Genomic DNA, 56,852 nt, shown 5'->3' with positions numbered 1-56,852 from the left:
GTGGCGCACTCCCTTTCCGATCCACGGTCGTTCGAGGCGCTCGTCGGCCGCTACGGCGCCCGGATCCACGCGTACCTCGCCCGTCGAGTGCCCGGCGCTGCCGACGATCTGCTCGGCGAGGTCTGGCTCGCTGCCTTCGAGGGCCGCCACCGTTACGACCCCGGGCAGGGCGGGGTGATCGGCTGGCTCTTCGGGATCGCGCGGTACGTCATGCTGGCGCACCTGCGACGCGAGCGACGCGGTCACGATCTTGTGCACCGCTTCTCCGAGGACACACTCGACGAGTGGCACGCGGTCGACGCCCGCCTCGACGCGATGCGCGTGGCGGCGGGCCTCCGCGACGCCATCGCACAGCTCACGCCGGAGGAGCGCGGCGTGCTGCTGCTCGTCGTGTGGGAGCAGCTCACGCCGTCGGAGGCGGCGCAGGCACTCGGGATCGCTCCCGGCACTGCGCGCTCCCGCCTGCACCGGGCCCGCACCCACATCCGTACGGCGTGCGCCGCGCAGGTACCGGCGCCCGTGCCCGCGACCTCGGAACCGCTCAGCGACGAAGGAGCAAAGTCATGACGACCATCGACGACGCCGACCCCTGGACCGCGCTCGAGCGCGCGGGCCACGTCCTCCCGGCGAGCGACGACGTCCTCGTCGCCGCACGGGCCGCCGTACGGCGTGCGGCGGCGACTGAGGCCCTGCGCGCCGACGTCGCCCGGGTACGACGGCGTCGGCGGTGGCGGATCGGGCTCGTCGCGGCCACCGTCGCGGCGGCGCTGACGCTTGGCGCGACCACAGTCGAGGTCGGGGACCAGCGGATCGGCGTGTCACCGGCTGCCGCAGCGGTCCTCGAGCGTGCGGCGAAGGCCACGCTGGCCGAATCGGACCCGGTCGTACGCCCCGGTCAGTACCTGCGGATCACGCTGGTGCAGCAGACGTGGACAGACGGGCGGCGGAACGAGCGATGGAAGCAGCGGTGGACCCGCACGATCTGGGTCCCGTACGACCGCGATGCCGACTGGACGTTCCGCGAGCGTACGCGCACGCCGGACGCCCCCGCCGCGATTGCGGCGGTCTACCGGCAGGCGGACGGCACGCGGCGAGGACCGAGCTGGAGCAACGCGGGGAGCGGCGCGGGGACGTACCTCAGGACGTACGATCCCGACTGGTACGCGACGCTCCCCCGCGACCCCGACGCTCTGCTCGGACGGCTCCGCAAGGAGCTCGGCGGCGACGGCTCAGGGCTCACGTACAACGTCCGAGAGATCTACAGCGAGGCACTCCGAAGCGGCCTGGCTCCCGCAGCGTTCCGTGCCCGGCTGTTCGAGGCGCTTGCCACGGTGCCCGGCGTTCACGTGCAGGAGAACGTGCGCACGCTCGACGGGAAGATCGGCGTAGGGATCGGCTACAGCAGCCGTGCGTCGTCCTGGCGGATGGTGTTCGACAAGCAGACCGGTCGCTACATCGGCGAGTGGGCCCGGGAGGGCGATCTCGGAGGGCTCACGCCCGGCGAGCCCTCCTTCGTCACCTCCGTACGGACCGACGTCGTCGACTCCGCCCCCGCGCCGGACTGACGGGCGCGAGGCAACGGCTCAGGACTCGGCTTGTGCGACGTCGAAGTAGTTGCCCTCGGGATCGGCGAGCGTCACCCAACGGAAGCCGGACTCCATGGTGTGGTCCTCCACCTGGTCGGCGCCGGCCGCCTCGAGCCGCGCGACCTCGGCGTCCAGGTCGGCCGCGACGAGGTCGAGGTGCATCTTATTCTTGCCGGGCGTCGGACGCCCGACCTTCTGGAAGGCCAGCTGGACCGGCACGTCGGGAAGCGACACGATCACGAACCAACCGTCGTTCTCCTCGACGACCTTGCCGCCGACCTGCTCGGCCCACCACCTCCCCAGGGTCAGGGGATCGGTGCTGTCGACCGTGATCATCGCGACGGTGAGACTCATGCCAGCACGCTAGCGGGCCGCAAGGGCAGTTGGCTCGCCCAACTGCCGAAGGTTGCCGTTGCTGGACCAGCTCGGAGAGGATCGAGCGCGTGACGACGGTGACCGGTGACTTCACTCTGACCTTCGACGAGCTGCGCGTGGTCACGCGCTTCGTCGCCGACAGCGCCAACGAGATCCTTCCCGTGTTCGAGCGCGAGCACCCCGATGACCCTCGCCCGCGGGCGGCGCTCGATGCCGCCTGGGAGTTCGTCGGCGGTGCGCGCCGGACCCGCCTCCAGCGCGCCACCTCCATGGACGCGCACCGGGCGGCGAGCGAGGCAAGGACCGAGGTCGCCCGGCTTGCCGCGCAGGCCGCCGGTGACGCTGCCTCCGCCCCGTACCTGCACCCGATCAGGAAGGCGCACCAGGTCGGCCACGTCCTGCGTGCCGCGGCGAACGCCGCACGCATCGCCGAGATCGAGGCGGGCGACGACCACGCGGCCGCGGAGACGGTGATCGAGCAGGCCCGCGCACGCGCGGCGCCGTTGCTCGTCGACGTCCTGCGCCGCTATCCCGCAGTCCCTGTGGGCAGGAGCCGCGCCACGCAGCTCATGAGCGCCCTGGACGCTGCACTGCGCGCGTCACGCTGAGCGCACGCAGCGCGCCACGTAGGTCCCGTCCACGACCTCGATGCCGTGCGTCTCGTGCTCGAAGCCCGGGAAGCGCCGGTCGAACTCCTCCAGAGCCCGCAGGTAGGCGAGGAACGGCCCGTGGTCGGGTCCCGCCGACTCACCGGGCATCACGAGCGGGATCCCCGGCGGGTACGGCACGAGACCGATCGCGAGCGTGCGCCCCGCGAGCGCGTCGAGCGGCACCGCGTCGACCGTCCCGCGGACCACGTGCGCGTACGCCTGCGCGGGCGTCATCACGGGCTCGGGGTGGGCGCCGAAGGCCTCGCTCTGCAGCGCCAGCATCCTCGTACGACCGATGGTCGCGTGCTGCTCGTCGGCCAGGTCGCGCAGCCCCATGCCCGCGTAGCGGCGCGGGTCGCGGGCGAACGTCGCCGGCAGCACCTGCTCGAGCGGACGGTTCGCGTCGAGGTCGCGCTTGAACGACATCAACGTCGTCACCAGCGATCCCCACTTGCCGCGCGTCACTCCGATCGAGAACAGCAGCAGGATCGAGTACGACTGGGTCTTCTCGACGACGATCGACGCCTGCTGCTCGAGGTACTCCGAGAGGATCGGCGCAGGCACGCCGAAGTCGGCCAGCGTCCCGTCCTCGTTCACCCCAGGCGTCACGACGGTGACCTTGATGGGGTCGAGCATCGCGTACGCGTCGGGGAGGTCGAAGCCGTGCCACCTCTCGTCCTGGCGCAGCAGCCACGGGTCCGGCGACGCGCAGAGCCACTCTTCGTCTGCGTCCTCGAAGCGCACCTTGGAGCCGTCGGCCTGGACCACCGTCTCCGGCTGCCACGGCCTCAGCGCCCAGTCGTCGTCCGGTGTCTCGGCGGCGACGCGGGCGAGCGTACGGCGGAAGGCGACCGCCTCCTGGATCGAGATCCCGGTCAGCAGCGGTCCGCCGCGGCCGGCCATCATCGCGGCCGACACGTCGTTCGACGCGATGATCGCGTAGAGCGGCGAGGTCGAGGAGTGCATCATGTACGCCTCGTTGAACAGGTCGTGCTCGACCGGGTTCCTGCCGTTGCGCACGTGCAGGTACGAAGCCTGGGACAGTGCGGCGAGCAGCTTGTGGGTCGACTGGGTCGCGAAGGTCGTCGGTGCGTCGTCCGGACGCTCGCCGCGGTGCATCGCGAAGCGCTCGGCGTAGATCGGGTGGAAGGCCGCGTACCCGTACCAGGCCTCGTCGAAGTGCAGCCGGTCGATGTGCGCGCCGAGGGTCCGCTCGACCGTCGGCACGTGGTAGAGCAGCCCGTCGTACGTGGAGTTGGTGATCATCGCGATCACCGGGTCGGCGGAGGCGTCCTCGACCAACGGCGACGCGGCCAGCTTGGCGGCGACCGCTTCACGGGTCAGCTCCGACGGCGGCACCGGGCCGATGATCCCGAGGTGGTTGCGGGTCGTCGTGAGGTAGACCGGGCGTCCGTGCGTGAGCGTCGCCGCCTGCTCGATCGACTTGTGTGCGTTGCGGTCGAGGACCATGACGTCGCCCGCGACGACCGACGCCTGGTGAAGGACCCGGTTGGACGTGGAGGTGCCGTTGGTGACGAAGTACGTCATGTCGGCGCCGAAGATCGTCGCCGCGCGGCGCTCCGCCTCTCCGATGGGGCCGGAGTGGTCCAGCAGCGAGCCGAGCTCGTGGACGGACACCGAGAGGTCGGAGCGGAACGTCTGCTCGCCGAAGAACTCCCAGAACGCCCGGCCCGCCGGCGAGCGGAGGAACGCCGCCCCACCCTCGTGGCCGGGGGTGTGCCAGGAGTACTCGTGCTTGCGGGAGTACTCGACGAGCGCGCCGAACATCGGCGGCAGCACGTCCTGGCGGTAGCGCTCGGCCGCGTTGCGGATGCGGCCGGCGATCCACGACGGCGTGTCGTCGAGCAGGTAGATCAGCTGGTCCACCTCGCGCAGAACGGCGGTGTCGAGGGAGTCGGCGCCGCGTGTCCCGGTCATCACGAACACCGGCAGGTCGGAGTTGCGCGCCCGTACGCCGGCGAGGAAGGTGGCGAGCCGGTTCGGGTCGACGTGGGCCTCGTGGTCGTCGGAGTCGCCGCCGGCGTCCGCGATGACCGCGCACAGGGAGGCGTCCGAGGCGACCCGCAGGACGGCGTCGTCGGGGCTCGGCGCGAACTCCGTCCGTACGTCGATGCGCTCGAGCTCTTGGACGACACGGCGCAGCATCTCCTCGTGCGCGGTCGTCGTCCGGGGTCGCTCATCGACGATGAGGACCTTGATGGCCCGCGAGGTCATTGATCCTTCGCTTGGCTCCGACATGTACCGCAGATCCTCCTGCCGCTTTGACACCTCACGCCAGATCATACGCACGTGGGGGTGACGGTCCGGCCGACCGACCGTGACGTCGGAGGCGGCCGGTACGGTCGTACCCATGCGGATCGCCACCTGGAACGTCAACTCCATCCGTTCGCGCATCGACCGCGTCGCCGCGTGGCTCGAGCGCAGCGACGTGGACGTCCTGGCGATCCAGGAGACCAAGTGCCGCGACGACCAGTTCCCCGAGCTGCCGCTGATCGGCGCGGGGTACGAGGTCGCCCACCACGGCCTCTCCCAGTGGAACGGCGTGGCGATCATCTCCCGCGTCGGGCTCGAGGACGTCCAGATCGGGTTCGCCGACATGCCGACCTGGGGCGACCCCGCGGCCGCCGAGGCGCGGGCGATCTCCGCGGTCTGCGGCGGCGTCCGCATCTGGTCGCTGTACATCCCGAACGGGCGGACCCTCGACGACCCGCACTACACCTACAAGCTGCAGTGGCTCGACCAGCTGCGCACCGACGCCGTGGGCTGGCTCGAGGCCGACCCGCAGGCGCAGATCGCGCTGATGGGCGACTGGAACATCGCGCCCCGCGACGAGGACGTGTGGGACACGGCCAAGTTCGAGGGCAAGACCCACGTCTCCAAGCTGGAGCGCGAGGCGTTCGCGTCGTTCGAGGACGCCGGGTACGCCGACGTGGTCCGGCCCCACACGCCCGGCCCGGGGACGTACACGTACTGGGACTACACGCAGCTGCGCTTCCCGCGCCGCGAGGGCATGCGGATCGACTTCGCCCTCTGCTCACCCGCGCTCGCGGGGCGCGTCACCGGTGCGTCGATCGACCGCGAGGAGCGCAAGGGCAAGGGCGCCTCCGACCACGCCCCCGTGGTCGTCGACCTCGCCTGACCGCCCGCGAGACACGCCGCGCGCGCCCGCGAGTCACTCGTCGACGAAGAGGTCGGGCCGCGCACCGTCGTACGGGGCACGCCACACGTCCCTGCCGTTCAGCGTGCCGACGTCCTCCCAGCCGGCCGACGCGATCAGGGAGTCCTCCGGCGCGTTGGGGAAGCGGCGCGGGTCGATCACGTACCGATAGCTCCGCCCGCCCTCGTGCCACCGAAGAGTCATCCGGACCGCGCTGAGGAAGCCGAGCCGGTCGGCGACCCAGCCTTGTCGTGCCATCTCCTCAAGCCAGGCCTCGAGGTTGTCCGTGCCCCGTACCCGCAGCGGGACGAACCAGTACGTGCGCCGATCGGCCATGCGCCCATGCTTGCGCACGCCTGCGTGACTCGCGAGCGCACGCGCGGTGACTCGCGAGCGGTCAGCCTTGGAGGTAGGTGAGCACCGCGAGGACGCGGCGGTTGTCGTCCTCGGAGACCGGCAGGTCGAGCTTGGCGAAGATCGAGTTGGTGTGCTTCGAGATGGCCTTCTCGGTGACGAACAGCCGCGCCGCGATCGCCGCGTTCGACCGCCCTTCGGCCATCAGCCCGAGCACCTCGCGCTCGCGGCCGGTGAGCCGGTCGACCGGACGGTTGGCGGCCGCTTTCGACAGCAGGGTCGAGACCACCTCCGGGTCGAGGACCGTGCCACCCGCCGCCACCTGGCGTACGGCGTCCACGAACCGCTCCACGTCCGCCACCCGGTCCTTCAGGAGGTAGCCGACGGCGCCCTCGCCGGACGACAGGAGCTCGCGGGCGTACAGCTGCTCGACGTACTGCGAGAGCACGAGCACCGGCAGCCCCGGACGAGCCGCCCGCGCCTCGATCGCCGTACGGAGCCCTTCGTCGGTGAAGGTCGGCGGCATCCGTACGTCCACCACGGCGACGTCGACGTCGACCTCGCGCAGCGCCTTCGCCAGCGACGGGGCGTTGTCGACGGCGGCGACCACCGTGAACCCGTTCGCCTCGAGCAGGCGCGTCAGTCCGTCCCGGAGGAGGGCGAGGTCTTCGGCAATGACAACACGCACGGCAGCTCCATGGTGACGACGGTCGGCCCCCCGGTGGGGCTCTCGACCACCATGGTGCCGTCGAAGGCGGCCAGCCGGCGACTCACCCCGGCGAGTCCCGTGCCCTCAGCCGGGTCGGCACCACCGACGCCGTTGTCGGCGACCACGGCGCGCAAGCGCTCCCCGTCGTAGGAGAGGTCGACCGACGCCGCGCTCGCGTCGGCGTGCTTGACCACGTTCGCGAGCGCCTCCGCGACCGCGAAGTACATCGCCGACTCGACCGGCTCCGGAGCGCGGCCCGGCAGCACCGCCGAGAACGACGTCGGCACCGCGAGGTCGAGCGCCAGCGCCTGGGCTGCCCCGACGAGACCGCGGTCGGCGAGGACCGGAGGGTGGATGCCGCGGACGACCGAACGCAGGTCGCCGAGCGCGGACGTCGTGGTCGCCCGCGCCTCCTCGATGAGGCGCGCGGCGGCCTCGGGGTCGGTGCGCATGAGCTGCTCGGCCAGCCCGAGGCTCATCCCGAGCGACACCAACCGCGCCTGCGCACCGTCGTGCAGGTCGCGCTCGATGCGCCTCAGCTCGGCAGCCGAGTGGTCGATGGTCTCCGTGCGCGACGCCGACACCTCTTCGAGCCGCCTCTCCAGCTCGCTGCGGGTCGGCGACAGCAGCGCCAGGTCCATCCGCGCGCGCAGCCGGCTCACCGGCGGAGTGAGCACCCACCAGGCGAGGGCGACGCCCCCGGACATCACCCACGCGGCGAACGACGAGGTCTGGTCGTCGATCCGGAAGAGCCCGAGCTCCATGTCGAACACGCCGCGCGGCGTGACCCAGTAGATGAACGGGAAGATGACGAACCAGACCACCCCGAGCAGCAGCACGACGGGGATCAGGGAGAGGATCCACCCGATCGTGGTCGAGGCGTACGCCCAGCCGAGGTCACGCCAGCGCGCCGGGTCCTTCGCCCAGTCGCGAACGACCACCTTCACTCCGCGCGACTCGCGCTCACGGTACGGGCTGAGGACCGTGGTGCGGAGGACCTGAGAGGCGAAGTAGCGGTGCACGTTCGCCAGCTGCCGCAAGAAGGGCACGAACGCGGCGAGGACGGCGAGGCCGATCCCGAGCGCACCCAGCGGGATCGCGATCGTGATGGCGAGGCCCGCCACCATCGTGGGCAGTCCGAGAACGAGGTACACGAGGGCGAGCCCGGTCAGCCCGAGGCGCGACGTCTGCCGCCGTGGGGCGTAGGGCTCGGGTCTGGCCGTGGGCGTGCTCATCGCGGCTCCTGCAGCATCCGTCATCGTGCTCATGCTCCCACTGTGCGTGTGCTCCACGCCCCGGACAGTGGGGCTAGCACCACCTCGGTTCGGGAGTTCGCACCCGTGATCGTGCGAGCGAGGAACGGAATCGTCGACGGGGACGGACACCGACCGAACCGAGAGGCAGTCATGACTACCACCGCACCACCTCCGCACAGGCCCGGCACCCGCTCTGCGCGCCGCTCGCCGGTCGTGCGGGTCGCCCGCTGGAGCGCCACCCACCCGTGGCGCGCGCTGGGACTCTGGCTCGCCCTGGTCGCCGGCGCGATGACGCTGATGGCTCTCGTGCCGACGCAGAGCATGTCTGACGACGACTACGGCGTCGGCGAGTCAGGACGCGCGGCGGAGATGATCCGCGACGCCGACCTCGAGCAGGCGCCCAACGAGGTCGTGCTCGTCACCGCCGAGAGCGGCACGCTGGACCGTGCAGCCGCCGAGGGGGCGTACGCGTCGATGCGCGCCGCCGCTTCCTCGATCGCGCACGTCGACGCGGTCGGGCCGCCGGTGTGGTCCGAGGACGGCTCCGCGATGCTGATCCCGCTGGTGCTGGAGAAGGGAGTCGACGACCTCGACGCCACCGTGGAGGCGCTCCAGGACACCACCGCCGACCTCGCGGACTCCCACCCCGAGCTGGAGATCGCCCAGACCGGCGGCGAGTCCATCGGGACGCAGGTCGACGAACGCGTCGGCGAGGACCTCGGCTCCGGGGAGTCACGCAGCCTCCCGATCACGTTCCTCATCATGATCGTGGCCTTCGGTGCGCTCATCGCTGCGGTGATCCCGGTCGCGCTGGCGTTCTCGTGCGTGCTCACCGCCATGGGCCTGTACGCGGTGGTGTCCGCGCTCGTCCCCGACTCGGGGTCGGTCGCGAGCGTCATCCTGATGATCGGCATGGCCGTCGGCGTCGACTACTCGCTCTTCTACCTCAAGCGCGAGCGCGAAGAGCGCCGCAAGGGCGCGAGCACGGTCGACGCGATCGAGATCGCGGCGGCCACCTCGGGCCGAGCCGTCGTCGTCGCCGGTCTCGCCGTGATCGTCGCGATGTCCGGTCTGCTCCTCACCCGCGACACGATCTTCGCCGGCCTGGCCATCGGCGCCATGCTGGTCGTGGCCGTCGCCATGGTCGGCTCGGTGACCGTTCTGCCCGCGCTGCTCGGCAAGCTCGGCCGGTGGGTGGACCGCCCTCGGGTGCCGGGCCTGTGGCGGCTCAACGCGCGTATCGGCCGGGGTGGCATCAGCAAGCGCCTCATCGGCCCGGTGCTCGCTCGCCCGAAGGCTGCACTCGCGCTCTCCCTGGGCACGCTCGTCGCGCTCTCGGCACCTGCGCTCGGCATGACCTTGCACGCGGGGACGATCGACACGCTCCCGCAGGACATCCCCGCGGTGGCGACCTTCCAGACCGTCCAAGAGCACTTCCCTGCAGAGCGCCCCTCCCTCGAGATCGTCGCGCGGGCCGACTCCGACGGCGGCGCCACATCGGCCGGGCTCGCGCTCGAGTCCCTCGCGGCACGTGCCCAGAGCGACGGGCTCGCGTCGGACGCCAGCGAGGTGGCGGTCTCCGAGGACGGGCGTACGGCGCTGCTGCGGCTGACGGCGACAGGCGCCGAGGGCGACGACGCGAACGAGGACGCGGTCGCCGAGCTGCGCGACACCGCGGTCCCCGACGCGCTCGGTGACATCGACGGCCTCACCTGGGCCGTCGGCGGTGACGTCGCCGAGGCGATGGACGCCCAGGACGCCCAGCGCGACGCGCTCCCCCTGGTGGTCGGGTTCGTGCTGGCCTTGACGATGCTGATGATGTGGGTGGTCTTCCGCAACGGCGCCGTCGCCCTGCTCACGACCGGTCTCAACCTGCTCTCGGTCGGCGCCGCGTTCGGTGTGATGACGCTGGTCTTCCAGCACACGTGGGCGGAGGGGATGCTCGACTTCACCTCGCCGGGGTTCCTGGTGGACTGGGTGCCGCTGTTCTGCTTCGTGGTCCTCGTCGGGTTGTCGATGGACTACCACGTGTTCGTGATGAGCCGGGTCCGCGAGGGGATGCGACGCGGTCTCTCGACCCGGCTCGCGGTCGAGTACGGGGTGCGCGAGACGGCGAGCGTCGTCACCAGCGCCGCCGCGGTGATGGTGTCGGTGTTCGCGGTGTTCGCGACGCTGTCGATGCTCGAGATGAAGCAGATGGGCGTCGGGCTGTCGATCGCGATCCTCGTCGACGCCACGATCGTGCGCCTGGTCCTGCTGCCCGCGGCGCTGGTGCTGCTCGACAAGCGCCTGGGCTCGCTGCGCCGCACGGCGCCGGCGGAGGAGCTCGTGCCCGCCGCCTGACAGGGTCGTACGGCGGCGCCGGACGTCAGGTGCGGACGGCGCCGCCGGTCAAGGCCTGGACGTCGCGGACGACGAGGTCGACCGGGGTGTCCAGCAGGTCCTGAGGGAGGTAGACGAGGCGGAACCACGACCCGGCGGGGCGACGACGCGTACGGATCCGCAAGACCATGACACCGCGCATCGGGCCACGCTGACCGACGTTCGTCAGGTCGCCCCACGTCAGCGAGACCGGCCGGGCCGGCCCCAGGTCGGACCAGGCGACGTCGAGGCCGGAGCGCCGGACCACCACGGCGACGTCGGGGCCGTCGCGCCGCGGAAGTCCGGCCCGGATGCGTCGCGCAGCGGCGTACGAGTAGAGAGGGACGGGCGCGGTGAGCAGCAGCATCAGCAGCGCGAACGGCACGGCGATCAGACCCACGGCTGGGACAAGCGCGAGTATCGCGAGGTTCATGACCGCGATCACGCCCAGTCCCACCGCGCTGATGCGGCACGACCGGTTGCACCTCCGTTCGTACACGGCGAGCCGCTCATGACGAAAGCGCACGACGCCGAGGACGTCGTGCGCTGTCGCGTGGTCGATACCGATGCTGTCCGGGGAGTCCGTCACGCCCGGAGCGTACCGTCAGGTCAGCTCCCCCAGGTCGGCCTCAGCGGGAAGTCGAGGGAGCCGTCAGGGGCGGTCTTCGTCGCGAGCACGTGGTGAAGCTGGATGCTGTTGCGCTCGAAGCCGAGCCGCGAGCCCGCCATGTAGAGGCCCCACACCCGGGCGGTGCCGATGCCGACCTCGGCGACGGCCTCGTCCCAGTTGTCGACCAGATTGCGGTTCCAGTCGCGCAGCGTCATCGCGTAGTGCAGCCGGAGGTTCTCCTCGTGCTGCACCTCCAGGCCCGCGTCCTGCACCTCGGTGATGATCCGGCCCGAGCCGGTGAGCTCGCCGTCGGGGAAGACGTACCGGTCGATGAACTGACCGGCACTCGCCCGTGACCGGTTGTCCGGGCGGGTGATGCAGTGGTTGAGCATCCGGCCGCCGACCTTGAGGTGGTCACGGATGAAGCCGAAGTACGACGCGTAGTTCTGGACGCCGATGTGCTCGGTGAGACCGATCGAGCTGATCGCGTCGAACCCGCCCTCGGTCACGTCGCGGTAGTCGCAGAACCGCACCTCGGCGACGTCGGACAGGCCGTCGCGCGCGATCGCCTCCTGCGCCCACAGCGCCTGCTGCTCCGACAGCGTCGCCCCGATCACCGTGACGCCGTAGTGCTTGGCGGCGTGCCGGACCATGCCACCCCACCCGCACCCGATGTCGAGCAGCCGCTGGCCGGGCTGGAGGTCGAGCTTGCGGCAGACCAGGTCGTACTTCTCGTACTGCGCCTCCTCCAGGCTCGCGTCGGCCTTGGGGAACACCGCGCACGTGTACGTCATCGACGGGCCGAGGACGAGCTCGTAGAAGCGGTTGGAGACGTCGTAGTGGTGGTGGATGGCCTCGGCGTCGCGGGCCTTGGAGTGACGCAGGTGCTCCAGCGCCCGACGCCAGCGCGGCAGGGACTCCTGCGGCGGGGGCGGCGGAGGCAGCAGGTGAGAGACGCCGAGTGCGCGGACCACCTTCACCGTCTCGGCGACGCTCGGCGCACGCAGCCGAGTCTTGTCCATGAGCAGGACCAGCGCGTCGTACGGGTCGCCGGGGTGCACACCCTCGATGACGAGGTCACCGGCGACGTACGCCCGAGCGAAGCCGAGGTCACCGGGCGCGCTCATGATGTAGGAGAGCCCACGCTCGCTCTCCAGCCGCAGACGGATGGGGGCGTCGGGCGGGCCGAAGGAGCTGCCGTCGTACGACGCGAAGTGGAAGTCGGGGTCCTCGCCTTGGAAGAGGACCTCGAGCGCCTCACCGATCGTCATGGTGGGCCGTGTGGTCACAGTCATCGACGCTTCACCGCTTTCTCGTAGAGTCCGGTCAGCCGGTCCTTGGGGTCGTAGGCGGCCTTCACCTCGGTGAGGTGAGGCAGGTTGTAGAGGTCGGCGAAGGTCTCGGCGTCGTAGAACGCCTCGGAGTAGAGCGACTTGTGGCCACCCAGCTCGTGGACCTTCTCCTCGACCTGTCGGTTGACCAGGCCGGCCGGCGCGTCCCCCGGGACCGCGACCGTGCCCCAGAACCCGACGTTGACGTACGTCGTGCCCGGCTCGAGCGGGTAGAGCGGCCAGCGGGTCGCGCTCCCCGGGCCGTCGGGCTCGCGCAGCCGCAGCGGGCACAGCCACACCGGACGCATCCCGACCGCCTCGTCGAACCACCGGAGGAACTCCGGCAGACGGTCGACCGCGACCTCGATGTCCTGGATGACACGCTCGCGCTTCTCGATGCCGTTGCGCTTGAGGACGTCCAGCTTGTGGGCGAGCCCGTACTTCGTGTCGAGGCCGACGATGCGCTGGAAGACGTCACTCCGCCGATGCTTCCGTGGCCACACCCGTCGGATCAACGGATTTTGCGCGCCGAAGGCGCCGCTGCACCAGAACCAGTCGGTGTCCCAGCGCCAGAGGTACGACTCCATGGTCAGCGCGTCTGTCGTCCGCTCGGCGATCGAGCGGTAGTAGATCTGCTGGCCGGTGTAGTCGCTGACGCGTTGCGGCTCGTCGGTGAACTCGGCCAACGTCAGGAAGATCTCGCCGGGAGAGAACGCCGTGCCGTCGATCGCGTCGACGCGGACGCCGTCGTGGGAACGTGCATCGACGATCCGCGCGATCGCGGCGGCCGCGGAGTCGGGGTCGTCGAAGCGCAGGTGGCGCAGACGCACGAACGGCGGCACCTTCTCGAGGAGGATGCGGATGCGCGTGGTGTAGCCGAGGGTCCCGTACGAGTTGGCGAACGCGAAGAAGAGGTCGCTGCGTTCCTCGCGGCTGCAGGTGACCACCTCGCCCGCGCCGGTGAAGACGTCCATCTCCACGACCGACTCGTGCGGGAGGCCGTTGCGGAACGACGTGGCCTCGATGCCGAGCCCGGTCACCGCCCCGCCGAGCGTGATCGTGCGCAGCTGCGGCACCACGTACGGGATGAAGCCGCGCGCCAGCGTGACCGCCACCAGGTCCTCGTACGTGCACATGCCCTGGACGTCGGCGGTCGCCTGGCCGGTGGCGGGGTCGACGTCGACATTGACGACGCCGGTGAGTCCGGAGACGTCCAGGCCGGGGGCGTCGGTGGCGGCGCGTGGCCGGAAGAGGTTGGTGGTGCGCTTGGCCAGCCGCACAGGCGCCCCGTCAGGGATGGCCTCGTACGAGGCTCTGAGTCTGCGTACGGCGTCGTCGTGCGCTGCGTGTCCGACGAGATCCGGTCCGAGGAGGTCGCTCACGAGCCTCAGGTTATGCACGCACGCAGACAGCCGCTAGACAAGTGGGGCTTTTGTCCCGCGGCGCGCCCCGCTCAGGCGAGGAAGCGCAGGGCCGCGACGTACCCCTCGAAGCCGAGGCCGACGATCACGCCGGTGGCGACCGCCGACAGGTACGAGTGGTGACGGAACTCCTCGCGCGCGTGCACGTTCGTGATGTGCACCTCGATCATCGGCGCGGTCAGACCCGCCGCCGCGTCGCGGATCGCGACCGACGTGTGGGTCCACGCACCTGCGTTGATCACGACCGGCTGCTGCGCGTCAGCGGCGTCGTGCAGCCAGCCGATCATCTCGGCCTCGCTGTTGGTCTGCCGCACGTCCACGGTGAGGTTCACCTCGGCGGCCGCGGCGTGGCACAGCGCGACGAGGTCGTCGTACGTCCGGTCGCCGTAGACGGTGGGTTCGCGCACGCCGAGGCGGTTGAGGTTGGGACCGTTGAGGACGAGGACGGTGGCCATCAGTCGTGCTCCTTTGGGGCGAAGTGCCACGCCAGTATCTCGGACGACGTGGTCGCCCTCACCGCAAGCGGGCCGCGACCGCTCGCACGGACGACGTCGCCGGTGTCCAGGGCGACCCCGGCGCCCTCGACCGCACCGCGCGTGACCTGGAGGTGGACCAGCCCGTCCTCCGGCAGCTCGACCACGTCCCCGGGGTCGAGGAGCGCCGCGTACAGCGTGACGCCCTCCCGCAGCTGCAGGACCTCGAGCGGGTAGCCGCGCGCACCCTGCAGGTCCCACTGCCGGTACGAGGGTGGCCCGGGATCCGGCGCAGCGAGCTCCGCCTCCGAGGGCGCGACCATCATCTGCAGGAACCGCAGCGGCTCGTGCTCCGACGCGTTGCGCTCGGTGTGCTCGACGCCGGCGCGGGCGCTGACGTGCTGCACCTCCCCCGGGCGAACGACCCCACGCGTCCCGGTGGAGTCCTCGTGCGCGAGCACCCCGTCGAGGACCCACGTGATGATCTCAACGTCGCTGTGCCGGTGGCTGTCGTACCCGGCACCCGGGTCGAGGCACTCCTCGTTGACCGCACGCAGCGGGCCGAACGCGACGTTGTCGGGGTCGTAGTGGTCTCCGTACGAGAACGAGTGCCGCGTCGTGATCCCGTCGCGACGCGTCTGTGCGCGCTCGTCCGCACGGATCACCCGGAGCGGGCGGCGAGGAGCCGGCTCGCCGCGCCTGCGGAAGATCCTCACGCGTATCCCAGCTCGTGGAGGCGGTCGTCGTCGATGCCGAAGTAGTGCGCGATCTCGTGCGCGACCGTGATCCCGACCTCCTCGACCACGTCGTCCTCCGTGTCGCAGATCGCCAGGGTCGGGTTGCGGTAGATCGTGATCCGGTCCGGCAGCACACCCCCGTACGCGGAGGTCCGCTCGGTGACCGGGATGCCGTCGTACAGACCGAGGAGGGTGGGGTCGTCGTCGGGGGCGTCGTCCTCGATGAGCAGCACGACGTTCTCGAGGAGCCCGGTGAGGTCTTCGGGCAGGGCGTCGAAGGCTTGCTCGACGAGCTCGGCGAAGCGGTCCGGCGGCATCTCCATCACGTGCCCAGTGTGCCGGAACACCCTCGGAGCCCCTCCCCGGCTTTGGCCCCGCACGCCCCGTGCCCGTACGATGCAACCGTCCGCACCGTGGTGCACGGTTGCGGGGCGCCCCCTTCGTCTAGCGGCCTAGGACGCCGCCCTTTCAAGGCGGTAGCGCGGGTTCGAATCCCGTAGGGGGTACCACCTCGACGGCTCGTGAGGGCGCTCCCCGAAAAGGGGGACCCCCGGTTTGGGAGTCGCTTGAGGGGTCCGCTAAAGTGGTGCTCGCACCGCTGAGCGGCGCAAAAACTGAAGATCTGGCCCTGTGGCGCAGTTGGTTAGCGCGCCGCCCTGTCACGGCGGAGGTCGCGAGTTCGAGTCTCGTCAGGGTCGCCAGCACGAGGCCCGGATCCCTAGCGGATCCGGGCCTCGTTCGTTTGTCGTCAGTCCGTTGTCGTCAGCGTGCGGATCGCCAGCGGCATGCGCCGGCTGCGGCGCAGGTTGCCCTTCGCCACCGACCGCAGCCCTCGGCCGAGGATCGTCGGCGTCGTCAGGTCGACGTGGTCGTCACGGTCGTCCACCAGCAGCCGTACGATCGGCGCCGCCGCCTGCTCGGGTGCACGCCCCCACAGGCCCACGACCCACGGCAGCGCGGCCACCCGCCGCTCCATGCCCGGCGTGACCGTCACCTCGCTCAGCATCTCGGTCTTCACCAGGCCCGGGTCGTACCCGTGGACCCGCACCCCGGTGTCCTTGAGCTCGGCGCGGACCGTCCGCGTGTACTGCCGGTTCCACGCCTTCGACGTGGCGTACGCGTTCTGCCACGGCACCGGCTTCGTCGCACCCTTGCCCCACACGTTGACCACGTGGCCACCACCCTGCGCGAGCATCGCGGTCACGGCCGTGCGGGTGCCGTGGTGGACCGCACGGATGTTGACGTCGACGACCCGGTCGAAGACGTCCGTCGGAGTCAGGTAGGTCGGTCCGTAGATGCCGGGGACTCCGGCGTTGTTGACCCAGACGTCGAGTCGGCCCCACTCGAGAGCACGGTCGCGGACGCTCTCGACCGCAGCGAGGTCGGTCACGTCGGCCTCGACGCCGACGGCCTCCACCCCCTCCCCCTCGAGACGACGGACGGCGTCGGCGACGCCGCTGTCGGGCAAGGACGCCACGACGACGCGGGCACCGGCCCGGCCGAGCGCGCCGGCGAAGGCGAACCCGAGACCGGTCGAACCGCCGGTCACGACCGCCACCTGACCCGCGAGCGGGCTCTCCGTCATCTCGTCTCCTCTGAACGCTCCCACCGGCGATGGTCAGCATAGGGTGGCACGCGCCACAACTAGTTTGAGGATGAAACGGAAATTGATTGCCGTTTCAACCGTCTATGACCGCAACACTTCCCGAGCTGACGCTGCCCGCTGCCGCGCAGGACCTCCTGTTCCGCGAGGCTCGGACGGCGAACGCCTTCACAAACGAGCCCGTGACCGCCGACGAGATCCGCGCGGTCTACGACCTGGTCAAGTACGGCCCCACGGCCATGAACAGCCAGCCGCTGCGCATCACCCTGGTGGCCAGCGACGAAGGCCGCCGGCGTCTGCTCCCCCACATGAGCGAGGGCAACCGCGCCAAGACCGGCGCCGCGCCGCTCGTCGCGATCCTCGCGAGCGACGTCGACTTCCACGAGAACCTTCCCGAGGTCTTCCCGCACGCCCCCGGCATCCGTGACCTGCTGCACGGGGACCCGGACGGCCGCGCGTCGATGGCGACGCTCAACGCCGGGCTCCAGATCGGCTACTTCATCGTCGGCGTCCGTGCGGCCGGCCTCTTCGCCGGGCCCATGACCGGCTTCGACGCCGCCGGTATCGACAAGGAGTTCTTCGACGGTACGGCTCTCAAGACCCTCGTCGTCGTCAACATCGGTCACCCTGCCGAAGGCGCGTACCGGCACCGCCTGCCCCGCCTCGACGAGTCCCGCGTCATCACGGTCGCCTGAACCCCACCGGGTTTCTCCCGCCCCGGGCGTGCCTTGTATAGTGAGGCACGCCCGGGAGATCCCGGGCTGCTTCTTGAGGCGCGAGCCTCAGCGAGGCACGGCCAGGTAGCTCAGTTGGTACGAGCGTCCGCCTGAAAAGCGGAAGGTCGCCGGTTCGACCCCGGCCCTGGCCACCCACCGAAGGCCCGCAGGCATCCGCCTGCGGGCCTTCGTCGTCTCCGCGGACCCCGGACCCGTGGTGCATGCCGGTTGCAGGGTCGGCACAACCGGCGGAACGTATGAGGTGCGCACCGACAGTCACGAGGGACGGAGCAGACGATGGTCAACCAGGATGCACCCGTCGTGGTCGGGGTTGCGGCCACCACGGTGGACGACCCAGTGTCGCTCGCGTTCGCTGCTGCGCTCGCCGCGCGCCGCGGAGCACCGGTCGTGCTGGTCCATGCCACCCACGGCACGCCTGAGCACCCGACCACCCTCCCCCTCCTCAACCGGGAGGACCGCCGTGCCGTCGGCCAGGACATCCTGGACAAGGCTCAGCAGAGGGTGCGCGACTTCTCCGGCGGCGCGGTCGAGGTCCACACCGAGCTCGCTGACTCAGGGATCGTTCCGGCCCTCATCGAGGCGTCGCACGGGGCCTCCGTCGTCATCCTCCGGCGACGCGACCTGTCGTCGCTGGAGCGCGTCTTCACTGGCTCGATCATCACGGGCGTCGCCGCGCGTGCCGGATGTCCGGTGGTCTGCGTGCCGTCGGGATGGGACCCGACTTCGGTGCACGACCGGGTGGTCGTCGGCCTGGACGACGCCGCGTTGTCGCCCGAGGCGCTCGACTACGCGTTCCCGGCGGCAGAGGAGCGCAAGGCGACGCTGCACGTGCTGTACGCGTGGCGCGCGCCGACGGTCTACGACGACATCATCTTCGCCCGGACGAACGAGGCCTCGTGGCGTGAGGGGACGCGCCAGCACCTCGAGGAGCAGCTGGCACCGTGGCGCGACCGCCATCCGCACGTCCGCGTCGAGATCGATGTCGCCTACGCGCGACCCGCTCAGGCGCTGGCCCAGGCCAGCCGGTCGAGCGACCTGCTCGTGCTCGGACGACGGACGAGACCACTGCCCGGCGGCCTCGCGCTCGGATCGGTGTCGCGCGCGCTGGTCAGCGCGACCGAGTGCCCGCTTGTGATCGCGCCGCACCCGGACGACATGACCGGTTAGGACGTCAGGCGGTGCCGCGGAGCAGCCGGTACCCCGCGTACGCGAGGCCGACGGCGGCGGCGTCCTCGACGAGGGCTGCCGGCAGGTCGGGCTTGCCGCTGCGCGCCCAGGCCCCACGCCAGGCCGCACCGGCGAGGGAGCCGGCCAGCGCACCGCCCGCCCCGAGGGCAGCCGGCACGAGGCGCCCCGCGCCTTGCCGTCCGCCCAGGAGGACGCCGGTGGCCGCGCCGGCGAAGACCCGACCCGACAGCGGAGCGGGCTTCAGACGGTTCGGCGCCACCGGCAGCTTGTCACCGACCAGCTCAGCCGCGACGCTGCCCAGCGCGGCGAGGCTCGCCGCCCGCGAGCGGCTGCCGCTCGCCATCCGCGCCACGACCGGACCCAGCGTCGACCGCCCGCCGCTGGCCGCCCCGAGGACCGCGCTCGCGAGCTGGACCTGCCGCCGTGCCGTTCCCTGCCTCATCGCACCCTCCGTACGCTCGAACCTGGTCGTAAGGTCCCCCGACCCTCACCGGCTCAAACGGGGCGCGCGGACTCAGCTCGCGCGGCTCTCGTCCTCGGGACCGAATCCCTCCTCGAGGAGGCGACGAACCTCCGCCTCGCGGAACCGGCGGTGGCCGCCAAGGGTCCGGATCGAGCTGATCTTGCCTGCTTGGGCCCACCGCGTGACGGTTTTGGGCACAACTCGGAACATCTTGGCGACCTCGGACGGCGTAAGAAGGCGTTCCGCATCGGGGGAGTGCGAATCCATGGGGTGAATGATGCCAAACCCGCCCTTTGGAGCCGAGGGGGCTCCGCGAATCCGTATCGAGATGTAACCGAACGTCGCAGAATTCGTACCAACCTTGTCCGCCACCCTCGCAGAGGCGCGCTCCTAGAGTGGGGAAGCAGCAGAGTGATCCATGACGACGTGGAGGTGGAGCGTGAGCGGTCTGCAGGTGTCTCCGTTCGGCAGCGGCCATGAGCAGGTGGTCTTCTGCCAGGACGAGGAGACCGGGTTGAAGGCGATCGTCGCCGTGTGGTCGACGGCGCTGGGGCCCGGACTGGGCGGGACGCGCTTCTTCCCGTACGCCGACGAGAGCGCCGCTCTGGCCGACGTGCTCGCCCTCTCCCGCGCCATGGCGTACAAGGCGTCGCTGGCCGGACTCGACCTCGGCGGCGGCAAGGCCGTCATCATCGGCGACCCGCACCGCGACAAGTCCGAGGCACGGCTGCGGACGTACGGACGGTTCGTCGAGTCGCTGCACGGGCGCTACTACACGGCCTGCGACGTCGGCACCTTCCCGGAGGACATGGACGTCATCGCGCGCGAGACCTCGTACGTGACGGGGCGCACCGCTGCTCACGGCGGCGCGGGCGACTCGTCGGTGCTCACCGCGTACGGCGTGTTCCAAGGGATGCGGGCCTGCGCGGAGTTCGTGTGGGACAACCCGTCGCTCGCGGGCCGTACGGTCGGTGTCGCCGGGGTCGGCAAGGTCGGCAGGCACTTGGTGGAGCACCTGGTCGCCGACGGGGCGGAGGTCGTGGTCACCGACGTCGACCCCGACGCCGTCGACAACGTCCGCCGCGCCCACCCCGGTGTGCGCGCGGTCGCCGACACCGCGGCCCTGGTGCGAGAGCCGCTCGACGTGTACGCCCCGTGCGCCCTGGGTGGTGCGCTCGACGACGAGACCGTGGCCGTGCTCCGTGCCCGCATCGTGTGCGGCGGCGCCAACAACCAGCTCGCCCACGCGGGGACGGAGGACCTGCTCGCCGACCGCGGGACCGTGTACGCGCCCGACTACTGCGTGAACGCGGGAGGTCTGATCCAGGTCGCCGACGAGCTGGAGGGGTTCTCCTTCGACCGGGCGAAGGCTCGGGCGGCCCGGATCCACACGACGACACTCGACGTGCTCCACCGCGCGAAGGAGGAAGGAGTCGCCCCTTCGACCGCGGCCGACCGCATCGCCGAGCAGCGCATGCGCGACGTCGGCCGACTCCGCGGCATCTGGCTCCCGTGACCCGCCACGTACGATCGTCTGCGTGCCCCTGACGATCGCCTCGACCTTCCGTGCCTGACCACCCGCCGCTGACCGGCGGCGGGATCATCCGTCGGATGGTGCGCCGCAACACCGGTCGGCTGAGCGGGTCGTTCGCCCTGCTGTGCGTCTGGCAGCTGTGCGAGGCGGTGGTACCGATCCTGATCGGCGTCATCATCGACCGCGCGATCGCCCCCAGCGACACGACGGCCTTCCTCGTGGGCGCCGCCGCCCTGTGTCTCCTGATGGGGACGCTGAGCTACTCCTACCGGTTCGGCGCCCGCATCGCGTACGCGGTCACCCAGCGCGAGGAGCACGCCCTTCGGATGGAGATCACCGCGCACGTCCTCCACCCGCGCGGCGCGCGCACCGGCATGCTCGCGGGCGAGACCCTCTCGGTCGCGACCGGTGACGCGCAGGCAGCGACGCAGGTCCTGCGGTGGATCGGCTTCACCGTGAGCTCGACGGTCGTCCTGATCGCGTCCGCGACCTACCTGCTCTCGATCGACGTGGTTCTCGGCCTCGTCGTCCTCGTCGGCGTGCCGACGGCCGTCGGTCTCTCCCAGCTGGTCAGCCCGTTCGTCGCCCGCCGCTTCAGCACGGAGCAGCAGGCCGTCGCCGAGGCGTCCGGCATGGCGACCGACCTCGTCCAAGGCATCCGCCCGCTCAAGGGCATCGGCGCGGAGGAGGCCGCCGGACAGCGCTACCGCCGGTCGAGCCGCGTCGCCGAGCGCGCTGCCGTGGGGACGACGCGCGGGTGGAGCGCGATGGGCGCGATCACCAAGGCGCTCAGCGGTGTCCTGCTCGCCGCCGTCGCGCTGGTCGCCGGACTGCGGGCGCTCGACGGCGAGCTCACGCTGGGCCAGTTCATCGCCGTCGTCGGCCTCACCCAGTTCCTCGCCGAGCCGGTCGAGCTCGTCGCCCACATCGGAGCCCAGCTCGCCACCTCCTACGCCTCGGCCAAGCGCGTCGCCGCCTTCCTCGCCACCCCCCGGCTGGTCCCGCCGGGCAGCCAGCAGCCTCGCCCCGCAGCCCCGTACGGGCTGAAGCTGGACGGGGTCGGAGGTGGCCGGCTGCAGCACGTCGACCTCCACGCCGAGCCCGGCGAGCTGGTCGGCGTCCTGGTGGACGACCCCGCCACCTCCGACGCTCTGGTGGACCTGCTCACGGCGGAGTCGGAGCCGGAGTCCGGGACCGTCCTCCTCGGCGGCACGCCGCTGACCGACCTCGCCGTCGACGCACGACGGGAGATCCTGCTGACCGCGCGGCATCACGTCGACCTCTTCGACGGCACGGTCGCGTCCAACGTCGACCCACGCGGCACCCTCGACGACGACACCGTCCGCGCCCTGCTGGACACGGCCGCCGCCGACGACCTCGTGGCCACCCACCCGTCCGGCCTCGCACGTCCAGTCCGCGTCGACGGCGCGCTCTCCGGTGGTCAGCGCCAGCGCCTCGCCCTCGCCCGGGCACTCGCCGCCGACGCACCGGTCCTCGTCCTCCAGGACCCGACCTCCGCGGTCGACGCGGTGACGGAGCAGGAGATCGCCGCCCGTCTCGTCGCGCGACGTCACGCAGCGGAATCGACGCGCGTGACCGTGGTGATCACCAGCAGCCCCGCCCTGCTCGCCGGCGCCGACCGCGTCGTGGTCGTCGCCGAAGGCCGTACGGTCGCCTCCGGGCAGCACACCGACCTCCTCGACCGCAGCGACTACCGCGCGCTGGTGCTGCGATGAGCCGGCGCCTCCTCCCGATCGCCTCCCGCCGGGACACGACACGCCTCGCCTGGGCGCTGCTGCGCGAGCGGCGCGGGCCGCTCGTCATCTGTGTGGTCGCGTTCGCGCTCGCCGGCGCGCTGAGCCTCGTCCCGCCGTGGGTGCTGGGCGACCTCGTGGACGCGATCGGCGACGGCGGCGACCGTACGACCGTCCTGCGCGGCGCCGCCGTGATCGCCGCCGCAGGAGTCGGCGCCGGACTCTTCGCCGGGGTCGCCATCGCTGCGCTCGGCCACGCCGTGATCCCCGCCCTCGCCCGGCTGCGCGAGGAGGTCGTCGACCGGGTCCTCGACCTCGAGCCGGACCGTCTCGAGGAGGCCGGCCGCGGCGACGTGCTGGCACGCGTCGGCGACGACGTGCGTACGGTCAACACGTCGCTCGACGAGGGTGTCCCGACGACGATCGACTCCCTCGTCGCGATCGGCTTCACCGTCGTCGGGCTCTCCGCGCTCGACTGGCGGCTCGGGCTGGCCGGCCTGTGCGCGATCCCCGTCTACGCGATGGGCCTGCGCTGGTACCTCCCCCACGCCGGACCCCGCTACCGCGCCGAGCGCGTCGCCGAGGGCGAGCGGGCGGAGGCCCTCCTCACCGGCCTGCAGAGCGCCCCGACGCTGCGTGCCCTGCGGTACGAGGAGATGTGGCAGCGCCGCGTCGAGGACAAGTCCTGGCAGGCGGCGACGGTCGCGATCGACGTGTACCGGCTGCTGACCCGCTTCTGGGCGCGCAGCAACCGCGCGGAGCTCGTCGGGCTGCTCCTGGTGCTCGGAGCCGGTTTCGTCCTCGTACGAGGCGACCTCGTGACGGTCGGCGCGGCGACCACGGCTGCGTTGTTCTTCCACCGGCTCTTCAACCCGATCGGCGGGCTGCTGGCGACGTTCGACCAGGTCCAGGCGGCCGGAGCCTCGCTGGCCCGGCTGGCCGGTCTTGCGCTCCTGCCGGCGAGCGAGGCCGTCTCCCGCCCCACTCGCGACGAGCGCCCCGGACTGGAGCTCGAGGGGATCCACCACACGTACGGCGACGGCGACGAGGTCCTCCACGACGTGTCGGTCCGGGTCTCGCCCGGCGAGAAGGTCGCGCTGGTGGGGGCGACCGGCGCTGGCAAGAGCACCCTGGCGCTCATCGCCGCAGGGCACCTCGTACCGTCCCGCGGCACCCGTACGCTCGCGGGAGCCTCGTACGAGGACCTCGGCGCCCCCGCGGTACGGGCCCGCGTCGCGCTGGTGACCCAGCAGGTCCACGTGTTCGCGGGGACGCTGCGCGACAACCTCACCTTGGCCGCCCCGAGCGCCGACGCCACCGCCGTCCAGGACGCGCTGGAGCGTACGCGCGCGGCCGGGTGGGTCGAGGCGCTCCCCGACGGCCTGGACACGGTCGTGGGAGCGCACGGACACACACTCACGCCTGCACAGGCCCAGCAGGTCGCGCTGGCGCGCGTCCTCCTCGCCGACCGGCCCGTGGTCGTGCTGGACGAGGCCACCGCGGAGGCGGGGTCGGCCGGCGCCCGTCAGCTGGACGACGCGGCGACCGAGGTCCTGCGTGGCCGGACGGCGATCGTCGTGGCGCACCGGCTGAGCCAGGCGTCCACCGCCGACCGGATCGTGGTCCTCGACCACGGCAAGGTCGCCGAGGAGGGCACGCACGAGGAGCTCGTGGCCCTCGGCGGCCAGTACGCCACGCTGTGGTCGTCCTGGTCGCGCGCGTGACCGCGGACCGCGCCGAGCCTCACAACGTGACGCAGCCCGCGGGGACTACCCAGCGGGCTGCGTCGACGAGTGTCAGTGCGGGGGTCGAGACTCGCTGTCGGCGAAGTCGGCGTACTTCTCGAGAAGCTCGGGGTCCGGCTCTTCGACAGCGCGCTCGGGCTCACCATGGAGCTCCCGCTGCAGCTGGTCGAAGTCGGTGTCGAGCGTCTGATACTTCAGGTTGCGTGCAACCTTCGTCTGCTTGGCTTTTGCACGGCCGCGCCCCATAGGGTCCGACCCCCTCGCGAAGTCTCGGAATGTGGTCTCTCGTAGGGGTAAGGCTACCTGTTCGCCCCAAGGATGCGCGAACCGACCCGGCGGCTCACTTCGGACGAGTCCGGAGGGCCGCACAGGGTGTGCTACAGATCACATTCCGCGGTAGTCGCCGACCAGCTGGACCTCTCCGCCGGGCGAATCCAGCACCTCGCCGCACCGCCAGGCGTCCACGCCCTGCTCCGTCAGGACCTCGACGGCACGGTCCGCGTCCTGCGCCCCGACGATCGCGACCATGCCCACTCCCATGTTGAGCGTCTGCTCCAGGTCTGCCCGCTCCACCGAGCCGAGCTCACCGACGAGACCGAAGACCGGGGCAGGCGTCCAGGTCCCGCGCTCAACCCGGACGGACAGGTGCTCGGGGAGAACACGGGCGAGGTTCGCCGCGAAACCACCGCCGGTGATGTGCGACATGGCGTGGACGTCCGTACGGGCTGCGAGCTCCAGGCACGGCTTCGCGTACAGCCGCGTGGGCGTCAGCAGCGCCTCTCCCAGCGTCGAGCCGAGTTCGGGGACGTCGCGCTCGAGGTCCCAGCCGGCGACGTCGAAGAACACCTTGCGGACGAGCGAGTAGCCGTTGGAGTGCAGCCCGGACGACGCCATCGCGATGACGACGTCACCAGCCTCGACCTTGTGGGCGCCGAGCAACGACTCAGCCTCGACCACGCCGGTCGTCGAGCCCGCGACGTCGTACTCGTCGGGGCCGAGCAGGCCCGGGTGCTCGGCCGTCTCACCGCCCAGGAGCGCGCAGCCGGCCTCCTCGCACGCCTGCGCGATGCCCTTGACGATCGCCGCCACCCGCTCCGGCACGACCTTGCCGGTGGCGATGTAGTCGGTGAGGAACAGCGGCTCCGCCCCGCAGACCACCAGGTCGTCGACGAGCATGCCGACCAGGTCGTACCCGATCGTGTCGTGGACGTCCATGCGCTGGGCGATGACGACCTTGGTGCCGACACCGTCGGCCGAGGTGGCCAGCAGCGGGCGCTCGAACCGCTTGAGCTGCGAGGCGTCGAAGAGCCCGGCGAACCCGCCGATGCCGCCCAGCACCTCCGGACGGCGGGCCTTCTCGACCCACTCCTTCATCAGCTCGACGGCGCGGTCTCCGGCCTCGATGGAGACTCCGGCGCTTGCGTACGACGTCACGTGCGACCCTCCGCCGCTCAGGGGTTGACCATGGTCACGGAGACGCGGTCGTCCGCGTGCTCCTCGGGCTCGAGCAGGTTCTTGCCGACGAGGCTCCCCTCGGGCAGCGCGACAGGGTACTCACCGTCGAAGCACGCGCGGCAGAGGTTCGCCTTGGGGACGTTGGTGGCGTCGACCATGGCCTCGAGCGAGATGTACGACAGCGAGTCGGCGCCGATCGAGCGGCAGATCTCGTCGACCGAGATGCCGTTGGCGATCAGCTCGGCGCGGGTCGCGAAGTCGATGCCGTAGAAGCACGGCCACTTCACCGGCGGGCTCGAGATGCGGACGTGCACCTCGGCGGCACCGGCCTCGCGCAGCATCCGGACGAGCTGGCGCTGCGTGTTGCCGCGCACGATCGAGTCGTCGACGACCACGAGGCGCTTCCCCGCGATCACGTCGCGCAGCGGGTTGAGCTTGAGCCGGATGCCGAGCTGGCGCAGCGTCTGGCTGGGCTGGATGAACGTGCGCCCGACGTACGAGTTCTTGACGAGCCCGTGGCCGAACGGGATGCCGGAGGCCTCGGCGTAGCCGATCGCAGCGGGCGTCCCCGACTCCGGCACCGGGATGACGAGGTCGGCCTCGACCGGTGCCTCGGCGGCGAGGCGCCGTCCGATCTCCGAGCGGACCGAGAACACCCGCTGGTCGGAGATCTGCGTGTCGGGTCGCGCGAGGTAGACGAACTCGAACACGCACCCCTTCGGTGCGGGCTCGGCGAACCGGTGGTGGCGCAGCCCGTCGGCGTCGACGGCGATGAACTCGCCCGGCTCGATCTCACGGATGAACGACGCGCCCACGATGTCGAGGGCGGCCGTCTCCGACGCCACGACCCAGCCGCGCTCCAGCCGGCCGAGGACCAGCGGGCGGATCCCCTGCGGGTCACGCGCGGCGTACAGCGTGTCGTTGTCCATGAAGACCAGCGAGAACGCGCCGCGCAGCTGCGGCAGCATCTCGAGCGCCGCCTCCTCGAGAGACAGACCCTCGTACGAGGCGAGCAGCGACGCCATCACGGCCGTGTCGCTCGTCGCGATCTCGCGGACGCGACCGGCCAGCTCCGAGCCCGACTCCGCCGTGCGCTTCTCGAGGAGGTCGGTGAGCTCGGCGGTGTTGGTGAGGTTGCCGTTGTGCGCGAGGGCGACCGAGCCGTGGGCGGTGGGGCGGAACGTCGGCTGCGCGTTCTGCCAGACGCTCGCGCCAGTCGTGGAGTAGCGGGTGTGGCCGACGGCCAGACCACCCTGCAGCGACTCGAGCGTCGCCTCGTCGAAGACCTGGGACACCAGGCCCATGTCCTTGTAGACGAGGATCTGCGAACCGTTGCTCACCGCGATGCCCGCCGACTCCTGGCCGCGGTGCTGGAGGGCGTAGAGCCCGAAGTACGAGAGCTTGGCTACTTCTTCACCTGGAGCCCAGACACCGAAGACACCGCAGGCATCCTGGGGGCCGACGTCGTGGGGGTCCAGGTCGTGGGTCAGACGACCGTCTCCGCGAGGCACGCCTCAAGTGTAGGTGTCCTGCCCGAATGCGCCGCATCGGCGACCCCTTCACCCTGGACCCATGGATGCTGAGCGCGTGAAAGCCGTTCGTACGATCGACGCCTCGGCGGCGCGGATCTTCGCCGTGCTGACCGACCCGTACGAGCACCCGGCGCTGTCGGGCGCGGACGACGTCGAGGAGGTCTCCGCGGCACAGGTGCCGCTGCGGCTGGGCTCGGAGTTCCGGATGAAGATGCGGCGCGGGCTGCCGTACGAGACCCGCAACGTCGTCGAGGAGTACGTCGAGAACCAGACGATCGCGTGGCGGACGACGATGCTCGGCGGGCTCGTCGGAGGGCGGGTGTGGCGCTATGACCTCGAGGTCGTCCCCGCAGGGACGATCGTCACCGAGACGTGGGACGTGTCGGACGACAAGCAGCGCTGGCTGCTCCTGCGGGGACGGGCGCGCGAGAAGACGCAGCGCCAGATGACGCGGTCGCTCGAGCGGCTCGAGCAGCGGGTCACTGCTTCGGGCGGTCCCAGAAGATGAAGAAGACCGCGATGATGAGGACCGGGATGCCCACAGCGATCGCTCCGATGACGGGCTGCGGGAGGTTCATGGCGAGGGTGATCTGGTCGTGCGGCACGCCTTCCAGCCTACGAGGGCATCCCCAGCGCCTTTCCCGCAGGTAGGTGGTCGAGTAGCGGCGAGGAACGAGCCGCGTATCGAGACCCTTGCCTCCCGATGTGAGCCGTGTCACAGTCATGCCACCGTCCGACGCCGCACCCTGCGCCGCACCGAGGAGTCCGCCATGACCGCCGCCCCTCCCACACCCACCTTCCTCGACGACCGCCTCGCGTACTGGGCGGAGACCACACCCGACGCCGAGTGCATGACGTACGGCGACCGGACGTGGACCTACGGGGAGTACGACGAGCGGGTACGCCGCGCCGCGGCTGGCCTGCGCGACCTGGGTCTCGGCCGCGGTGACGTGGTCGCGTTCCTCGACAAGAACCACCCCGCGTGCGTCGAGGTCACCCTTGCGGCCGCCTCGCGCGGCATGGCGACCGCGATCGTCAACTGGCGCCTCGCCGGCGACGAGCTCGACTACACGATCAACGACTCCGGAGCGCGGGTGCTGTTCGTCGGCACCGAGCTGATGCCGGCGATCGAGATGATCCGCGACAAGCTGCCCCATGTTGAGGAGATCATCCAGGTCACGCCCGACGGTGGAGAAGGTGACGAGTACGAGGCGTGGCTGGCCGCCGCGGAGCCGACCGGGCCGTCGCCGGACCACACCCCCGACGACGTGTGTCTCGTGATGTACAGCTCGGGGACGACCGGACGCCCCAAGGGCGTCATGCTGACGCACCGCGCGATGGTCGCGCACACGATCAACGCGCACGACGGGTGGGAGCTCGACCCGGGCGACAAGAGCCTCGTCGCGATGCCGCTCTTCCACGTCGGCGGGACCTCGTACGTGCAGTTCGCGCTGTACGACGGCTTCCCGAGCATCATGACGCGCGAGCCTGACCCCGTGTCGTTGGCGACGGCGATCATGAAGGGAGCGAACTCTGCGTTCCTGGTCCCGGCCGTCGCGCAGATGGCGCTGTCCGGCGGGCCTGAGGCGGTGGCGCTGTTCTCGAACCTCAAGTTCTTCAGCTACGGCGCCGCCCCGATGCCGCTGCCGCTGCTGAAGCGGGCGATGGAGGCGTGGCCGAACACGAAGTTCATGCAGGTCTACGGCCTGACTGAGGTGTGCGGCGTCATCACGCACCTGCTGCCCGAGGCGCACCTCGACGAGGAGCACCCGGAGCGCCTGCTGTCCGCGGGCGTGCCGCTGCCTCAGGTCGAGACGCGTGTCGTCGACCCGTTCACGCTCGAGGACGTGCCCGAGGGGGAGCCCGGCGAGCTGTGGTTCCGTACGCCGCAGCTGATGAAGGGGTTCCTCAACAAGCCGGAGGCGACCGCGGAGGTCGTGATGCCGGACGGCTGGTTCCGTACGGGCGACGTCGGGCGGTTCGTCGACGGGTACGTCTACGTCGAGGACCGGATCAAGGACATGATCGTGACCGGCGGCGAGAACGTGTACTCCCCCGAGGTCGAGCGCGTCCTCACGGCACACCCGTCGATCGCCGAGGTCGCCGTCATCGGTGTGCCCGACGAGCGGTGGGGCGAGTCGGTGAAGGCGGTCGTCGCGTTCCGCGAAGGCGAGTCGGTGACCGAGGAGGAGCTGATCGCGTTCACCCGCGAGCACCTCGCCGGCTACAAGTGCCCGCGCTCGATCGACATCGTCGAGGTCCTCCCCCGCAACCCGTCCGGCAAGATCCTCAAGCGCGACCTCCGCAAGGGCTACTGGGCCGAGACCGGCCGCCAGATCTGACGCCTCGGACGCACGACTACGCGGTCGGTGGCCGACCACCGTAGATTCGTTCGGACCGGCCACCGTCCGCAAGGACGTTCCGAACGAACAGGCCAAAATCCCAGTCCTCGGACTCAACGAAAGGAGTGGGGTCGCCAGCCACGCTCAGTGGGCCTGGACGATACTCGACCTCAGCGACCGTGGCGCCGTGCTCTATAACCGTCAGTGACGAGACACCGTGGTCGTGGCTCCATCGCACCCGCGCGCGGCGACTCTCGATGGCACCATCGTAGTCTCCAAGCCGAAGATGGAGGACTCCACCGTCCCGGTAAAGCACCGCTAGCGTCCCTGCGAGTCGGGCGTAGTGGCCGCTCGGCGGTCCATGACCCTCTCGAAATGCCGCGCGGCTGGACTCCACCAGTCGGCCCGTCGACGGATCGAAGGTGGCGACCGCATCGAAACGGTCAAACGACTCGATATACATCAGTACCCCAGGTCGTGGCCGCCAGTGCGCTTCGCACTATCGATGATGTCTTCCCACGACTTCCCGCGGTTGATGAGATATTCAATCGAAGGCCCTAGTTCGTCCCCGTACTTCTCCACGTTGCGAGCATAGATCCTCGCCCGCTCCGCGCCCGGCGTAAGGTCTTTGTACTTCACCCCAAGAGCGCGTCTGTCGGCGTGGAGCGCACGCGCAATAGCCTCGTCTGAAGCTCCCGCAGACCGCATTTTGGCCTCCCGAGTGGCGAGCCCTCCAACCTCGTCAACGTACGCCTGCCTGAGTGCCGGGACGCCCTTGGCGCCACCCATTCCGAGGCGTCCCATGAGGGCTTTGCCACCAGCCGCACATGCGCCAGCGCCGGTGCCCGCGGTTGAGGCGACGGCGGCGGCTGTGCAGGCGGTTGCCGCCAGTCCGATGACCGCACCCACACAGGAACCTGCGCCGTCGCCCTGGGCGCATCTCACCGCCGACGGGATACCTGTCACCTGGAGCACCGGTCGAATCGTCGGTGCCGGGATCCGCTTCTCGTAGCGCACCGGCGTAGTCGCGACGGGAAGATGCACGTTGGAGTCGGCGTAGGTTAGCTCACGATTCCAGCCGTGTGCTGCTGCGACCTCGGTGTTCAGATTCGGGTCACCGTTATTGCCGGAATTGGTAACTCCGGAGTAGCTCTGGTTGTTGCATTCGACCATGTTGCTTCCACGACAAGCTTCATTGATCGGATCCAGCCCAGAAGGATCGGCGATTGAGATGGGGCTGTTGCCGGCGTAGGCGTAGCCGTTGATCGACTGGGGGTCGGCGGTGTCGAGGAGGGGGTCGATGGAGATGAACTGGCCAAGGTCGGTGTCGTAGGCGCGGGCTCCGATGTGGGTGAGTCCGGCGACTTGGTCGTCGACCTTGTTGAGGAAGCCCTTGTCGTCGTCCCAGCCGTTGGCGGTGACGGCACGGGTAGCGCCGAAGGGTGCCATGTAGCGTTTCTGGACTGTGCCGCCAGCTGGGTCGATCGCGACACTCATCGTGGAGTGGGCGTCGCCTGCGACGAAACGAAGCTTGTTCGTGGTGCCGCTCTTGTGCCGGACGGCGACGACGACGTTGCCGAAGCGATAAGTGCGGGTGCCGCTGACGGTGTTGACGCCGGCGGTGGTCGTGGTCTTGGCCTCGGTGCCGCCGGCGTAGAGGACTGACTCGTTGGTGGTGGCGGTACTGTTGCGTCGGATGAGGAGTTCGCCGTCGGCGTCGTAGAGGTACTCGGTGCGGGTGTCGGCGTTCTCGGCGGTGGCGATGAGTTCGTTCTCGGAGTCCCAGAATAGGTTCTGGGTGCTTCCGTTGGGGCCGGGACGCGAGAGGGTGTTTCCAGCGTCGTCGTACGTGTAACTGCGGGTGGTGGTCGCATCGGCGACCTTGGTGACGGCGTGCGGGGGCTCGTTGGCGCCGCCGTGGGTGTAGGTGTCGGTCTGGTCGCCGGTGGGGGTGTGGTCGGTGACCGCCGTGCGGAGGCCGGCGTTGTTGTAGGTGTAGGAGTTCCAGTAGGGCGCGGCGCCGCCGAGCCCCGAGACGCTGCGGGTCACGGCGCACTGGGGGGAGGTCAGCTCGGTGCCGTGCTGGGGTGTCCAGGCCTCGGTGAGGCGTTGGTAGCCGTCGTAGGCGAAGCACTGGTAGTCGCGCTTGGCACCGCCAGCGACGTCGGTGGAGCGGTCAGAGATCGCGGTGACCAGACCGGCGTCGTTGTAGCGGTAGTTGAGCTGCAGCGGAGTCCAGGTGCGGCCCATCTGGGTGATGTCGCTCTGCAGGAGACGGCGGGTGCCGTCTTCGTAGATGTTGGTGAGGAACACCTTCGTGGTCGAGGAGGCCGAAGTGGCGAGCTCGGCCTGCTGGAGGTCGCCTTCGGGGGACCAGGCGGCGCCGACGACATAGCCGTTAGAGCCAGCCAGGCCGATCGGGTTGCCGATAGTGTTGTAAGTGGTGGTGAGCACCTCGGCCGCCAGCGATCCCATCGCGGGTTCGCTGGCAAACTGTTGGGTGCCGTCGAGGTTGTAACCGAACGCCTGACTCACCTTGCCGGTGCTCGGGACGGCGCCGGTGGTGACGAGGTGGTCGTCGGTCGGGATCGCGAGCTGGGCGCCTGTGGGGCGGTAGGCGGCGTCGTATCCGGTGATGGTCTTGGTGTAAGCCTTCCCCGCCTTGCCACCGACGTAGCGGGTCGACGCCGCAGGCTGGCCCTTGGCTCCGTTCGGGTCGTAGGTCCAGGCGGCGAGCAGGTTCGCGTCGGTCTTCTCACCTGCCCAGCGACCGATCTTGCGGCCGAGCGTGTCATAGGCGTAGGCAAGCGTCGTGTTGCGGGCGTCGGTGGTCGTCAGTGCCTGGTCGAGGTTGTCGTAGGTGGTGGTCGTGACGCCCTTGTCGGGGTCGTTGCTAGTGCGCATCCGTCCGCGCGGATCGAAGGCCCAGGTCCAGGCGGCGTTGTCAGGTCCGCGCATCGCCGTCATGCGGCCCGCCGGATCAAGGGTGTAGGTAGTGGTCAGACCGGTTCCGGTCGGTGTGCCGCCTTCGTACTCGACCCGCTTGACGGTGTTGCCGCGCATGTCGGTGTAGACCCGCTGAGCGCTTCCGCCGGCCGGGGGTGTGGTAGCCACTGAGTCGCCGGTGTAGCCGGTCACCGACTGCCAGCGGGAGACGCCGAAGCTCATGAACTGCGAGACGGTGGGCCGTTCGGCCCCGTCGTAGGTGGTGTTGGTCTGGGCCGGTGACTGCCCGCCGATGGTGCCGACCCTGGTCCCTGACGGGGCACCGGTGGCGTGGATGTCGGTGCGTTCCTGGTAGGCCAAGCCGCGGTCGTCGTAGAGGGTCTCGGCGATGATCCGCCCACCGGTCGGCGGCGGTCCGGGAACCTGGGTCTGCAGCGGCCGCAGCAGGGAATCGTAGATCTCGAAGCTGGTGTTGTAGTTGTAGGTGTTGCCTTGATACGTGCTGGTCGAAACCCACGACGGCGCGCTCGCCGACAGTGAGTAGGCGAACTTGTAGGTGGCCGCGCGCCCGAGCGCACGTGAGCTGATGGGTGTCCACACCTGGGTTGTGCGACCCAACGCGTCGTAGGTGAACTCCGTGAGCTTGTTGTTCGGGTCAGTGATCTTGACCGGTTTGCCCACCACGGGGTCGAAGGTGGTGACCGTCTTGTGCTGAAGCGCATTGGTGACCGCGACTGAGGTGACCGGACCGCCGCCGGTTGGCGTGTATGAAGTCGATGTCGTCGCACCCGCAGCGTCGGTGGTGTCGAGAACCCGTCCGAGAGTGTCGAAGGTGTTCGTGCTCACCCGCTGCCATACCGGAGTGCTCCCGTTGTACGAAGCAGCGCGCCCGGTCCACGTTGCACGCCCGTGGGTTGGGGTCTGCGATCCTGACCAGGACGCGGCGCCATCAAAGCCGGTAGCGGTGTCGGAGATCAGGTCCTTGGCCGCGTCAGCGTCCTGCGGAAGATTCGCAGTTTGCGAGCAGCCGACCGCGACCGTCTGGACCCGCGAGGTCAGGGCGACCAGCCCGATTGCGGGGTTGCGGGCGTACCAGGTGCGGGTGCACGACTCGTCGCCCGTAGCGGCGTCGTTGCCCGCGTCGTTCACGCTCGTGGCCATCCCATAGGAGTCGAACGTCGTCGTCTGGGTGCGTGTCTGCACACCGGCAGCGGTGTAGCGACGCTGCTGCGTCGCACCAGTGCGCACCATGTGCGCACGCGCGACCACATCGGACGGGAAGTCCTGGGTCGCGGTTAGCGCGCTCCACGGCGTATTCACCGTGCCCGACACCTTGTCGGCCCCATCGTAGGTGACTGACTCACGGTGGAAGCCGGCATAGTGCGCCTTGTCTGCCAGGTCCGGAGCGTCGACGCCGGCGACAGTCTCGCCAGCCAAGCCCCGCATGTAGACGTCGACGGTCTTCGACCGGACTGGATTTGTCGTGGCGCCCTTTTGCGTCGTGACCTTCCCATAGCCGCGCCACGACGACCAGGTGCGAGCCGCCTTCGGTGTCACCGGCGTCTCGTCCTTACCCCACCCCGCACCACCCGAGTAGGCGAAGCTGGTCTCCATCGTCTGGGCGCCACCCGTCGGCTCGGACACCGAAACACCCGTCACGACGTACTTGTGGAACCAGTCGACCACCGGGTCGACCGAACCCAACGTCCACCGCACCGGGAAACAACGGCGACTGTTGGTCTCCTGGCTGCCCGGCAGGTCGTCGACCGCACAGTCCCGGGCGGAATACTCGACCGTCGTCACCGCACCGGTCTCAGAAGTGATCGTGTGGATCCTCGGCCGGTAGCCCGCGATCACCCGATCCGTTCCCGGATTCACCCGGTTCATCAGCGTCAGATAGGTGAACTTCACCGGGCTCGTGACGAGCACCGTGCCAGCCTCACCGGAGCGCTGGATTTGAGTCGGGACCAGGATCTGGTCACCGGTGCCCATTACCTCGCCCATGTCACGGAAGTCGTGGCTGATCGTCCAGCTGCTCACCTTCTGGTACGCACCCGCGTTCCAGGTCTGCGTCACGATCCCCGTCAGCCGCTTGCGAGTGAAGAACGTCGGCGATCGATCGTCGGTGCACTCGGCCGTCCCCGTACAGATCGACGAGTACGGCACGTCCGGCCACGAGTTCTTCGTCGACGACGTCAGATCGCCCGGCTCACATCCACTGGCCTGCAGGCACCGCTCCTTCGTCGAGAACACCACCTGGTGCGGTGCCTGCGAGAACAACGCCCCCTCACGCAGCCCGTAGTCGATCCGCTGCAGGAAACCCCCGCGCACATACAGCATGTCCGATGACTCGTTGCCGTTCTTGGCGTACCGGTTCGTCTCCTTGGCGTACCAGTACGTCGACGCATTCCCGTCGACATCGAGCACATAATCGAGGTTCCAGCGCCACGCCTGCCGGCACGACGATTCCGCAAACGTGTCTCCATGGCACGGCTCGCCCGTGTCGTCGCCATACACCGGGACCGTCCACGTCGACTCCGTACGCACCGAAGCCGATGCACCCGGAAGCTTGTTCAACCCGAATGTGTACTGCGTCCCGTCGCTCGTCGTGACCCGCCAGTGCTCCCCATCATTGGCCTCGTTGTCCCCACCGGTCAGCCGCTGGACCTTCGAACCGTCGTCACCCTTGAGCCGCCAGCCGTTGCCCTCGGCCGATTCGTCGTGCACTAGCTGCGTCGAGCGTCCGTTCAGCACCAGCGTGACCGCGTTGCCGCGCCAGCACAGATCGCCTTTGCCTTCCTGACCTTCCTCGCTGCACGGAAGATACGAGCGCTCGATGTACGACGACGACAGATCGAAACCCTCACCCACAACCGACGTCTGGTTGTTCGCTGTCGGGATCCGCCCATCCACACTTCCCGAGCTGTACCCGATCTTCAGACTCGGAGCCGGACCGGCCGCCGGAGCAGGCACCTCGATCGGATAGCTCCACTCGAACGATCCCGACGAACCCCCCGCGCTCCAGTCCGCGCTCGCCGACAACGGGGTCGCCGCATAGTCGCCGCCACCGGACTTCTCACCGACCTCCACCGCAGCCGCCGCCAACGGCGAGATAAGCGACGACCCCGAAGAAGCCGACGGCGCGGGTGATGACGGCTCGGCTGCGTTGGCAACACGTTGTGCCGCCAACGCAGCCTTGCCCTGACGCCGCTGCTCAACGAACTCCTCACGAGCCCGCTTCGCCTCGGCCTGGCCGTGCTTGGCCTTGAAAGCACGCACCTTATCCACGCGCACCTTCGGTGGAGGCGGCTCCTTCTCCGACGCCGCACCAGCGGGCGAACCAACGACCACGGCAGCCTGAACCACCAACACCACCGAACCAACCACAACCAGACTACGGCGCCAGTTCATCGTCATGCTCCTACGAGATAAATATCCTGGAGCTGGTTCTGCCCCATGGCTCCGGACCAAAAACGCAACGAACTGACCGCCCCTGGGAAGTGTCCCCACCAACCGGTGGTCGGGGTCGGGTACGGCGCGGCGCCGACCACGAACTCAGCTGGGGGCTTCACCACCACCCCGTACGTCGCCGGGTAGTCGTCGTCCTCTGGCTCACTCAGGAGCCCGACATGGAGCCGAATCTTGTCTGCCACAGCGTCGAATACGCCGGTTACCTGAACATCACCCTCACCGACGAGCGTGTCGCTCGATATGACGGACGGGAAGATACTCTCGGTTGTGCGCATAAGAACCCAGACCGCTGTCGTGGATCCGACACCACCACTCTTCTGAATACCCAACATCCACGAGTATCCGAAGATGCTCGCAGGGGACTTCTGCGATGTGACTGCATAAAGCCCGTCTGGCAGGGCCGCGAGGGCGCCCATGTTCACTCGCACTGTCGCCGAAACTGTAAACGAGGCGTTGTCATCGACAACTGGGCCAGCGAGGGAGGCCCTGTCGTCGAGACCGTCCAGGCCAACTCCTGTTTCCGTAATCGTTGCCCCACCGAAAGGCGTGAACCCACCCCGCTGATACGAGGACTCGTCGACGAATGGAGTGAGGGAGCCGGCGTACCAGGACCCGACCAATGTGGTCGCCTGGAGGCCATCACCGATGTGTCCATTCGGGTCATCAGGATCCTCGCTGGCCTCCTGAACCTCGTTGGCAACCGCCTTCAACTCGGTCGGGCTCAGTGTGCGCCGCCAGACTCGGACCTCGTCGATGAGGCCCGTGAAGAAGCCTCCTGGGGTGGCGTTGTGGTCGCGGTTGCGACCGAGCGTCATGGGTCCTGTCGTCCCCTCGGGAAGAGGCTCGACCCCATCGCGGACATTCGGCGCATAGGGGACGCCGTTGACGATGATGCGAATCGTTTTCGTGACTGCGTCATAGGAACAAGCAACGTGCGTCCACACACGAACTGGCGACGCCGAGAGCCCAGAAGCTGAGTTGAAGTTCTGAGTGACCCCGGCCGCGTCCTTCTTGTGGAAGTTACAGGCCCAGCCTCCGGTCGAGAAGTAGATGTTGAGTCCGGGGTTCGTTGTGCTCGCGCCGGCAACATGCTGCGACAGCAGCACCTGGGTCCCGTTTCGGTTCTCGAGGTACGCCCACATTCCCACGGTGAACGACTTCGCTGTGTCAATCACCGGGCCTGTTGTAGTCGCGTCCGATCCTGCCACTCCACTGAAGCGAATGCTCCGATCGCCTGGATGCAGGTCGCTCGTGCGCCGCCCGCGGTCATCTGTGGCTGCACCCGCGCCTAGGGTCAGCGGGTGAGTCTCGGCCCCTGCTGTGGATGTGTCTGCAAGCTCGGTCGCATCGGCAGCGTCCTCCACCCGCCATGTCCCGACCTCGGCATCCGGTGCCGCCTTCACCCGGAACGTGACAGCGGTCGTCGCCCCGTACCGGCCCGTGACGTCTTTCGCCTGGACGGCCAGCTGAAGCGTGCCGGCGGTAGCGGGTGTCACAGACGCAGTCACTGGCGATCCGGCGAGATTCGTCCAGCCAGTCTTGCCGACGATCTGCCACTGGTAGCCGGTGATGTTCGTGTCCCCAGAGCCGGGCTGAAACCTGAACGTTCCAGTGACGCCGGGTTCACCGGCCTCGGCGCAGTCAACACCGCAGATCGAGTAAACCGTCAGCGCGGTCACGATCGGCGCCTTCGGGCCGGTCGAGTCGATCTTGAAGTAGCAGTTTGCCGAGTAGCCCGACCAAAGAGCGCTCGTGCTGTCGTCGTTGTGAGCCAACGTCCTCATCCGAACGCGATAGGCCGCGTTGTCCGGGAGATCGGACGGCGGCATGTATGTCGGCACCACTTGGTTATCCCCGTACCACGTAGTCGTGGGTACCGTCTGGGTCACCTGACTCACCCATGCCGTGCCAGAAAGTCGCTCAACCACGAACTGCACCCGCAGCCTGCCGTAGCCGGGGCGGTTGACAGCGGTCTGCGCCGTGGCAGTGAAACCGGGACGCTTCTCACCGACAGTCACTGCGTTGGTCGTCGACGTCGGGCACACACCAGCCGCCGCCGAGGTCGGACGCACACCAATCGCGGTCGGAACACCCGGCTTCTCGTAGAAGGTGACGACCAGCGTCGCGTCGTTCCTGAACCGCTTCCAGCTATTCCAGTCCGACTCGTCACCTGCACGCAGCACCAGGTTGAGCTTGGCGAAGTCGCCGTTGGCGAGCTTGCGCACCGTACCGGTCAGGTTGTCATTGCTGTCGCCGTTGTCGGCGATGGTCAAATAACCCTCTCCCGCGCAAGACCCGCCTGGCCAGCCAATCGCTGCATTCTTCTCACCGAGGTTGTCGTCCAGCGAGATCCCCGGCCATCGCGTTGCGGAGCTGAAGCTCTGGTTCGATCGGTACAGCCGCACCTCTGTCGGTGTGCAATTAACCGCGTGCGTCTCGGTGATCCGGAACTTGGCGTCGGTCACCTGCCGACCCGATAGGTTCGCGTTCGCTGGAATCGAAAACAGCATTCGCTTCGTGTAGGGGGTTCCGCTCGTGCAGTAGTTCGCACACCGGCCCATCCCCTCATCGCCGGTGAAGCTCCAGTCGTGCTCACCATTGGATCCGATCATCATCCAGGTGGCACGGTTGATGTGCACCGACGGATCGACGTATATGGGGAACACCCGCTCGGGACTGGTGAGGTCCTTCGCCCGCGGGGCGACGACGATTGCGTCTTCGCTAGCCTTCGTGGTGATCGCGGCGAGCACGTCGCCGGGACGCGCGCCCTTGAAGTGCGGCTCTTCCTCACCGTCATCGACAAAAGCCTCCGGCGGTGCACTCAGACTCTTAGACTCCGGACGCGCGGGCTCCTCGGTGCTGGACGAATCCCACATAAACGCCGGCGGCGTATAAAACACGACCTCGCCGTCAAGGTCAACGAACCTCGTGCCCCCATCAGCATCCGGACGCACTTCCAGCCCGGCGGTCTCCAGGCCGAGCCGCAATGGTGCCGCCGCAACCGCTTTGGCTCCCTCCACCGACCGGACCACAAGCACCTCACGGAAGCCGGTGTCGGTCGCCGTCACCTTCAGGTCGACATCAGTCATAACGTCCGCGTAGGTGGCGGTGTCACCGTCCAGCGTCGGCTTCGGGAGAGAGGTCGGCCAGACCAGCTCGACACGCTGGTCACCCTCACCCATCGACACCAGCGGATCCTTCGACCCGCCGCCGGATAGCTCCAGATCCAACACCGACGCCTTCGGCGCCACCGCGCCCGAACCGGTCACCTTCAGCGTCGCGTCAACACGGTCCCACGACCCATCGGCCCGCTCGACCCGCTGCGGCACCACCGATTGCTCGAGCGTGAAGGTGCCGTCCGGGTTCGCGAAGGTAAGGGAGTATTCGGAACGCTCATCAACCACCTCGACCCGTTCGCCGGTCCTAGCCGCCTTCATACTTGGGGACTCTGTCGTTCTCTTCGAGACCGAAGTAGGCAAATCAACCGCGGAAGCGGCCGGCGTAAGCAGCGCCCCAAGAAGGGCGACGAACAGAAGGCTTGAGAGAGTGGTTAACCGGCATGAACGCGACATACTGGCCGCTCCATTTCGTGATCTGGCGTGAGCGCCAGCCCCCACCACGATGGCAGTTGGAGTGATCTAACCGGCTGCGTTAAGAACAAGTCAATAGCGTTTCAATTACTTGAACTGGCGCCCAATCCGAGATACGAAACCCTGTTGGGCATTCGAGTGGGGATAAAGAGGACCCGACGTTCCACCCCTGATTCCGGGGTGAAACGTCGGGTCCTTTTGTCGGGTCTTGCGTCAGGCCCTTACTTCTTGACCTTGACGGCCTTCGAGGTCTGGGTGACGGACTTGTAGCCAGCCTTGGAGTACGTGACCTTCACCGAGATCTTCTTGCCCTTGTACGCCTTCTTGAGCTTGAGGGTCTTCGCCTTCGCGCCCTTGATGGCCTTTCCGTTGCGCAGCCACTGGTACGAGACCTTCGTGCCAGCCGCCTTGCCCGGCTTGGCCTTGAGCTTCTTGCCGACCTTCGCCTTGCCGGTGATCTTGACCTTGCCGCTGACGGCGAACGAACCCGCGGTGACCTTGCCGACAGAGACGGTCGAGACGCGCGTGTGGTAGCCGACCTTGGTCGCCGTCGCCCGGAGGGCGATCGTCTTGCCGAGATCAGCAGGCTTCACGACGTACGCGCTGCTGCCGCTGGCCACCTTGCCGTTCACCAGCCAGTGGTAGGCGAGGCTGCTGGTCGGGTTCGTCTGACCGCCGGAAGCCACGAGGCGCTGTCCGACGACCGCCTTGCCCGTGGCCTTCAGCGCCGCGGCAGGAGCGAGCGTGCCGGGCGGAAGGACGTCGACCGAAGCGATCGTCGGGGCGGTGCCAACGAGGGTGCAGTTGACGTCCGCTTCGACGAACTTGCCGGCCGTGTAGGGGACGAGGAAAAGCTCCGCAGTCAAGTCGGCCTTGCCGAGCGAGATCGCGAGGTCAGTACCAGACGCTGTAGAGATGGCGGGGAAGGTGATGCTTCCCGGCCACACCACGGAGCCTTCGGCAGGAACGGTGAGGTCCGCATCGTTGAACGCGAGTGTGGCCGGCGCCGTCTCCGCTCCGTTGACCACCACAGGCGTCTTGGCCGACAAGCTCTTGACCTGCATCGAGGTAGACCGCGCGAAGTCGCTCCACTTAGCGCCCCACGTCCAGGTAGCTTCCGCAGCGAGGGTGACAGGCTCCCCCTGCCGGACCTCCGCGGGGGCGGTGACATCCAGCTTCAGCTTCGCGTCGTACCCACCGAATCCGAGCGCGCTGCAGGTGTAGTCGATCGTGGTCTCGCCTGCCGCAGCCTCAACTGCCGATGCTGGGGCCGCTGCGGCGAGCGCGCCTGCGACCAGTGCGCCGGCCGCGATCATGCCCGCACCGCGGCGGGCCGGAGTCGTCTTCATGTCTTCTCCTTCCGCGGCCGCCGCTCGGCGACCGGTTGAGGAGAACCTAGGACGAATTCCGGGAGAATATATGGTTACGGATATATCTTCTCACTGGGTGAGCACGAGATTCATCCCTCTGCGAGTTTGGCGAGCAGCAGCGTCTCGGCCAGACAAACCCGTGCAAACTCCCCCAGGTGGAGCCCTTCGTCGATGCCGTGAGCGCGCGTGTCGGGGTCCTCGACGCCGGTGACGAGCACCGCTGCGTCGGGGTAACGGTCCGCGAACTCCGCGATGAACGGGATCGACCCGCCGACTCCCATGTCGATCGGCGCGACACCGTCCCACGCCTCGCGGAACGCCTCGCGCGCCGCGTCGTACGCCGGCCCGGTCGCGTCGACCTCGTACGCGTCGCCGCGGTCGTTCGGCGTGACCGTGACCTTCGCACCCCACGGCGCGTGCGACTCGAGGTGCGCGACGAGGGCGTCCATGGACGCGTCGGTATCGGAGCCGGGCGCGATGCGCATCGACACCTTCGCCCGTGCGCGCGGCACCAGCGTGTTGGACGAGTCGGCGACCGACGGCGCGTCGATGCCGATGACCGCGATCGCGGGCTTGGCCCAGAGGCGGTCGACGACCGACCCCGTACCGATCTGCTCGACCCCCGGCAGCACCCCTGACTCGGCCACGAGCCGGTCCTCCGGGTACTCCACGTCCGCGGCGCTCGTCGCGTGCAGCCCCGCCACGGCGACCTCGCCGGAGTCGTCGTGAAGCGTGGACAGCAGACGCGTCAGGACCATGAGCGCGTCCGGGAAGACGCCGCCCCACATGCCCGAGTGCACCGCGTGCTTCAGCGTCTCCACCTCGACGACGCAGTCCACGAGCCCTCGCAGCGTCGTGGTGAGCGCAGGGGTGCCGATGTCCCAGTTGCTGGAGTCGGCGATGACGATGACGTCCGCGGCGAGCCGGTCACGGTACGTGTCCAGCAGCGCACCGAGGCTCGCCGACCCGGACTCCTCCTCGCCCTCGACGAACACCGTCACGCCCACCGGCGGCGCGCCGTCGTACGCCCGGAAGGCCGCGAGGTGGGCGGCGATCCCCGCCTTGTCGTCGGCGGCGCCCCGCCCGTACAGGCGCTCGCCCCGCTCGGTCGGCTCGAACGGAGGTGACGTCCACGCCGCGACGTCGCCGGTCGGCTGGACGTCGTGGTGTGCATAGAGGAGCACGGTGGGCGCCCCGTCGGGCGCCGGGTGGTTCGCGATCACCGCAGGACCGCCCCCGGCCTCGACGACGTCGACCTGCGCGAACCCGGCGTCGCGCAGCAGGTCGGCGACCGCCTCGGCGCTTCGGCGCACGTCGCCCGCGCGCGCAGGATCTGCGCCGACCGAGGGGATACGGACGAGGTTCTTCAAATCCTCGTGGACCGAAGGCATGATGCTATGGAGTCGTTGCACCGCTTCTGCGCTCATGTCGGCACCATACGGGGGACCATGTCTACGCATCTCGCACGCGTCCGTCGCGCCTCGCGGCGCGCGCTGACCGCCGTCGTCGCCTCGACCGCGCTCGCCGCCGGACTGCTCGCGCCCGCGCTCGCCGCCAGCCCCGCCCACGCGGCGGTCGACGCACCGGGCAGCTTCACCGGGTTCGGCTTCGACGCCTGTACGGCACCGACCCAGGCCCAGATGGACGCCTGGTGGGTCTCGTCGCCGTTCGCCGCCGTCGGCGTCTACATCTCCGGCTCGTCGCGCGCCTGCGCGCAGCCCGAGCTCACCCGTACGTGGGTCACGACGCAGGCCAGGCGCGGGTGGCGCCTCATGCCGCTCCACGTGGGCATGCAGGCCCCCTGCTACACCGGCAACAAGCAGAAGATGTCGTCGAACCCGACGACCGCCCGCTCCCAGGGCATCGCCGCCGCGAACGAGAGCGTCACCGCCGCGCGGGCGCTGGGGATCGGCAAGAAGCGTGTCCTCTACCTCGACATCGAGTGGTATCCGGTCTCCAACACCGCCTGCGACAACGCGGTGCTGCGCTTCCAGGACGGCTGGACGGCACGTCTCAAGCAGCTCGGCTACAAGTCGGGGCTCTACTCCAGCGCCTCGGCCGCTGTCGCCTCCATGAACGCACTGAAGGCGGCCGGCGTCCGCGGTTACCACTACCCGCACCAGATCTGGTTCGGCTGGTACAACGGCAAGGCCAACACGAAGGCCGAGCCGTACCTCGACGACGCGTACTGGGCCAACCACAAGCGGATCCACCAGTACGTCGGCAACACGACCGTCCGCTTCAACGGCGTGACGATGCACATCGACCGCAACGTCCTCGACGTCGGCAAGGGCTCGAACCCGACGAAGCCGTCGGGGCAGTGCGGCACCCACAAGCTCTCGAAGTACCGGACCGTCAAGCCGGGCAAGCGCTACACGGAGCTGGCACCCGCCGTGAAGTGCCTGCTCAAGAAGCGCGGCTACTTCGAGGGCTCCACCAAGAGCAAGGTGCACAACGCCAAGGCGCAGCGCGCGGTGAAGCGGTTCCAGAAGGCGCACGGCATCAAGCAGTCCGGCGCCGTCACCCGCCGTACGTGGGTGGCCCTGCTGTCCGACGGCTACCCGTCAGCAGTCCTCAAGCGGGGGTCGACCGGCAAGCACGTCTACCGGCTCCAGCGTTCGCTGACCGCGGCCCTCGGTCGCTCCGTGCCTCGTACGGGGCTGTTCGATGCGACGACGGAGAAGGCGGTGCGGGCGTACCGCGCGAAGGTCAAGCTCCCCACGTGGCGTACGGCTGAGCCCCGGCTGTGGGCGTCGCTGCAGGCGGGACGGCGCTGATTCAGGCCAGCGGCAGGTACGGCGAGAGGTTGCTGCGCTCTCCTGACGCGTGGACCCGCCCTGCGCTGACCGCCTCGGCCCACGGCGTACGCCCGGTGGCGAGCGCGATCCAGGTCGCCGGGTCGGTCTCGACGACGGCTGGCGGCGTGCCGCGCGTGTGACGCGCGCCGGGGATCACCTGCACCGCGGCGTACGGAGGGACCCGCACCTCCACGCTGTTGCCGGGCGCCTTCCGGTCGAGCAGCGCGAGGAGGTGCTTGGTCGCCGCACGAAGGTCCGCTGGAGCAGGGTCGGTGCCGGACTCGAACGCCTCGGTCAGCCGCGCCGACAACGTCGACCACTCGTCCGCGCCGAGCGGGGTCAGGCGTCGCGCCATCAGCCCCACACCTCGGCGACCGCGTCCGCGACCTGCGCTGCCTGGGCAAACCCGGCCTGAGCCGTACGGGCGCGCGCCGACGGGTCCAGCACGTTCTTGCCGATCGCACGGCGCGCCTCGGCGTCCGGGGCGACGACCGTCGTACGGCCGGTGGCCTCGCGCAGTTGCGCTGCGGCGCCCCGGGATGCGGGGAACGCGTTCGCGATCGGGGTGAGGGCCACGACCCGCTCGTACGTGGCGGCGAGGTCGGCGTTGGCGGACGAGCGCGTGCCGCCGTCGATGTAGCGCCGGCCATCGATCGTGACTGGCGGATAGACGCCGGGGACGGCACAGCTGGCCGCGACGGCGCGCACCAGCGGGACCCCGTCTGCGGCGGAGAAGACGCGGAACTCACCGGTGTCGGCGGCGACGGCGGTGACCCGCAGGTCGCGGTCCGGCCAGTCCTGCGAGACCAGACGGTCGCGGATGACCGCGACGCGCTCATCCTCCGAAGGCGTACGACCGGAATCCGCCGCGCGCACTGCGTACGCGCCGAGCCGACGGCCGAGGTCCTCGGCATCGCGGCCCGCCCGCAGGGCCGACCACACCCACTGTGCGGTGACGGCACGCCCGATCGCGAACGACGGCTCCGGCCCGTGGGTGCCGAGCGGCGCGAGCTGGCGTCCGTAGAGCTGCTCCGTCGTGGCGCCGTTGGTCATCTGGGCTCCGACGACCGAACCGGCCGACGTCCCGACGACGAGATCGGCACCGGTCAGGTCGACACCTGCTTCGGCCAGCCCGTGCAGCATCCCGATCTCCCAGGCGATGCCCGTGATTCCGCCGCCACCGAGGACCAGCGCACGTGAGGTCATGGGCGCCATTGTGCGGCATCGCCGGTCGAACAGCCGCCCCCTGGCTGGTCGAGTAGCCCGAGCCGCCGCCCCCTGGCTGGTCGAGCAGCCCGAGCCGCCGCCCCTGGCTGGTCGAGTAGCCCGAGCCGCTAGGCGAGGGCGTATCGAGACCACCGGGTCTCGATACGGGCTCCGCTGGCGCTCCGCCCTACTCGACCAACCACACCCCGGCTGGTCGAGTAGCCGCGAGGAACGAGCGGCGTATCGAGACCAGGTCTCGATACGGGCTCCGCTGGCGCTCCGCCCTACTCGACCACCCACAACACCGCGCTCCGCCCTACTCGACCACCTACTCGACCAGCGGCGGGAAGGGGGGCGACTTAGCGTGGACGGATGCGCGCACTCCAGTACGTCGAGATCGGCCAGCCCCCTCGTGTCGTGGAGATCGACACCCCGGAGCCGGGCCCAGGTCAGATCCGCCTCAAGGTCACAGCGGCAGGGGTCTGCCACTCCGACGAGTTCGTGATGAGCCTGCCCGAGGAGGGATACACCTTCGGCCTCCCGCTCACCCTCGGCCACGAGGGCGCCGGGACGGTCGACGCGGTCGGCGACGGGGTCGCCAACCTCGAGGTCGGCACCTCGGTCGCCGTCTACGGACCGTGGGGCTGCGGCCGCTGCCACGCTTGCGCACGCGGCGCGGAGAACTCCTGCCCGTACGCCGCCGAGCTCGGCATCGCCCCTCCGGGTCTGGGGGCGCCGGGGGCGATGGCGGAGTACATGATCGTCGACGACGTCCGCCACCTCGTCCCGCTCGGCGACCTCGACCCGGTCCGGAACGTGTCGCTCACCGACGCCGGACTCACCCCGTACCACGCGATCCGGACCTCGATGCCCAAGCTCGTCGCCGGGAGCACCGCCGTCGTCATCGGGACCGGCGGGCTCGGCCACGTGGCGATCCAGATCCTGCGGGCGCTCACGGGCGCACGCGTGATCGCGCTCGACGTCAACGAGGAGAAGCTCGCGCTCGCCAAGGAGGTCGGCGCGCACGACGCGATCCTCTCCGACGAGAACGCGGCTCAGGCTGTCCGGGACATGACAGAAGGCCTCGGCGCCTCGGTCGTGCTCGACTTCGTCGGCGCTCCTCCGACCGTCGCGATCGCCTCGGCCGCCGTGGCGACCGAGGGCGACGTCCAGCTCGTCGGGATCGGCGGCGGCGCGGCCGCGGTCGGGTTCGGCATGACCCCGTACGACGCCGCGTTCCGCGCGCCGTACTGGGGGACGCGCAGCGAGCTCATCGAGGTCTTCGAGATGGCCCACCGCGACCAGGTCCACGTCGAGATCGAGACGTACTCCCTGGACGAGGGACCGAAGGCCTACGAGCGGCTCCACGCCGGGAAGGTCCGCGGTCGCGCCGTCATCCTCCCGAACGGCTGAGCGTCAGGCCAGGATCGCGGCGATCGCGAGGATCGTCGCGAACGAGAGCACGGTCGTGGCGAAGACGACGTCACGCACCACCGGCACCGCCCTGTCGTACCGGACGGCAGTGACGAACACGTTCTGCGCCGTCGGCAGGCCCGCGACCACCACGACCGCCAGCAGGGCGTTGCCGTCGAGGCCCAGCAAGAACCGGCCGACGAGATAGGCGACGAGCGGCTGGACGAGCAGCTTGATCAGTGTCAGGACGGCCACCTGCCCGCTCGCGCCGCTCGCGCCCGGCTTCGGGCCGAGCCGCAACGAGATGCCGAACGCGATCAGCATCCCCGGAATGGCGAGGCCGGCGAGGAGATCGATCGGGTCGGCGACCCACTGCGGGACGGAGACGCCGGACAGCGCGACGACGACACCGACGAGCGCGCCCACGGTGATCGGGTTGCGGAACGGCCGTGACAGCACGGTCATCACCGTCGGCCGCTCTCCTGATGCGGACTGGTCGAGCACGACGAAGGCCAGCGGTGCGACGACGAGCAGCTGCAGCAGGAGGGCGCCGGCCACCGCCGACACGTCGCCGATCACGTACACCGCGATCGGGAGCCCGAGGTTCCCCGCGTTGACGTACGAGGCCGACAGCGCGGCGAGGGTGGTCTCGCCCCAGTCGCGACGCCACCGCCAGCGTGCCAGGACGACCGCGAGGAGGGCGACCACGGCGACGCTCACCGCGTTGGCGACCAGCGCCTGTGAGAGGGCGCCTGCGACGTCGACCTCGGAGAGGACCGAGAAGAGCAGCGCAGGGCTGCCGACGAAGAAGACCAGTCGCGAGAGCATCCACTGGTACTCGACCGTGACCACGCCGAGGTGGGCGAGGACGAACCCGACGGCGATCACCACGGTGATGACGCCGAACCCCTCGAAGACCCCGATCACGGACTCATGCTCCCCCAGCTCGAGCGGCGCAGACGCACGCGGCCCCCGGGCACCCTCCTACCAGGGCACCCGGGGGCGACGCACGGTGCGAGCGGCTGCTCAGCTCACTCAGCACCAGCCCCCGTCATGGAGCGGACCTCGAGCTCCTGGTACTTCAGCGGGTCTGCCTTCTCCTTGGCCGTCACGGTGCCCAGCCACCCGAGGAAGAAGCCGATCGGGATCGAGACGATGCCCGGGTTCTCCAGCGGGAACCAGCTGAAGTCGACCCCGGTGCCGAACAGCGACAGGCTCTCGCCGGTCTCGGGGTTGACCTTGCCGGAGACGACCGGCGAGAAGAACACCAGCCCGACCGCCGAGATCAGGCCGCCGTAGATGCTCCACGTCGCGCCGCGGGTGTTGAAGCGCTTCCAGAAGAGGTTGTAGAGCAGCGCCGGCAGGTTCGCCGACGCAGCGACGGCGAACGCCAGCGCCACCAGGAACGCCACGTTGAGCGACTGCCCGGGGATCGCGAGGGCGATGGCGACGCCGCCGATCACGAACGCGGCGATCCGCGCGACCTTGACCTCGTCCTGGCCGGAGACCTCGCCCTTCTTGATGACGTTGGCGTAGAGGTCGTGGGCCACCGAGGAGGCCGAGGCCAGCGTCAGACCCGCGACCACCGCGAGGATCGTCGCGAAAGCCACCGCCGCGATCAACGCCAGCAAGATCGCGCCGCCTGTAGACCCCTCACCTCCACCGACGGCTTCGGCGAGCAGCGGTGACGCGAGGTTGCCTCCGGAGTCCGCGACCTTCGCGTACTGGTCGTCCGACAGCAGCGCCGCGGCGCCGAACCCGAGGATCAGCGTCATCAGGTAGAAGGTGCCGATCAGCCCGATCGCCCAGTTCACCGACACGCGTGCTTGGCGGGCGGTCGGGACGGTGTAGAAGCGGATCAGGATGTGCGGCAGGCCCGCGGTGCCGAGGACGAGGGCGATGCCGAGCGACAGGAAGTCGAGCTTGCTCGTGAAGTCGGCTCCGTACTTCAGGCCGGGCTCGAGGAACGCCTGGCCCTGACCCGAGTTGCTGGCCGCGGTGCCGAGCAGCTCGGAGAGGTTGAAGTTGAACTTGGCGAGCACCAGGATGCTGATCAGAAGCGTGCCGACCATCAGCAGGACGGCCTTGACGATCTGCACCCAGGTGGTGCCCTTCATCCCACCGACGACGACGTAGAAGATCATGAGCGCACCGACACCGATGATGGTGATGTTCTTCAGGGTGTCGCCCTCGACACCGAGCAGCAGCGCCACGAGCGCACCGGCGCCGACCATCTGCGCCAGCAGGTAGAAGATCGAGACCACGACGGTCGAGACCGACGCCGCCGTACGGACGGGGGTCTGCCGCATCCGGTACGCGAGCTGGTCGGCCATGGTGAAGCGGCCGGAGTTGCGCAGCAGCTCGGCGACGAGGAGCAGCGCGACGAGCCAGGCGACCAGGAAGCCGATCGAGTAGAGGAAGCCGTCGTAGCCGGACAGCGCGATCGCGCCCGAGATGCCGAGGAACGAGGCCGCCGACATGTAGTCGCCGCCGATGGCCAGGCCGTTCTGGAACCCGCTGAACGAGCGACCGCCGGCGTAGTAGTCGGCCGCGGTCTTGGTGTTGCGGCTCGCCCAGAAGGTGATCCCGACCGTCAGCAGCACGACGGCCACGAAGAGCACGGTGGTGAGGGTCTGGTGGCCGCCGCCCTCGTCCGCGGCGAGGATCGTGGAGGTCGCGTTCATCGGCCGACCTCCTCGTCGAACTCGGCGCGCAGCTTGTCGGCGACCGGGTCGAGGTTCTTCACGGAGTACCGCGAGTACCAGATGGCGATCGCGAACGTGGTGACGAACTGCAGGAGCCCGAAGACCAGGGCCACGTTGATGTTGCCGACCACCTGGGTCCCCATGAGGTCGGGAGCCCAGTTGGAGCAGACGACGTAGAGCAGGTACCACGCCATGAAGCCGATCGTCACGGGGACGACGAACCTCAGGTACTTGCTCTTGAGAGTGCGGAACTCCTCGGTCGCGTGGATGCGTTCGTACGCCGCATCCTGCGCCGCGCTGGTTCTCTCGATCACGGCTTCACCTCTCGGGGTGCACGGTCAGGGCTCTGCGTGACGCTAGGGCGGCCAGCGCGATGTGTGCCAGGTCACACGCGCGGAGGTCGGTGGGCGCGTCCGAGCGGTCGTCGTACGGTCGCGCCCGTACGACGAGCGGTGCCGCTGAGACGACGAACGGCAGGGCCGCGACGGCCTCAGTCGAAGTGCTGCAGCTCGTCCCAGAGCTCCGACCACGGACGGCTGGGCCCGCGGCACACACCGATCGGGAGCCCCTCTTCCTCGTTGTCGACCTCGGTGCCGTTCGAGAGCCGTCCCGCGACCTCGCACTCCGCGAAGAGCATCCGGGCCTGGGCGTACTGGCCGCCCACGACGACCACCGTCTCGGTGTCGTCAGACGGTCGAGCCTGCTCGTGGAGCGCGTTCTGCCCGCTGTACGGCTCGGGCAGGCCGAGGGCGGGACCGTACCGGTCGATCGCCCCCGCCTCCCCGTAGTTCGACGTGAAGATGACGGCGTTCTCGCGCTCCTCGCTCGGCACGCTCTCCCAGACGTCGGCGACCTGGCGGACGTACGTCGGCCAGCCGATCTGGTCGCCGATCGTCGTGTTCATGTCCGGGAAGGGCGTGCTCGGGAGGGCGCTCACGGAGATCACGGGCAGAGACACCGCCACGCTGACCGCGGTGTAGACGGCGAAGAGGAGCCCGATCCCCGCGCGCACGACGACGGACGAGCGTGCGAGCCACGCGGCGGCAGGCACCCATCCGGCAGCGAAGAGCACGGCAAGGAGGCCCGCTGGGTAGTAGAACTGCGCTCCGCCGACGTAGGTGAGCACGAGGACGACCGCGAAGGCGACGACGAACGCGCGCAGCACCCGCCACTCCGGTCTGCGCAGGAGCGCCACGATCCCGACGACCCAGATCGCCGGGAAGAGGATGAAGAGGAACGGCCACATGATCACGCGGACCTCGTCCGCGTTGTTGTCGGCCAGCGCCGCGCCCATCTCGAGCTGGGGGAAGTCGTTCACCACCTGGTACACGAGGTTCGGCAGGCACACGACCGCCGCGACCAGGCCACCGACCCAGAAGCCCGGCGTCCGCAGCACCCGCCGCGGTCCGACGAGGACGAGCCCGACGAGCAGGCCGAGCACCCACCACGGGATCAGCAGCCGTCCGTACGTGGCCAGGCCGACCACCAGGCCGACGGCGATCCACCACCGCGAGTCGTCGCGCAGCAGCGCCCGCATCGCGAACCACGACGCCAGCATCCAGGCGAGCAGGTCGGTCGACGTCGTCACGAGCACGTGCCCGGCGACTAGCGGGAACGAGGCGAACGCGAACGTCCACGCGCACAGACCCTGTGCCAGCGCGCCGCCGCCGAGCTCGCGGGTGATCGCGGCGGCGACCAGCGTCGAGGCGACGACGGTCAGGACCGCAGGCAGCCGCAGGGCCCACGGCTCGTCGGCGACCAGGTCGGTCATGAGATTCGCGAGCAGCGGGATCAGCGGCGGCTGGTCGACGTACCCCCATGCCGGGTCGAGCATCCGGAAGTAGAGCTCGTCGCGGTGGAACCCGTACCGGTTCGCGGTCGCGACCAGGACCACCGCGAGCGCCGCCGCCGCGGACAGCACCGGCCACCACGCGTACGGATCCAGTGACGCGGCCCTCGGCCGGTCACGTCGCAGGGTCGGGGCATCCGCGCCCATGTCCGGCAATCTAGGGCCTCAGCGCCCGTCACGTCACGTGACGGCCACCACTGAATTCGCCGTGGGCGGAGTCCACCGGGTACTGTCGAACGCAGGACGCGCTCCGCGTCCGGGTCGTCTGCTTCGGGCGCGCACCGCGCGCCCACCCCGTCCTCCTCGTGAGCGGCCAGCAACCACGGCCGCCCCCACGACACGAAGGACACCTCTGTGCCCACCTTCGCCGATCTCGGCGTCCCTGCACCTCTCGTCGACTCCCTCGCCCAGCGCGGGATCACGACCCCCTTCCCCATCCAGGCCGCCTCGCTGCCTGACTCCCTCGCCGGCCGCGACGTCCTCGGCCGCGGTCGTACGGGCTCGGGCAAGACCGTCGCGTTCAGCCTCCCGACGCTGGCCGTGCTGGCCGCGAGCGAGCGCCCGCGCCGTCCCCGGCAGCCCCGCGCGCTGATCCTCGTCCCGACCCGTGAGCTCGCCGTCCAGGTCCTCGAGACCCTCGCCCCGCTCGCCAAGGCCATCAACCTGCGCGCGATGACGATCTTCGGCGGCGTCGGGCAGAACCCTCAGGTCAGCGCCCTGCGCAACGGCGTCGACGTCGTCGTCGCCACCCCCGGCCGTCTCGAGGACCTGATCGGGCAGGGCCACTGCGACCTTCGCGCGGTCGAGGTGACCGTCCTCGACGAGGCGGACCACATGGCCGACCTGGGCTTCCTCCCCGCCGTGAAGCGGCTCCTGGACCAGACCCCGCGCAACGCCCAGCGGCTGCTGTTCTCGGCGACGCTGGACAACGGCGTCAACACGCTGGTCAAGCGCTACCTGACCTCGCCTGTCACGCACTCCGTCGACGAGGCGACCTCGCACGTTCCGGACATGGAGCACCACGTCCTGTCGGTCTCGCACGACGACAAGCCGACGGTGATCAACGAGCTCGTCAGCGGCCAGGGCAAGACCCTCGCGTTCACGCGGACCAAGCACGCGGCCAAGAAGCTCGCCAAGAAGCTGACCGCCGCCGGCATCCCGGCCGTCGACCTCCACGGCAACCTCAGCCAGAACGCGCGCCAGCGCAACCTCTCGGCCTTCGCCGACGGATCGGTCCGCGTCCTCGTCGCCACCGATATCGCGGCGCGTGGCATCCACGTGGATGACGTGTCCCTCGTCGTCCACGTCGACCCGCCGTCGGAGCACAAGGCCTACCTGCACCGCTCCGGCCGTACGGCACGCGCGGGCGCCTCCGGCGTCGTCGTCACCGTGGCCACCAGCGAGCAGCGCCGCGACGTCCGTTCGCTGATGCGCGCAGCCGCCATCAAGCCGACCGAGCACGCTGTCGCACCCGGCGCGGAGATCCTCGCCGAGCTGGTCGGCCCTCAGGCCGAGCTGGTCACGCCGCCGCCGGTGACTGCTTCGCAGCCGTCCCACGGTGGAGGCGGCCGGGGCAACGGCCGTGGCCGAGGCACGCAGGGTGCGTCGGGTGCGTCCCGCAGCGGCAACCGCAACCGCAACCGTCGTCGTAGTGGCGGTGGTGGTGGTGGTGGGACCAGCGCCACCGGGTCGTCCGCCGGTGCCGGTGCCGGCGCGGCGTCCGGCAGCTCGCGTACGGGTGGTGCTGCAGCCTTCTCGTCCCAGGCACGCCCGCGTCGCGCGCGCTGACCCTCGTCCGCCTCAGGCGCCTGCGGCGGCCTCGAAGTCTGCGGTCACGACGGCGGTGACGTCGATGTCGTCGGGTCGCAGCTCGAAGCCGCCGCCGCCCTCGCTCGCGCCGGCCGCCCGCATCGCGACGCCGGGCCCCGGCGCTCCACCGGGCACGACGTGCGGGCGCAGGCCGTCCTCGTAGAGGGCGACCAGCGCGACCGCGCCGAGCCCCAGCGCGTCGGCGTACGCCTGCGCGCGGGTCACGGCGTCGAGCGCGGCCTGGCTCCGTACCTCCGCGACGACCCGGTCACGACGCGCCTCGGTGAGCGTCCAGTCGATCGACCGGAGCGAGACACCCGGCTCGACGGTCGCGGAGGCGACCCACGCCGACAGCGCGGCGAAGTCGGCGAACTTCACGTGGATCGCCGCGTCAGCCCGGAACCGCCGGACCTTCACCTGGTCCTTGTGAGCGCTGGGCTTGACCCACTCGTCGTACGGGAAGGCCACGACCTGGTCCGCACCCCACCACGTCGCCGCGCCCTCGGCGACCAGGTCCTTGGCCTGGCCCACGAGAAGCCGGTGCGTCTGCTCGCAGCGCGCCATCACGTCGACGCGGTCCTCCCCGGCGGAACCGACGACGACGTGGACCGTGCCGCGTTCGGCGGGGTGACTCTGGGTGGCGCGTCCGGCGACGGTGATGAGCGGCATGCCCGCACCCTAGGCCGTACGGTCACGAAGGCGGCGGAGCCTCGCTGAGGATCCGCTGGAACAAGAGATGGTCCTGCCAGCGGCCCGCGATGAACAGGTAGTCGCGCGCGAGCCCGATCCGGCTGAACCCGGCACGACGCAGGACGGCCTGCGATGCCTCGTTGTGGAGCAGCGTCGCTGCCTGGACCTGGTGGAGACCGAGCGCGTCGCGGGCGTACGCGCAGACGGCGTCGACCGCACGCGTCATCAGGCCCCGTCCCGTGTGGTCGGCCGCGAGCCAGTAGCCGAGGTGGCCGTTGCGGTAGGCGCCGGCCACGACGTCGTTGACGTTGAGCGAGCCCGCCACCGCGCCGTCCGCGCCCACGACCAGTGCGGTGATGCTGCGGCCCGCCGCGTCCGCCGCCGCACGGTCGACGAGACGGGCGCGCTGGGCGTCGTCGGTGAAGTACTCAGCGGTTCGTACGGGCTCCCACGGAGCAAGGTGTGCGCGGTTGCTCCGGACCGTCGCCGCGAGCGCGGGCGCGTCGTCCGGCGTCGCGGACCGCAGGACGTACCCGTCCCGCAGCGGCACGCAGAGCGCCGGCGGCGCACTCATGCGCTGCGGTCTGCCGGCTCTTCGACCCGCTCGTCCGCCTTCTCGTCGGCGCGTTCTTCGGCGTTCACCGTCGCCTGGTCCTCGTCCGGCGTCTCGGACTTCTCCGCCGTCTCGGTCAGCGCACCCGCCGGCGTGCTGAGGACGGCACCGGGCGGCGCGTGCCGCGCGATGACCGGCGGCGTCTCACCGACGATCGCGTTGTGGCCGCCCTTCCAGAAGATGTAGCGCGAGCCCAGGTTGATCATGGTCGCGAGACGGTTGCGGTTGCCGAGCAGGAAGTAGAGGTGGATCAGGATCCACGTCACCCAGGCAAGGAAGCCGGTGAGCTTGCCGAACGGCCTGATCTCGGCGACGGCGGAGCTGCGGCCGATCGTCGCCATCGTGCCCTTGTCGCGGTAGTGGAAGGGCTTGTGCTCCTGGCCCTTCAGCCGCTTCTTGATGTCGGTCGCGACGAACTTGCCGCCCTGCAGCGCAGGCTGGGCCAGCTGCGGCAGGGCACGGTCGCCGTCCTCGACGGCCACGTCACCGATGGCATAGACGTTGTCGAGCCCCTGCACCCGGAGGTGGTCGTCGACCATGATGCGGCGTCCACGCCCGAGCGGCACCCCCCACTGCGAGAGGATCGGGTGGGTCGTGATGCCCGAGGCCCAGATGACCATGTCGGCCGGGATGAACTCGCCGTCGTTGACGACGACACCGTCGGGGCGCACCTCCTTCACGGAGGTCTCCAGACGCAGGTCGACGCCGCGCTTCTCCAGCGACTCCTTGGTGTAGTTGCGCAGCTTGGGCGCGAACGGCCCGAGCACGTGCGGCGCCATCTCGACGAGCGTGATGTGGATGCGCTGGTTGTCGATCTCCGGGTACGTCACCGGCATGTCGATGTTGCGCATCTCCGCGAGCGCGCCTGCGGTCTCGACGCCGGTCGGTCCGCCGCCGACGACGATCGCACGGAAGTCGGTGTTCTGCCCGTTGACCGCCGCGTCCTCGAGGATCGCGAACATCCGGTCACGCACCGCCAGCGCCTGCGAACGGCGGTAGAGGGGCAGCGAGTACTCCTCGGCACCCGGGATGCCGAAGAAGTTCGCGGTGACGCCCGAGGCGATGATCAGGTAGTCGTACGAGAGGGTCAGGCCGCCGTCGAGGCTGATGGTGCGCGTCGAGTGCTCCATCGAGATCACGGTGCCCTTGAGGAACCGCACGTTGTCCTGCTTGGCGCGGATCGAGCGGAGGAACCACGTGATGTCGCCGGGGTTGAGCGTCGAGGTCGCGACTTGGTAGAGAAGCGGCTGGAACGTGTTGTACGTGTGCCGGTCGACCAGCGTCACGTCCACGTCGGCACGCTTCAGCTTCCGTACGGCGGCGACGCCTCCGAAGCCACCGCCGACGACGACGACGTGAGGTCGCGTGCGCGGCAGAACCTGCGTTTCGTCCATGACTTCGAGCGTACGCCGCGGTTCTCAGAACCGTCGATCAGGGAGCAACTGCCGACCGCCGGGACGTGATCTGTCTCACCTCCCTACGATTGACGTATGAGCGATCACTTCGACGTCGTCGTCCTTGGCGCCGGACCGGGCGGTTACGTCGCCGCGATCCGCGCCGCACAGCTCGGCAAGTCCGTGGCTGTCATCGAGCCCAAGTACTGGGGAGGTGTCTGCCTCAACGTCGGGTGCATCCCGAGCAAGTCGCTGCTCCGAAACGCCGAGCTCGCGCACCTCATCCAGCACGAGGCCGAGTCCGTCTTCGGCATCGGCGTCGGTGACGTCACCCTCGACTACGGCAAGGCGTACTCGCGCAGCCGCGAGGTGGCCGAGGGCCGCGTCAAGGGCGTCCACTTCCTGATGAAGAAGAACAAGATCACCGAGATCCACGGCACCGGCTCCTTCACCGGCCCGAAGGCCATCGAGGTCTCGCTCAACGACGGCGGGACGCAGGAGGTCACCTTCGACGCCTGCATCATCGCGACCGGCTCCTCGACGCGCCTGCTTCCTGGCACGCAGCTGTCCGAGCGGGTCGTCACGTACGAGGAGCAGATCCTTGCCGACAACGTGCCCGAGTCGATCATCATCGCCGGCGCCGGCGCGATCGGCGTCGAGTTCGCGTACGTCCTCAACTCCTACGGCGTGAAGGTGACGATCGTCGAGTTCCTCGACCGCGCCGTCCCGAACGAGGACGCGGACGTCTCGAAGGAGCTCACCCGGGCGTACAAGAAGCTCGGCATCGACATCCTCACCTCGACGCGGGTCGACGCCATCGACGACTCCGGCGACAAGGTGAAGGTCACCGTCACGCGCAACCCGAACGGCGACGCCAAGGAGGAGGTCCTCGAGGCCGACAAGGTCCTCCAGGCGATCGGCTTCGCTCCGCGCAGCGAGGGCATCGGCCTCGACAAGGCCGGCGTCAAGGTCTCCGACCGCGGTGCGATCGAGATCGACGACTACATGCGGACCAACGTCGACGGCATCTACGCCATCGGCGACGTCACCGCCAAGCTCATGCTCGCCCATGTCGCCGAGGCGCAGGGCGTCGTGGCGGCGGAGACGATCGGTGGCGTCGAGACGTTCCCGCTCGACTACGTGATGATGCCGCGTGCGACCTTCTGCCACCCGCAGATCGCCTCGTTCGGCTACACCGAGGCCCAGGCGAAGGAGAAGGGCTTCGACGTGAAGGTCGACAAGTTCCCCTTCACCGCGAACGGCAAGGCACCAGGTCTCGCCGACACCGCAGGCTTCGTGAAGCTGGTGACCGACAAGACGTACAAGGAGCTGCTGGGCGCCCACCTGGTCGGCCCGGAGGTCACCGAGATGCTCGGCGAGCTCACGCTGGCGCAGCGCTGGGACCTGACGGCCGACGAGGTCGCGCGCAACGTGCACGCGCACCCGACGCTGTCGGAGGCCGTCCAGGAGGTCATCCACGGCGCCGCAGGCCACATGATCAACCTCTGACGGACGTACGTCCCGACAAAAAGTCCCGCCGTTCCACCCCTGATCGGGGGGGGGACGGCGGGGCGGGTTGGGGGGGGCGGGGGGCCGTCGTGGCG

The 56,852-nt window shown here is 69.6% G+C and carries 47 protein-coding genes and 3 tRNA genes (1 of these 50 running past the window's edge); 19 read left to right on the top strand and 31 right to left on the bottom strand.

The genetic code is table 11. The features are described from left to right. Together NYZ95_RS01300 and NYZ95_RS01295 are read left to right on the top strand one after the other, a co-directional pair. Window positions 1–567, top strand: partial view of an RNA polymerase sigma factor gene (locus NYZ95_RS01300; RefSeq protein WP_262847934.1) — the 3' portion only. It extends 24 nt beyond the left edge of the window; the window shows 567 of its 591 coding nt (coding positions 25–591); the start codon falls outside the window, past its left edge; its stop codon occupies window positions 565–567. After that, window positions 564–1,565, top strand: coding sequence for a CU044_5270 family protein (locus NYZ95_RS01295; RefSeq protein WP_262847933.1), 1,002 nt, complete (start codon window positions 564–566; stop codon window positions 1,563–1,565). Before NYZ95_RS01300 ends, NYZ95_RS01295 begins: the two co-directional genes overlap by 4 nt. An 18-nt stretch (window positions 1,566–1,583) precedes the next feature. On the opposite strand, the gene NYZ95_RS01290 is transcribed toward NYZ95_RS01295, so the two are convergent. Continuing rightward, a complete protein-coding gene (locus NYZ95_RS01290; protein WP_262847931.1) occupies window positions 1,584–1,940 on the bottom strand; it encodes a VOC family protein in 357 nt (118 codons plus the stop codon). Window positions 1,941–2,029: 89 nt separating this feature from the next. Between NYZ95_RS01290 and NYZ95_RS01285 the strand changes: the two genes are divergently transcribed. Continuing rightward, window positions 2,030–2,569: a putative immunity protein gene (locus tag NYZ95_RS01285; RefSeq protein WP_262847929.1), complete on the top strand. Its 540-nt coding sequence runs from the start codon at window positions 2,030–2,032 to the stop codon at window positions 2,567–2,569. Here the strand turns inward: NYZ95_RS01285 and NYZ95_RS01280 are convergent. Beyond that, window positions 2,561–4,846, bottom strand: a complete 2,286-nt coding sequence (locus NYZ95_RS01280) for an Orn/Lys/Arg family decarboxylase (RefSeq protein ID WP_262847927.1) — start codon at window positions 4,844–4,846, stop codon at window positions 2,561–2,563. The genes NYZ95_RS01285 and NYZ95_RS01280 overlap by 9 nt on opposite strands. A 136-nt stretch (window positions 4,847–4,982) precedes the next feature. On the opposite strand from NYZ95_RS01280, the gene NYZ95_RS01275 reads away from it, so the two are divergent. Then, complete coding sequence (locus NYZ95_RS01275; RefSeq protein WP_262847925.1) at window positions 4,983–5,771, top strand: exodeoxyribonuclease III; 789 nt, start codon at window positions 4,983–4,985, stop codon at window positions 5,769–5,771. A gap of 33 nt (window positions 5,772–5,804) precedes the next feature. Here NYZ95_RS01275 and NYZ95_RS01270 read toward each other — a convergent pair whose 3' ends face one another. The 3 genes from NYZ95_RS01270 to NYZ95_RS01260 all read right to left on the bottom strand — a co-directional run bounded on the left by NYZ95_RS01270 (window position 5,805) and on the right by NYZ95_RS01260 (window position 8,120). Continuing rightward, window positions 5,805–6,125 (bottom strand): DUF2812 domain-containing protein, encoded by a 321-nt coding sequence (locus tag NYZ95_RS01270; protein ID WP_262847923.1) that lies wholly within the window; start codon window positions 6,123–6,125, stop codon window positions 5,805–5,807. A gap of 61 nt (window positions 6,126–6,186) precedes the next feature. Next, window positions 6,187–6,831, bottom strand: coding sequence for a response regulator (locus NYZ95_RS01265; protein WP_262847921.1), 645 nt, complete (start codon window positions 6,829–6,831; stop codon window positions 6,187–6,189). After that, window positions 6,783–8,120, bottom strand: coding sequence for a sensor histidine kinase (locus NYZ95_RS01260; protein ID WP_262847919.1), 1,338 nt, complete (start codon window positions 8,118–8,120; stop codon window positions 6,783–6,785). Before NYZ95_RS01260 ends, NYZ95_RS01265 begins: the two co-directional genes overlap by 49 nt. A 138-nt stretch (window positions 8,121–8,258) precedes the next feature. Here NYZ95_RS01260 and NYZ95_RS01255 point away from each other — a divergent pair, with 138 nt between their 5' ends. Beyond that, a complete protein-coding gene (locus tag NYZ95_RS01255; protein WP_262847917.1) occupies window positions 8,259–10,451 on the top strand; it encodes an MMPL family transporter in 2,193 nt (730 codons plus the stop codon). 25 nt (window positions 10,452–10,476) lie between these two features. Here the strand turns inward: NYZ95_RS01255 and NYZ95_RS01250 are convergent, their stop codons facing one another. The 6 genes from NYZ95_RS01250 to NYZ95_RS01225 form a co-directional block, all read right to left on the bottom strand. Then, window positions 10,477–11,058 (bottom strand): hypothetical protein, encoded by a 582-nt coding sequence (locus tag NYZ95_RS01250; protein WP_262847915.1) that lies wholly within the window; start codon window positions 11,056–11,058, stop codon window positions 10,477–10,479. 20 nt (window positions 11,059–11,078) lie between these two features. Then, window positions 11,079–12,374 carry a class I SAM-dependent methyltransferase gene (locus NYZ95_RS01245; protein WP_262847913.1) on the bottom strand — a complete coding sequence of 432 codons (1,296 nt, stop codon included), beginning with the start codon at window positions 12,372–12,374 and terminating at the stop codon, window positions 11,079–11,081. After that, the gene (locus NYZ95_RS01240; RefSeq protein WP_262847911.1) at window positions 12,371–13,792 is read right to left on the bottom strand and encodes an FAD-binding oxidoreductase; all 1,422 of its coding nucleotides are present in this window, start codon (window positions 13,790–13,792) and stop codon (window positions 12,371–12,373) included. Before NYZ95_RS01240 ends, NYZ95_RS01245 begins: the two co-directional genes overlap by 4 nt. Window positions 13,793–13,863: 71 nt before the next feature. Further along, window positions 13,864–14,289 carry a type II 3-dehydroquinate dehydratase gene (gene aroQ / locus NYZ95_RS01235; RefSeq protein WP_262848677.1) on the bottom strand — a complete coding sequence of 142 codons (426 nt, stop codon included), beginning with the start codon at window positions 14,287–14,289 and terminating at the stop codon, window positions 13,864–13,866. Then, the gene (locus NYZ95_RS01230; RefSeq protein WP_262847910.1) at window positions 14,286–15,020 is read right to left on the bottom strand and encodes a pirin family protein; all 735 of its coding nucleotides are present in this window, start codon (window positions 15,018–15,020) and stop codon (window positions 14,286–14,288) included. Before NYZ95_RS01230 ends, aroQ begins: the two co-directional genes overlap by 4 nt. Further along, a complete protein-coding gene (locus NYZ95_RS01225; RefSeq protein ID WP_262848675.1) occupies window positions 15,017–15,364 on the bottom strand; it encodes a metallopeptidase family protein in 348 nt (115 codons plus the stop codon). The genes NYZ95_RS01230 and NYZ95_RS01225 overlap by 4 nt, the downstream gene beginning before the upstream one ends. Before the next feature lie 110 nt (window positions 15,365–15,474). Between NYZ95_RS01225 and NYZ95_RS01220 the strand changes: the two genes are divergently transcribed. Then, a tRNA-Glu gene (locus NYZ95_RS01220) sits at window positions 15,475–15,550 on the top strand. Window positions 15,551–15,665: 115 nt separating this feature from the next. After that, window positions 15,666–15,742: transfer RNA gene (locus tag NYZ95_RS01215), tRNA-Asp, on the top strand. 47 nt (window positions 15,743–15,789) lie between these two features. On the opposite strand, the gene NYZ95_RS01210 is transcribed toward NYZ95_RS01215, so the two are convergent. Further along, on the bottom strand, window positions 15,790–16,626 hold the full coding sequence (locus NYZ95_RS01210) for an SDR family NAD(P)-dependent oxidoreductase (RefSeq protein ID WP_262847908.1): 837 nt from the start codon (window positions 16,624–16,626) through the stop codon (window positions 15,790–15,792). A 104-nt stretch (window positions 16,627–16,730) separates the two neighbouring features. Here NYZ95_RS01210 and NYZ95_RS01205 point away from each other — a divergent pair, with 104 nt between their 5' ends. The 3 genes from NYZ95_RS01205 to NYZ95_RS01195 all read left to right on the top strand — a co-directional run bounded on the left by NYZ95_RS01205 (window position 16,731) and on the right by NYZ95_RS01195 (window position 18,548). Next, on the top strand, window positions 16,731–17,339 hold the full coding sequence (locus NYZ95_RS01205; protein ID WP_262847906.1) for a malonic semialdehyde reductase: 609 nt from the start codon (window positions 16,731–16,733) through the stop codon (window positions 17,337–17,339). Between the two features lie 99 nt (window positions 17,340–17,438). Next, window positions 17,439–17,512 (top strand) — tRNA-Phe (locus NYZ95_RS01200). A 145-nt stretch (window positions 17,513–17,657) separates the two neighbouring features. Beyond that, window positions 17,658–18,548: a universal stress protein gene (locus NYZ95_RS01195; protein WP_262847904.1), complete on the top strand. Its 891-nt coding sequence runs from the start codon at window positions 17,658–17,660 to the stop codon at window positions 18,546–18,548. 4 nt (window positions 18,549–18,552) lie between these two features. Here NYZ95_RS01195 and NYZ95_RS01190 read toward each other — a convergent pair whose 3' ends face one another. Together NYZ95_RS01190 and NYZ95_RS01185 are read right to left on the bottom strand one after the other, a co-directional pair. Then, window positions 18,553–19,011: a hypothetical protein gene (locus NYZ95_RS01190; protein ID WP_262847902.1), complete on the bottom strand. Its 459-nt coding sequence runs from the start codon at window positions 19,009–19,011 to the stop codon at window positions 18,553–18,555. Window positions 19,012–19,083: 72 nt separating this feature from the next. Further along, window positions 19,084–19,299, bottom strand: a complete 216-nt coding sequence (locus NYZ95_RS01185) for a BldC family transcriptional regulator (RefSeq protein WP_167001347.1) — start codon at window positions 19,297–19,299, stop codon at window positions 19,084–19,086. 172 nt (window positions 19,300–19,471) lie between these two features. Between NYZ95_RS01185 and NYZ95_RS01180 the strand changes: the two genes are divergently transcribed. Genes NYZ95_RS01180 through NYZ95_RS01170 form a run of 3 tightly spaced genes read left to right on the top strand, consistent with a single transcriptional unit; the run spans window position 19,472 to window position 24,044 of the window. Next, a complete protein-coding gene (locus tag NYZ95_RS01180; RefSeq protein ID WP_262847898.1) occupies window positions 19,472–20,548 on the top strand; it encodes a Glu/Leu/Phe/Val family dehydrogenase in 1,077 nt (358 codons plus the stop codon). A gap of 50 nt (window positions 20,549–20,598) precedes the next feature. Further along, complete coding sequence (locus tag NYZ95_RS01175) at window positions 20,599–22,302, top strand: ABC transporter transmembrane domain-containing protein (protein WP_262847896.1); 1,704 nt, start codon at window positions 20,599–20,601, stop codon at window positions 22,300–22,302. Next, entirely contained in the window at window positions 22,299–24,044 is a 1,746-nt protein-coding gene (locus NYZ95_RS01170) for an ABC transporter ATP-binding protein (RefSeq protein WP_262847894.1), read from the top strand. Before NYZ95_RS01175 ends, NYZ95_RS01170 begins: the two co-directional genes overlap by 4 nt. Window positions 24,045–24,116: 72 nt before the next feature. Here NYZ95_RS01170 and NYZ95_RS01165 read toward each other — a convergent pair whose 3' ends face one another. From NYZ95_RS01165 to purF, 3 genes are all read right to left on the bottom strand, one after another. Next, a complete protein-coding gene (locus NYZ95_RS01165; RefSeq protein WP_262847892.1) occupies window positions 24,117–24,311 on the bottom strand; it encodes a DUF3073 domain-containing protein in 195 nt (64 codons plus the stop codon). A 138-nt stretch (window positions 24,312–24,449) separates the two neighbouring features. Further along, the gene (purM, locus tag NYZ95_RS01160) at window positions 24,450–25,499 is read right to left on the bottom strand and encodes a phosphoribosylformylglycinamidine cyclo-ligase (RefSeq protein ID WP_262847889.1); all 1,050 of its coding nucleotides are present in this window, start codon (window positions 25,497–25,499) and stop codon (window positions 24,450–24,452) included. A gap of 17 nt (window positions 25,500–25,516) precedes the next feature. Then, on the bottom strand, window positions 25,517–27,031 hold the full coding sequence (gene purF, locus NYZ95_RS01155; protein WP_262847887.1) for an amidophosphoribosyltransferase: 1,515 nt from the start codon (window positions 27,029–27,031) through the stop codon (window positions 25,517–25,519). A gap of 61 nt (window positions 27,032–27,092) precedes the next feature. Between purF and NYZ95_RS01150 the strand changes: the two genes are divergently transcribed. Beyond that, on the top strand, window positions 27,093–27,560 hold the full coding sequence (locus NYZ95_RS01150; RefSeq protein WP_262847885.1) for an SRPBCC family protein: 468 nt from the start codon (window positions 27,093–27,095) through the stop codon (window positions 27,558–27,560). Here the strand turns inward: NYZ95_RS01150 and NYZ95_RS01145 are convergent. After that, a complete protein-coding gene (locus NYZ95_RS01145; RefSeq protein ID WP_262847884.1) occupies window positions 27,532–27,657 on the bottom strand; it encodes a hypothetical protein in 126 nt (41 codons plus the stop codon). The two genes, NYZ95_RS01150 and NYZ95_RS01145, sit on opposite strands and share 29 nt — an antisense overlap. Window positions 27,658–27,822: 165 nt before the next feature. On the opposite strand from NYZ95_RS01145, the gene NYZ95_RS01140 reads away from it, so the two are divergent. Beyond that, the gene (locus NYZ95_RS01140; RefSeq protein ID WP_262847882.1) at window positions 27,823–29,394 is read left to right on the top strand and encodes a long-chain-fatty-acid--CoA ligase; all 1,572 of its coding nucleotides are present in this window, start codon (window positions 27,823–27,825) and stop codon (window positions 29,392–29,394) included. A gap of 462 nt (window positions 29,395–29,856) precedes the next feature. Here NYZ95_RS01140 and NYZ95_RS01135 read toward each other — a convergent pair whose 3' ends face one another. From NYZ95_RS01135 to NYZ95_RS01120, 4 genes are all read right to left on the bottom strand, one after another. Further along, the gene (locus tag NYZ95_RS01135; RefSeq protein WP_262847880.1) at window positions 29,857–35,757 is read right to left on the bottom strand and encodes an RHS repeat domain-containing protein; all 5,901 of its coding nucleotides are present in this window, start codon (window positions 35,755–35,757) and stop codon (window positions 29,857–29,859) included. After that, window positions 35,754–39,215: a LamG domain-containing protein gene (locus tag NYZ95_RS20260; protein ID WP_308212208.1), complete on the bottom strand. Its 3,462-nt coding sequence runs from the start codon at window positions 39,213–39,215 to the stop codon at window positions 35,754–35,756. Before NYZ95_RS20260 ends, NYZ95_RS01135 begins: the two co-directional genes overlap by 4 nt. Before the next feature lie 407 nt (window positions 39,216–39,622). After that, complete coding sequence (locus NYZ95_RS01125; RefSeq protein ID WP_262847878.1) at window positions 39,623–40,750, bottom strand: hypothetical protein; 1,128 nt, start codon at window positions 40,748–40,750, stop codon at window positions 39,623–39,625. Between the two features lie 110 nt (window positions 40,751–40,860). Then, window positions 40,861–42,198: a dipeptidase gene (locus NYZ95_RS01120; protein WP_262847856.1), complete on the bottom strand. Its 1,338-nt coding sequence runs from the start codon at window positions 42,196–42,198 to the stop codon at window positions 40,861–40,863. A gap of 21 nt (window positions 42,199–42,219) precedes the next feature. On the opposite strand from NYZ95_RS01120, the gene NYZ95_RS01115 reads away from it, so the two are divergent. After that, window positions 42,220–43,548 (top strand): glycoside hydrolase domain-containing protein, encoded by a 1,329-nt coding sequence (locus NYZ95_RS01115; protein ID WP_262847854.1) that lies wholly within the window; start codon window positions 42,220–42,222, stop codon window positions 43,546–43,548. A gap of 1 nt (window position 43,549) precedes the next feature. Here NYZ95_RS01115 and NYZ95_RS01110 read toward each other — a convergent pair whose 3' ends face one another. Next, the gene (locus NYZ95_RS01110) at window positions 43,550–43,924 is read right to left on the bottom strand and encodes a sterol carrier family protein (RefSeq protein WP_262847852.1); all 375 of its coding nucleotides are present in this window, start codon (window positions 43,922–43,924) and stop codon (window positions 43,550–43,552) included. Next, window positions 43,924–44,775: a patatin-like phospholipase family protein gene (locus NYZ95_RS01105; protein ID WP_262847851.1), complete on the bottom strand. Its 852-nt coding sequence runs from the start codon at window positions 44,773–44,775 to the stop codon at window positions 43,924–43,926. Before NYZ95_RS01105 ends, NYZ95_RS01110 begins: the two co-directional genes overlap by 1 nt. 372 nt (window positions 44,776–45,147) lie before the next feature. On the opposite strand from NYZ95_RS01105, the gene NYZ95_RS01100 reads away from it, so the two are divergent. Continuing rightward, window positions 45,148–46,188, top strand: coding sequence for an NAD(P)-dependent alcohol dehydrogenase (locus tag NYZ95_RS01100; protein WP_262847849.1), 1,041 nt, complete (start codon window positions 45,148–45,150; stop codon window positions 46,186–46,188). A 3-nt stretch (window positions 46,189–46,191) separates the two neighbouring features. Here NYZ95_RS01100 and NYZ95_RS01095 read toward each other — a convergent pair whose 3' ends face one another. The 4 genes from NYZ95_RS01095 to NYZ95_RS01080 form a co-directional block, all read right to left on the bottom strand. Continuing rightward, window positions 46,192–47,115: an AEC family transporter gene (locus tag NYZ95_RS01095; RefSeq protein ID WP_262847848.1), complete on the bottom strand. Its 924-nt coding sequence runs from the start codon at window positions 47,113–47,115 to the stop codon at window positions 46,192–46,194. A gap of 104 nt (window positions 47,116–47,219) precedes the next feature. Further along, window positions 47,220–48,872: a monocarboxylic acid transporter gene (locus tag NYZ95_RS01090; RefSeq protein ID WP_262847846.1), complete on the bottom strand. Its 1,653-nt coding sequence runs from the start codon at window positions 48,870–48,872 to the stop codon at window positions 47,220–47,222. After that, window positions 48,869–49,207: a DUF485 domain-containing protein gene (locus NYZ95_RS01085; protein WP_262847844.1), complete on the bottom strand. Its 339-nt coding sequence runs from the start codon at window positions 49,205–49,207 to the stop codon at window positions 48,869–48,871. Before NYZ95_RS01085 ends, NYZ95_RS01090 begins: the two co-directional genes overlap by 4 nt. 176 nt (window positions 49,208–49,383) lie before the next feature. Then, window positions 49,384–50,889, bottom strand: a complete 1,506-nt coding sequence (locus NYZ95_RS01080) for a glycosyltransferase family 39 protein (RefSeq protein ID WP_262847842.1) — start codon at window positions 50,887–50,889, stop codon at window positions 49,384–49,386. A 207-nt stretch (window positions 50,890–51,096) separates the two neighbouring features. Between NYZ95_RS01080 and NYZ95_RS20255 the strand changes: the two genes are divergently transcribed. Then, window positions 51,097–52,530, top strand: a complete 1,434-nt coding sequence (locus tag NYZ95_RS20255; protein ID WP_262847840.1) for a DEAD/DEAH box helicase — start codon at window positions 51,097–51,099, stop codon at window positions 52,528–52,530. A gap of 12 nt (window positions 52,531–52,542) precedes the next feature. Here NYZ95_RS20255 and NYZ95_RS01070 read toward each other — a convergent pair whose 3' ends face one another. The 3 genes from NYZ95_RS01070 to NYZ95_RS01060 are packed head-to-tail and all read right to left on the bottom strand — an operon-like array spanning window position 52,543 to window position 55,248. Then, complete coding sequence (locus NYZ95_RS01070; protein ID WP_262847838.1) at window positions 52,543–53,220, bottom strand: SIMPL domain-containing protein; 678 nt, start codon at window positions 53,218–53,220, stop codon at window positions 52,543–52,545. Between the two features lie 22 nt (window positions 53,221–53,242). Continuing rightward, window positions 53,243–53,815: a GNAT family N-acetyltransferase gene (locus tag NYZ95_RS01065; RefSeq protein ID WP_262847836.1), complete on the bottom strand. Its 573-nt coding sequence runs from the start codon at window positions 53,813–53,815 to the stop codon at window positions 53,243–53,245. Continuing rightward, entirely contained in the window at window positions 53,812–55,248 is a 1,437-nt protein-coding gene (locus tag NYZ95_RS01060) for an NAD(P)/FAD-dependent oxidoreductase (protein ID WP_262847834.1), read from the bottom strand. Before NYZ95_RS01060 ends, NYZ95_RS01065 begins: the two co-directional genes overlap by 4 nt. Before the next feature lie 96 nt (window positions 55,249–55,344). Here NYZ95_RS01060 and lpdA point away from each other — a divergent pair, with 96 nt between their 5' ends. Further along, window positions 55,345–56,757 (top strand): dihydrolipoyl dehydrogenase, encoded by a 1,413-nt coding sequence (lpdA, locus tag NYZ95_RS01055; protein ID WP_262847832.1) that lies wholly within the window; start codon window positions 55,345–55,347, stop codon window positions 56,755–56,757. Window positions 56,758–56,852: the final 95 nt, after the last annotated feature.

Source organism: Mumia quercus (assembly GCF_025506335.1).
Taxonomy (GTDB): domain Bacteria; phylum Actinomycetota; class Actinomycetes; order Propionibacteriales; family Nocardioidaceae; genus Mumia; species Mumia quercus.
Note: the sequence above shows the minus strand (reverse complement) of the source record. Positions and strands in the feature narration are given on the sequence as shown.

What these genes read in the sequence shown, in the direction of transcription:
- NYZ95_RS01185 (WP_167001347.1), bottom strand. Translation starts at nt 19,299, where the DNA reads ATGGATTCGCACTCCCCCGATGCGGAACGCCTTCTTACGCCGTCCGAG.
- NYZ95_RS01065 (WP_262847836.1), bottom strand. Translation starts at nt 53,815, where the DNA reads ATGAGTGCGCCGCCGGCGCTCTGCGTGCCGCTGCGGGACGGGTACGTC.
- NYZ95_RS01195 (WP_262847904.1), top strand. Translation starts at nt 17,658, where the DNA reads ATGGTCAACCAGGATGCACCCGTCGTGGTCGGGGTTGCGGCCACCACG.
- NYZ95_RS01060 (WP_262847834.1), bottom strand. Translation starts at nt 55,248, where the DNA reads ATGGACGAAACGCAGGTTCTGCCGCGCACGCGACCTCACGTCGTCGTC.
- NYZ95_RS01090 (WP_262847846.1), bottom strand. Translation starts at nt 48,872, where the DNA reads ATGAACGCGACCTCCACGATCCTCGCCGCGGACGAGGGCGGCGGCCAC.
- NYZ95_RS01135 (WP_262847880.1), bottom strand. Translation starts at nt 35,757, where the DNA reads ATGACGATGAACTGGCGCCGTAGTCTGGTTGTGGTTGGTTCGGTGGTG.
- NYZ95_RS01080 (WP_262847842.1), bottom strand. Translation starts at nt 50,889, where the DNA reads ATGGGCGCGGATGCCCCGACCCTGCGACGTGACCGGCCGAGGGCCGCG.
- NYZ95_RS01125 (WP_262847878.1), bottom strand. Translation starts at nt 40,750, where the DNA reads ATGAAGACGACTCCGGCCCGCCGCGGTGCGGGCATGATCGCGGCCGGC.
- NYZ95_RS01105 (WP_262847851.1), bottom strand. Translation starts at nt 44,775, where the DNA reads ATGACCTCACGTGCGCTGGTCCTCGGTGGCGGCGGAATCACGGGCATC.
- NYZ95_RS01140 (WP_262847882.1), top strand. Translation starts at nt 27,823, where the DNA reads ATGACCGCCGCCCCTCCCACACCCACCTTCCTCGACGACCGCCTCGCG.
- NYZ95_RS01290 (WP_262847931.1), bottom strand. Translation starts at nt 1,940, where the DNA reads ATGAGTCTCACCGTCGCGATGATCACGGTCGACAGCACCGATCCCCTG.
- NYZ95_RS01120 (WP_262847856.1), bottom strand. Translation starts at nt 42,198, where the DNA reads ATGAGCGCAGAAGCGGTGCAACGACTCCATAGCATCATGCCTTCGGTC.
- NYZ95_RS01225 (WP_262848675.1), bottom strand. Translation starts at nt 15,364, where the DNA reads ATGGAGATGCCGCCGGACCGCTTCGCCGAGCTCGTCGAGCAAGCCTTC.
- NYZ95_RS01295 (WP_262847933.1), top strand. Translation starts at nt 564, where the DNA reads ATGACGACCATCGACGACGCCGACCCCTGGACCGCGCTCGAGCGCGCG.
- NYZ95_RS01170 (WP_262847894.1), top strand. Translation starts at nt 22,299, where the DNA reads ATGAGCCGGCGCCTCCTCCCGATCGCCTCCCGCCGGGACACGACACGC.
- NYZ95_RS01255 (WP_262847917.1), top strand. Translation starts at nt 8,259, where the DNA reads ATGACTACCACCGCACCACCTCCGCACAGGCCCGGCACCCGCTCTGCG.
- NYZ95_RS01150 (WP_262847885.1), top strand. Translation starts at nt 27,093, where the DNA reads ATGGATGCTGAGCGCGTGAAAGCCGTTCGTACGATCGACGCCTCGGCG.
- NYZ95_RS01280 (WP_262847927.1), bottom strand. Translation starts at nt 4,846, where the DNA reads ATGACCTCGCGGGCCATCAAGGTCCTCATCGTCGATGAGCGACCCCGG.
- NYZ95_RS01270 (WP_262847923.1), bottom strand. Translation starts at nt 6,125, where the DNA reads ATGGCCGATCGGCGCACGTACTGGTTCGTCCCGCTGCGGGTACGGGGC.
- NYZ95_RS01100 (WP_262847849.1), top strand. Translation starts at nt 45,148, where the DNA reads ATGCGCGCACTCCAGTACGTCGAGATCGGCCAGCCCCCTCGTGTCGTG.
- NYZ95_RS01070 (WP_262847838.1), bottom strand. Translation starts at nt 53,220, where the DNA reads ATGCCGCTCATCACCGTCGCCGGACGCGCCACCCAGAGTCACCCCGCC.
- NYZ95_RS01115 (WP_262847854.1), top strand. Translation starts at nt 42,220, where the DNA reads ATGTCTACGCATCTCGCACGCGTCCGTCGCGCCTCGCGGCGCGCGCTG.
- NYZ95_RS01205 (WP_262847906.1), top strand. Translation starts at nt 16,731, where the DNA reads ATGACCGCAACACTTCCCGAGCTGACGCTGCCCGCTGCCGCGCAGGAC.
- NYZ95_RS01190 (WP_262847902.1), bottom strand. Translation starts at nt 19,011, where the DNA reads ATGAGGCAGGGAACGGCACGGCGGCAGGTCCAGCTCGCGAGCGCGGTC.
- NYZ95_RS01260 (WP_262847919.1), bottom strand. Translation starts at nt 8,120, where the DNA reads ATGAGCACGATGACGGATGCTGCAGGAGCCGCGATGAGCACGCCCACG.
- NYZ95_RS01165 (WP_262847892.1), bottom strand. Translation starts at nt 24,311, where the DNA reads ATGGGGCGCGGCCGTGCAAAAGCCAAGCAGACGAAGGTTGCACGCAAC.
- lpdA (WP_262847832.1), top strand. Translation starts at nt 55,345, where the DNA reads ATGAGCGATCACTTCGACGTCGTCGTCCTTGGCGCCGGACCGGGCGGT.
- NYZ95_RS01245 (WP_262847913.1), bottom strand. Translation starts at nt 12,374, where the DNA reads ATGACTGTGACCACACGGCCCACCATGACGATCGGTGAGGCGCTCGAG.
- NYZ95_RS01275 (WP_262847925.1), top strand. Translation starts at nt 4,983, where the DNA reads ATGCGGATCGCCACCTGGAACGTCAACTCCATCCGTTCGCGCATCGAC.
- NYZ95_RS01110 (WP_262847852.1), bottom strand. Translation starts at nt 43,924, where the DNA reads ATGGCGCGACGCCTGACCCCGCTCGGCGCGGACGAGTGGTCGACGTTG.
- NYZ95_RS01210 (WP_262847908.1), bottom strand. Translation starts at nt 16,626, where the DNA reads ATGACGGAGAGCCCGCTCGCGGGTCAGGTGGCGGTCGTGACCGGCGGT.